Origin of the sequence: Reinekea sp. G2M2-21 (genome assembly GCF_015687175.1) — a bacterium.
Taxonomy (GTDB): Bacteria; Pseudomonadota; Gammaproteobacteria; order Pseudomonadales; family Natronospirillaceae; genus Reinekea.
The window spans coordinates 173,014-230,684 of the sequence record NZ_JADPQG010000006.1 but is presented as its reverse complement, the minus strand read 5'-3'; the positions used below and the strand labels follow the sequence as shown (position 1 = coordinate 230,684).

Genomic DNA, 57,671 nt, shown 5'->3' with positions numbered 1-57,671 from the left:
TCAGAGCAGCAAGTCGTTGATCAAGCGACTATTTTTGACTATTACTTCAGAAAGAAAGATAACTTCCCTGAAAGAACTTTAGAGTTGGTGACAAAACAATTGGCAACTTCATAGGAAAAACGTACTACCTTCCCATAAAAATTATCCACACTCTCGGCCGTTCTTGTGCGTGATATTAGCGGTGAATTGGGTTGCTTTTGGTTACTGGGGTAATCTACATTTGCACCATGTTGATCACATTAATCCCATTCAAGGTACTCTCGTTATTTCTAATGCATTGAGCGAGGAGAAAATTTTAGGGTAAACGAATTGTTGGCCATCTACAGGCATTCAAGAAACTCGCAACGCGATAAAGGCATAAAGATGAAATCTTTTAGACACCCATCACAAACTTTTCACGCCACCCAAAAAATAAATTGAGTTAAACACGCGCAAGGTGTTTTATACGGGTTGGTTATTTAAACAGGTAGGAGGTCAAAAAGCAGGAAAATCAGCGTGCAAAACTAAGCGCTACCCCCGAGTGTTGGCGCACTCAAGGGCAGCTAACCAAAATCGATAATAGGTCTATCAATAATGGCTAAACGTAATGATAAGCTAGAGCACCGCTCGGCTAAAGAAAAATTTCCCCCACTAACAAAACTAAGCGCTCAACGCAGCGGCCTTCAACACCCTGTTGAAGCAGCAAACCCCGTGCTCGCCAACCGGCAGCAAAGCCCACAAACAGAAACCGACCCCGCGTATACCCACGCGCTCCATTGGTGGCGTTTTCGCATTGCCCTGGCGTTGTACACCGGAGCTTTTCCGAATTCGATGCGGCTACAGCCCTGTTCCGTCCGTTATGTGAGTTACCCCGAGCTATTAAAGCAATACCAAGCGCGCCCGCTTTACCGGCGCCGGTAATGTGTAGCACTCACACGTTATTCACGCATTAAACACGGAACACATTGCGTTAGCCGCCTTTCCTTGCCTGTGCCTTACAGGCGAGGTTTCTGGTTTTCAGGTGTCGCTAACAGCAAGGTTATTTCACACCTAAACCAACGCGGTAACTCACGCGGTAACCGGCCCGGTTACAGCATGCGGTTAGTAAACAAGTTTGCGAGGCTCCTTTCTATGTACAAGAAAATTCTAAACCCAGACGATGAATTGCTGTTCACCCACGCGCACCAGCGCGAACTGGAAAAAACCAACCCGGTTATACTCGATGTACCCGGTCGCGCCGAAATGTACATCGCCAATACCATGGTGCACCTGCGGGAAGAAACCATCTACGGGCTTATGCTCGGCACCAACCATGTGTTGCTGGAAACCCGCCCCATTTTGTGTGGCAAGTTCAGCCTAAAAGAACTTACGCACAGCCTGGTCATCAGTCATGTGATTCAAGCCAGCGCTAAGCGGTTAATTCTGGTGCATCACAACCCAACGGGTAAGTTGTCGTTAAGAGACAAGCATCTGCTGGAAGCGGTGCGGCTGAAAGATACGCTGTTGTCGTATTCGTTGTTGCTGGACGACTTTTTCCTGATCAGCAAAACGGGCGGTAACGGCACGCAGGTGAACATCACGTCGTTAGCGCGGTTAGGGTTGGTGTAGGGGGTCGGTGTTTGTCGGCCTGAAGACCGACCTTCAGGGGATGCTGTTTGGGCATGAAGACCGACTTACAGGGGTTGGCTTGGTGATTATCGCTTCTCCGCTTCGCTGCGATGGCTCTTGCCGGGGGACGTGGTTTGATGCTTATCAAGGCAGGTGTTGTTTTTAGCGTAAGAGCGGTGTTTGGCGGGTGTTTGGGTTTGTCTGGGTGGGTATTCGTTGCTAGTCTACAGGCTCTTTTAATCGGCCAATGCCATACGGGCGTTGCGCTCCTGAAAAGGCTTGTAGTAGATGAAAAACATCGGTGCAGTGGTTTTTGTTCTAAGTGCGTTAATGGGGTGTAACCCTGAAGGTCCCGGCGGTAATGGTACGGCGGCAGAAGGGCGGGACTGCTCAGACCCGTTTGATCCCAATGGTTATATTGCTGCTGTGAATACAACCGTCGGCAGTTCGGCAGATGGTTCGAACGCGAATCGGCCGCTCGATATGAGTGTCACGGTCGATGTGTCATTATCCGGTGTATTAACGACCGATATAGAGGCCGCTTCTTTTTTCTACCCAGATGGCACTGAAGTGAGTTCATCGTATCTTAACTTGAACGATTATAATGGTTCGCGTTTGCTGTTCTACAATGCGTTTTTTGAAAGCTATACCAAGGTGAATGGGCTCAGAGTCGCCCCGATGACGGGTTATTGTGCGGAAGTAACACTGAAGGACGGAACGGTTTTTTCGGCGAATTTCTCTTTGGAGCGCTCAGATGGGTCTGAACCAAACGAAGGTGAATTATTCGTACATGCTAACGATTACAACAGCGTAACAGCGGGCGGAGATTACTCTAAGGCGTTGGCGATACCGGTTATTAATTCCGCATCTATGTCCGAAAGTGCGTTGACCTTTACGATGACAATCATGGATTCGCGCGTAACAGAATACGATGTTGTGGTTCGTAGTAACGAAGGGTTTCAAGCCGCGGAGTATCTGACAGACGACGCGGCGTCCATTAAAAATGATGGTGAAAAAACTTACGTGATCGATTACGCAAACTTGGATACTGACTTAACACCAGCCGAACTTGTGGCAGCATCCAATTACTTGTTTGTGCTGGTTTACGATGCTGGAACGGGTAAAAATGGATTCCGTTCGAGCATGGCGGAGCTGTCTGCAAATTCAGCGACTTTTGATTTTTAACAGCAGAACCTCAATGTACTGTTAGAAAGAAAATTCCATTACCGCAGAGTCCATCTGCGGTTTTTTGTCCTTAAACCCTTTCCGAGCACCGGTTCTATCGGCCATGTCAGAGGGCGTTCTTCACCGTTCTGCGCTCTACCTACATTTAAAGTTTGCTGAAAATCAAATCGAGGCTGTTCGCGTACACTAAGCCAATATCCAACCCGGCGGTGTGCGCGACAATCACATCGCCATAAAAGCTGGACGCTAAATGCATCAACGTGGCGGTGTGGTCTTTGGTCGGGTCTATTTCAAATAAGTGTCGCATCAAAATCTCGTTACCGCTGGGTATGGTCTCTTCCAGCAGTTCTGGAGTGTCTGGGTGCAGCAGGTACCGGTCTGCCGGTTCAATGGTGTGGGCGTTTGGGTCTAGCTCGCTGGTCAGCAATGAGGCCACAAAATTTGCCATGAGGCGGGGGTGCTGCTTTATCTGATCGGCCGTATGGCTGAACACCCGGCGTATGGCGGCTTCACCCTGCAGGGGTTGTTTTTTCTGTAGCACCAGAAGGTCGAACGCCCAAATGCCCATCATGTATTTCAGAATGTCTTCTTTCTTGGGGAAGTAGTTGAAAAACGTCATTTCGGTAATGCCGACTTCCTCTGCAATGGCCTTGGCTTTCATGTCTTTGAAAGCCTGCTCATGGCTAAGCCGGTAAACGGTGTCCAGCACGTTTAATCGCGTTTGCGCTTTGTTCAGTGTTCGCTTGCCAAATTCAGGCATGTCGCTGCCCCTAAGAAATATCAGAAGTCCTGCTTATAACGCAAAATATTATAGTCGACTAAAGAAATAGTTGACAGGCTTAATTTCAGAGGTAAACTTTTAGTCGACTAAAAGTTTTGGTCATCACTTTTCAGGCCATTTTGGAGGGCTACCATGATTAATCGATACCGTTATCCACTTCGCTTCTATGTGCTCAGCACACTTATCCCTTGGTCTCTGTGGGGGTTGGCGGGTTACCTCAGCCATTTACCCGGCGCAGAAGCCTACAGCACCTATATTGGGCTCATGGGTTTTATTGGTCTGTGTGGGCCGTTGGTGGTTTCCGCGTTTATGATTGGCAAAGACAAGGCGTTAATCGCGGATGTCGCCGGGCGTTTTTTTAAATTTAAAGCCGGTACCGGCGGTTACGTGGTTGTGTCTTTGGTGATGATGCCCGCCAGCATTCTGTTGGCGATGGGCGTGTCGGTGCTGTTCGGTTACGACATCAACCAGTTTGCCATTCCCGGGCACGCCACCTTTACTTCGGCCGTCTTTCCGGTGTGGTTTCTGTTGATGATGGCGCCCATCATTGAAGAGATTGCGTGGCATACCTACGGCACCGACTGCCTGCGGCAGAAGTTTTCTCTGTTCACAACCTGCATGATATTTGCGTTTTACTGGGGGCTTTGGCATGTGCCGTTGGCGTCGATCAACGGTTACTACCACAGTAATCTGGTGCTGGAAGGCGCGTTGTACAGCCTGAACTTTTTGGTGAGCATTTTCCCACTCGTGTTCTTAATGAATTGGCTGTACTACAAAACCGGCCGCAACATTTTAGTGCCCGTTGCCGTACATTTAACCGCCAATGTGTTTAACGAAGTATTTGCTACCCACCCAGACAGCAAAGTTATTCAAACCGGCTTGTTGTTGGTGTTGTGTGGTGTTGTTCTTTACCGTGAACGCGAGATGTTTTTTGGCAAGTTAGAAGCAGCCGATGCGGGCGAAAGCTTGAAGCCTGCCAGAGCAGGTGCATAAGCCCATGATGCGTCGCGTTTTAACATTATTGGTTTCCGGCTGCTGCTGTTTGGCAGCCGCCGAAGGGCAGCGCCAGTCAGAACAGAACGCCACTCAGGTGCTGCCGCTGGCGCAATATGAAAGCCTGAACCTTGCCTCGCAGGTTGTTCAATCCATCAGTGCGGGAATTGCAGTACAAAACGACAACCTGCTTATGGTGGCCATGCTGAACGGCAGTACGTTTGACGAGCCGTTGAGTAACACCAGCGCAGCAAATCTTTATACGTTAGATACGTTGGTGGATGCGCACGTTGGGCGCCACCAGGTTATCGCCAGTATTCAGAGTGAGGCAGATCAGCCATTCTCATTCCATTGGCAAGATGTGCAACTCGGGCTTGTCTATGGTTACGAAATTGTTGCGCAACCGAATGTATCGGTCGTGGCCGGTGGCGGTTTGGCATATGGGGATTTTGGGCTAGAAACCTCCGCGGGTGAAAACTGGCCGTTGCTTCCCATACCGTTGTTGCGGGTGAATTACCGCTCCAATTTTGCCGATGCGAAATTTGAATTTTTAACCACGCCAAACCTCACGGTTACGTTGGCTCCTAACAACCCGTTGCGGCTCACCGGCGATGTTCGGTTCGATCAACTGAGAAATGCAAGAGACATCATTTTTGAAGCCGCGCTGCATTATCGGTTTTTTACACCCGATCACGCCTACGGCGATTTCGCCGGTGTGGCCGTTGGTCTGAAGAACGATCACTTCAGCAGTTATAGTTTGATGGACGAGGTTGCCCCCGCCGAGTTGCAATACATGGCCGCGTTTGTGACGTTGGATGCGACGCTGGTTAAGGTCACCACCGGGTATGCGTTTGCAAATCGAATGTATCAGGAAGATCAGGACGAGCAGGCATTTGGCGATGGTTTTTATGTGAGCGTACAAGGGATGTTTGCGTTTTGATGCGTGATTGAGTATTGGTTTTTTGCTTGGCTAACGCGCGGGAGTACGCATAGTATGTAAATCAATGTTTGATCGGGCGTGAGCCCAGCCATTCATCTCGGGCGGTGGTTTCAAATGGCGCCTCGAATGCCGTTTGGTCGGATAAGTGATCGACCGGTGATGCGTTCGAAAAACGTCGCATGGGTCAAACTTTTTTACCGGGTTAACACCGTTGTAAGGCACAAATTGCTTCCTTGGTCTATGTTTCTCTTGTAGATGGTCCAGAGCGGAGTAGCGACGATGGGTTTCTCTGGTCGTAAATTGACACGCTTAAGGTTTTGGCTCAAGAGCCTGTGCCTTTGTCTTTTTATACAGGTTGCGTATGCGGAAGATTCGGTCAAAATCTTGGCTTATACCGATTATCCGCCTTATCTGTACACCGAAAACGGTAAAATCACCGGTCTATACCGGGACATAGTTACGGATATTTTTGATGCGATAGGTCAGCCTTATTCGATAGAAACATTGCCGTTTAAGCGCGCACTGGTGCAAACGGAAGTTGGCGATGGTCTGGTTATTGGTATTTTAAAGACGGATGAGCGCGAAGAGGTTCTTGATTTTTCCGATCCGTTTTATCAAGAACGAATCGTTGTGCTTTCAAGCAACAACCTCAACAAGAAGCTTACCACCGTACAACAGCTTAAAGGGATGCGAATAGGCACACTTTGGGGCTGGAGTTATGGTGCCGAATTTGATCGATTACGCACGAGTGATCTCTTTTCCGCAAGAGATGGTGAGTTAGCCAGTAATTTCTACATGCTTGCAAAAGGTCGTTTGGATGCCGTCATTCATACGGACCTGTCAGCTGGGTACATGCTCAATGAACTTAGTTTAGAGCAGAAGATTTTTGTTGTGTCAGAGCCCTTGGTCTTGGGTAATATCTACATTGCCACAAAAAAGGGGACTCACACAGAACTGCTTAAACGTTTTAATGCTCAATTGAAGGCTGTCGAACAGCAACAAAAAATTAAGCAGCTGATAGAAATGTATACTCAATAGCTCAGCGGTATTATCGGTTGCGCAAGGAGCTTTACGATTATCTTCTGGACTCAACTAAACCGCAAAAAAGAGGGGAGCATATGCCCCTCTTTTTTTATGTTTCGGTGGGTTTCTTATTGCGACATGAGCAGCCCGCCAACTCCAGAAATCAACATCCGTCCACTGCTGTTGATCTCACAGCGGTAAATCGCGGCCATCGGCGGTGCTGAATCTTGTTGCCAGGTGGTGCCATCGCTACTGCTGAACGCTTCTCCATTTAGGGTTATGCCCATGTAACCATCGTCCGTTGCGCACACGGTGTTCATCTGAGAACCGCCACCGGAAGTGACGCTGGTTAAGGTCCAATTCACAGCGTCGTCGCTGGTCAGCACGTAACCTGAAGGCGCGCCGATTATAAAGTTGCCGTTTCGATAAGCCAGGCCGCGCAGGTTTAAACTGGTTGGGCTTGTTTGTTGAGTCCAGTTGGTGGCATCGGTGCTGGTTAAGATGGTGCCGCTGTTGCCAGTAGCCACATACGTGCCCGCAGCATAAATCAGCCGACTGAGATTGGCAGAGACTGGAAGCGTTTGCTGTGTCCATGGGCTGCCATTGGTACTGGTCAGCAACGTGCCATTGGCACCGATGGCGACGAACTGTGTGCCGTCCCAAATCACACTGCTCAGGTTTTCTGATACGCCGCTGCTGCGTTCAACCCAACTGACGCCGTCACTGCTGGTGATGACACAGCCTTCGCTCCCAACAGCCACGAACAAGTTGGTGCCGTTATAGGCGATGTCTGCCCAGTTGGAGCCGGTGGTCCAGCTGCTGCAGGTCCGGGTAGACCAGTTCCAGTTATTTCCGTCAGGGCTCATGCCGAGGGTGGCGTTACTGCCTGACGCCGCCCAACCATTGGCTCCGACTTCGGTTAGTCCATAGAGGTTGGCCCCTTCGTGGTTTTCAAGCGCAGACCAGCTGGTGCCATTGGTGGAGGTTAACATCACGCCTTTGTCGCCATACAACAAAGTTTGTGTGCCGTCGTTGAACAATCCTTTTATGAATCGGCTCAGGTCCGTTGTGGATTCCGTCCAGCTAGTACCATCCGGGCTTGTGTAAAGTTTGCCAGAGTCGTTGACTGAGGTATCTACACCCAGGGCAATAAACTGGTTATTGGGGCTATCCCAAACGACGTTGGTGAAGTAGAAGTAGGTTGGGGCTCCTTCGGGGATGGCCAGTGTCTCTGCCCAGGTGCTCAGGTCACTGCTGGTGAAAACGCCGAAGGGACCCACCGCGACATAGGCAGAACCAGAAAAAGCAATGTCTATTAATTGACTGGTCGAGAAGAACGCCCAGTTGGTTAGGTCGCTGGATGTCACAACAACCCCTAATTCAGCCAAAACGAACTGGCTGCCGTCCCAAATGACACTGGTGAAGTAGGCTGTGCTGACATTAGCACCATTCATCGATGTGATGGGAGTCCATGTGTCACCCTCATCATCACTGCGCGCGGCCAACTTGTAACCGACCGTCAGTAACTCGCTACCATTCCAGGCTATCGAGCGCGGGCTGCCAGCGAGCACGCCGTGACTGGCTTGCCAGTCAACACCGTCGCTGCTGCTGAGAACAATGGCTTTTGCATTGCTGCTCGCATTGTCAGTTCCAATGGCAACAAAACGGGTGCCCGTCCACACCACGTCAGTCAGTTCATAGCCGCCAATACCAGCATGTTGTAATGACCAGTTCTGACCGTCAGTACTGCGAGAGATCAAACCATTTGCCCCAACGTGAACGTAAATGCCATTGGTGGTGTCCAGTGCCATGCCGTTGATCGCTGAAACGCCATAGCCAGAGGAAATGGGCATCCACTTAGGTTGCGCGGCCACTATAAATTGTTCGGAGAAGCTACCCGTCACATCGACATTCACCGGCATTATGCGCATGTAGTAGCGCTCGCCATCTTGAATGCTCAGGTTGCCGTTGGCTGCGGACAGTGTGACGCTGGTTTCGGTTGATTCGACATAGGCATCACTGGTGCCCACAGTGCTGTTTTTGCTGTAGTAAACCCGGTACAGCGTGGCATCCGTCACCGCGGGCCAACTCAGAGTCAACGGATTGTCGTTTTCAGCAGTATGAGTGATTGCGGATCTCACCAACGCAGGAGCACCGGGCGCGCTTCTCGGCGTTGCAGAAGCCGCTATGGTGGGCGAGCTTTCCAGCGTGTCGAAAGAGGCGGTTACTTGATAACTGTACGAAATATCGTTGGTCAATCCCGTGTGGGCGTAGGACGTCAAACTGACGGCTTGCAACAGGGTCCAATCACTTGTTGTCGTTCCATTGTCATGCCAGTAAATGTTGTATCCGTCGGCATTGGTGACGGTATCCCAGTTTAGGTTGACCTTTGTATCAGAGGCGCTGGCCGAGAGGTTTTCGGGCATGGTTGGCAGCGTGGTGGCATCGACCTCAGCAGTATATGAGCCTTCCAGATCGCCGATTTTAGCGGCAACTTTGTAGCAATAAGTGACGGTTGTGGATAGCCCCGTGTGATTTAGGTTTGTACTGGTGGTGGTTGGCAGTGCCGTCCATTCACTTGTGGTAGCACCATTGTCGTGCCAATAAACCTGATAGCCGTCGACATTAGCAACAGCGTCCCAGCTCAGGCTAACCTGAGTGTCTGTTGCGGTGGCCTGCAGATTTTGCGGTGCCGCAGGTGGCGTAAGGGTGTTATCTGTGCCGTCGGCATTGCCGTTGCCGCCTCCGCCACTACAGGCTGTTATCAGTAATACCAAAGGGAAAATAAGCCAAAGCCGGAGCCAGTTTTTCATAAATGTATCTCGCAAGGTTATCAGGTGTAGTCGCTACGGATTCTGCGTGAAGGGTCACGTGTTAGCGTTCTAAAACACGATTTAGAACGTACTGAAAAGCTAAGTGATTGAATTTTAATACGAAAATATGATGAGAATGAGGTGTAGACGCCCGCAAAGGTGATGCTTTAAACGAGGCGATGCACTCCGGTTATTTCTTTTAAGACTGACTATATATCGTTTGGTAATAGTGAGGTTTTAAATTGTCGCCGTTTCCTCTGCCGTGTATATTTACGGTTTACCGAATCGCTCCCAGGTTATGCCTGCTTCTCAGTCTTACGAAAAGTCGAATGAATTTTTTCAGTAACTTCAGCCTTCAGATTATTGTTTATGTGGTCGCAGCCGCGCAGCTTACCGTTGCCGGTTCGGTGTTTGCGTTTTTGAAAGGCGAAAAAGCCCCTGTGTACTCGCGGTCGCTGGCGACATTGTTTTTTCTGATTGCCATCGTCTTATTCGACATGGCGCTCGAAAAGACGATGGTATATCTGCATTACCCACAATTCGGCAACATTGGCAAAATGTTCGCAACCGCGCTCCCGGGGTTGGTGTACCTATATGCCCGTCGGAGTTATATGGAACAGTTTCGTTTGCATTGGTATGACGCGTTTCATTGCCTGCCGGTGTTATTGAAGGGCGGTGCTGCGTTGTTTTTCTATCACTTGCAGCCGCGTGATGTGCAAATTGCCTATTGGGAAGGTGGCTGGCAAACCCACCCTATCAACTGGCCTTGGTTGTCGACTCTGGTCATCCTCATTTATGTGGTGCAGATCATTCTGCTGATGCGGCTGGTTCATCGACATCACAAATCACTCCAACAAGTGCGTTCCAACACACTGGAAAGCAGCTACCGGCTACTGAAAGTATTTGCCGGTGCTTATTGTATTCAGCTCTTGCTCAACATTTCACGTGCCTATCTGGTGCATATTCAGGCATTTGAAGCCATGCAAGTAGTGACGACGGTGATGGGTTTGTGGATTTATGTGGTTGTGACGCTGCTGATTATTGATTTGATTCTGGGGTCTGACCGGCGCAATACGCTCAGCGATGAAGAAGCTGAGATATCAGGCTTTGCACCAGCGCAGCAAAATGAGCACAGGCTACCAGAGCAAGATAACGAACATTGGACGCAGCTGAGTGACCAGCTCGACCAATTTATGCGTGAACATCAGCCATATCTTGATCCAAACCTCACATTGGTTCAGGTTGCACGTAAGCTCGGAGTGCCGGGACGGGAATTGTCCAGCTTTATTAACAATCGGTTAGGGTGCAATTTTTCGGATTACATTGCCAACTGGCGGATCGGCAAAGCCAAGGACCTGCTACAGGACGCTAATTGCGGTATGTCGATCACTGACGTCCTTTACGCCAGCGGGTTTAATTCTAAATCGGTTTTCAACACCCATTTCAAAAAGCAAACCGGCATGACTCCGAGCCAGTGGCGACAACTGTCATTAATGCAAGCGGCGTCTTAACCGCTGAGCGCCCTCAATGCGCATCGCCTTTTAACATTGCTCGAAGCGACTTTTCAATTTCCCCGCCGCAATACAGGCTGCCCATGTCGTGTTGCTGTCGGGTTTCAAATGCCGCTATTGCCGTTTGTTCGGCTATGCGGTCGCTCAGTCTTGCCATTTCCGGGGCATGTTGTGTTAGGTCTGCACGCAGTTGCGGCAGGCGCGTGGTCATGGTACCCCAAAGGCCGTAAACGACGATGTCGGCTTGTGTGAGGCGGTCACCGAAGAAAAACGGCGCGCCAGGCTGGCCGTACTTTAGGTACGTTTGCTCGAATATCTGCATCCACAACGGCAGGCGCTGGCTGCGGAAGTCATGCCAGTCATCTTGACGCCACATGGTCATACCGTGGTGGCGGGTAATTTCCAGTAGGATGTCACTGGCGTCCAACATCATTTTCAAACACAGCTTCCGTTGGTAGTCATTGTCTGGCAACAGGCTGTGCCTTTCGGCGAGGTGTTGCATGATCATCGGCAGTTGGCTGTAGGCAAGGCCGTTACTGGCGTCGATGAAGTAGGGCGGTGCCATGGCGGGCAATTCTTTGGCCTGTGGTGGCTGGTTTTTCCAGGTGATGACGTCCTGGAAGTTGGTATCGGTATAGGCCACACCGGCGAGTTCAAGCGTTAGGCGGATAAAATTGCCGCGAAATGGTAGTGGCCAGTAGATCAGTTGGTCCGTCATTGGGAGGAGCTCCTGCTGTGTCGGTCCGGTTACGATAACAGGATGCCGTCAGGACATCAGTCTATTTCCGGGCGAGAGGTGCCCTTAAAATCCTGTACGTTAAACTGGTGTTTTTTTAAGAGCTTATAAAAATCTGTTCGATTCCGGCCGCTGATTTCCGCTGCTTTCGATACCACGCCGTCGGTCATCTTCAATACCCGGTTAAGGTAGTGCCGCTCAAACTCGTCTTTGGCTTCGGTTAAGCTCGGCCAATGGCTGGTTGTTTGCAGCATAGCCTGGTTCACCAGAGCCAAGCTGATGACGGGTGTTTGGGTTAACGCGACGCATTGTTCCACCACGTTGACCAACTGTCGTATGTTGCCCTGCCATTGCGCTTGAGTCATGGCCAGTAACGCGTCGTCGGCAAAACGTGTGGCGTTAATGCCGTGTTTTTCCGCGCTTTGTTGTAACAGGTGTCGGGCCAGAATTGGAATATCTTCCGGCCGCTCACTCAAACTGGGTAATCTCAGGTTGACCACACACAGCCGGTAGTAGAGGTCTTCGCGAAAGGTTTCTTCTTTCATGGCCTCGGGCAGGTCACGGTGGGTCGCAGACACTACTCGCACGTCTACTGGAATGGTTTCCACGCCGCCGACCGGGCGAATGGCTTTTTCCTGCAGCACGCGCAGTAGCTTCACCTGCAGTGGCAAAGGCATGTCGCCTATCTCGTCCAGGAACAGGGTGCCACCTTCGGCAGCGCGAAACAAACCCGGGTGCTCACGGACGGCGCCAGAAAAAGCGCCTTTTTTATGGCCGAACAATTCACTTTCCAGTAAATGTTCAGGCAACGCACCACAGTTAATGGCGATGAAGGGTTTGTCAGCCCGTCGGCTGGCCTTGTGAATGGCTTTGGCCAATAACTCCTTGCCGGTGCCGCTGGCGCCGGTGATCAGGATGCTCACGTCTCGCGGTGCCACTAAACCGGTTTGTTCGATAAGGCGTTGCATTACCGTGCTGCGAAAAATTATGTCTCGGTGCCAGGCGTGCGTTGGGTGTGATGAGGTTTGGGCGATAGCGTTGTTTAAGACCGTGCGGAGTTTTTGGTGGTCAATGGGTTTGGTAATGAACCCAAGCGCCCCTTTTTCGGTGGCGTCTACCGCTTCGGTAATGGAGCCGTGTGCAGACATCAAAATAACGGGCAACGTGGGCAGGTTGTTCGCGATGTAGTCAAGTAAATACAAGCCATCCTGGCCAGGCATGCGTAAGTCGCTGAGTACGGCCGAAAACACCTGGCTGCTCAACTGCTGCAAGGCGGCTTCGACACTGGTTGCGGCGTGTATGTCGTAGCCTTCACTGGTTAATCGTATTGAAAGCAACCGAAGTAAACTGGTGTCGTCGTCGACCAGCAACACCTTTGGGCATTGGCCCGCCATTGGATTGGCCGGCTGTGAGGTGGTCGTCGGGTTAGCGGTCATTGTCATGGCTCAGTGACTCTTCGGCATTCAGTTGCTGTTCAATGTTGGTAATGGCGTCGATTTTCTGCTGCGCTTGGTCCAGTGCCTGTTTGGTTACATTCAGTTCGGTCAACAAGGCGTTCAATGTGGCCAAGGATGCATCCGCGCGCGTATCTTGCGTCATTAAGGTTTGGTTATAGGCCACCACCAAGGTTAAAAAACTTTGAAGCGCGGGGTCGTATTGGTTAATGGCTTGCTCTAAAAGACGGTTGTGTTCAATGCGCACTGGCAGAGGTTCATCTGGGTGGGTGAGCAGTAACAAACGTTTCAGCGTGTCGGTGTTTGAATGTTGCAACTGGCCCAGTTGCTGTTGTCGTTGTGTCTCGTCAAGTTGCAGGCTGTGTATCAGGTAATGCTGCCAGGCTGGTAACAGACATTTGTCAGCTTTAAGGGTGGGTTGTGCATTGGCGCAGCGATCCTTCACCGTTTTAGCAGTTGAGGTTTCGGTGCGGTCGGCCGGCGTCGGCTCGGCTGTGCGGGCAGTGTTGTGGGTGCCGGGGAGGTTAGCGCAAGCTGAGAACCCGACGCTGACCAATACTAAAACAAAAATATTTTTCACTGCGTTTCCTGATAAATAGGTAGGGTCACGCGCGCCATAAAGTCAAAGTTGTCATCGTTGCCCAGCTCAACATGCCCGCCGAGTAAACGTGCGCAGTCATTGACGATGGACAGTCCCAAGCCGTTGCCACGTAATGAGTCATGGCGGGGCACATCGGCCCGGTAAAATGGCTCCAGTAAATGCGCCAGATGCGCGGTCGCAATGCGTGGGCCGGTGTTGGCGACGCTTAAAATCAACGTTGAACCCTGTTGGTAAAAGTGGATGCGAATTCTACCTGCCTGTTCACCATAAGCCTGAGCATTGCTCAGCAAATTTTCAACGATGCGTGTAAATAATGTGTTATCCGTTTGTATCTCATTCAGGGCGCAATCCACCGTGAGTTGCTGTTGGCGCTTGCGCAACAACAGTTCATGGTCGCCTGCTATCTGCGCCAATAACGCACTCGGGTTTACGTCGGTGATATTGGGTTTTTGCTGCTGTAAAAATCGGTTGTAGTCCAGCAATTGTTCGGTGAGATCCTGTAAGCGAAGGGTGCTTTCTTCGAGCAGGGTAATAACTTCGCGCTGTTGTGGTGTGAGCGGGCCAGTCAATTCATCGTTCAGGATCGAGCAGCTTTCCAGAATACTGGACAACGGGGTTTTAAATTCGTGTGATGCATGCCGCAAAATGGATTGTCGGGTTGCTTCCAGTTGCTGCAGTCGCGCATCCAGCCAAACCAACTTAGCAAAAATATGGCGAAACTCCTTCGGACCAGAGAAACTGTCGGTTTTTTCCGTCTCGCGTTTATGCCCGGTACCGATGGCGTTTATTTTTTCGTCGAGTTGTTTTACCGGCGCAGCCAAACGTCTGCTCAAGATGACCACCAGGCAAAATGTCACGAATGCAATGACCAATAACCAGGTGTTTGCTCGGGTTTGCTGCCGCGACACGTAGGTTTGTTGTTCTTGTGTGGCGTCATCCAAGAACAACCAGAGCGTTTGCATCATGTTTGTCTGGCGTTTTTTTAATGTTTGAAATTCGGTGTTCAGTACATCTTGTTGGCGAGTGGTAAAGGTACGCGACAAGGTGGCGATGTCTTGCGTCTGTTGCGTACAGAATTCCGCAAGTTGGGTGTTGTTTAGCGTACATAGGTCGTCCAGCAGGGATTCGTACTTGTCGATATTGGTACGGGCCAAATCAATGAGCGGGTCGCTGTTCAGAATCAGATACTGGCGGATGCCCCGCTCGATATCTATCAGGAGGTTGTCCGTTTCTACCGCTAGCCGGACGGTGTTAATGGAATTGTTGGTAAAGGCAATAGACGAGGTACTGACCTGACGCTGAATCGCATTGCTTTGCCACAGCAGCAGCGACAGTGGGATCAACGATACGAAAAAGCCAAGCAGAATAAGATGCCGAAGGGACGGCAATTGCATGCGTAGAGTCATAAGTTCTTGAGAAGATGGTGAGCTTTGTGTTGCGTTGTCGGGCAGCGTGATGCTCAACCTTGGTCAGGTATACGCCAGTCATTTGCGCTGGAGTATACCTGCTTTTTTTTCTTATTCAGCGTGCACAGTTAACATGCTCAGCTCTTCGGTGGATAAAACACCGTCGTTGTCAGCGTCTTTCGCCGCGAACTCAACTTCTGACAGTTGACCGTCTGCGTCCAGATCCAATGCTGTAAATGATGCGATAAGGTCTGCGTAAGGTGTGGCTTCTTCCAGGCTGATGACGCCGTCGAGGTTGGCGTCGATGGTATCGAACTTCAGATCCGCTGCTGACATGTCTGCCGCAAATGCTGTGGTGTAAACGGCGCCAATCGCTGTTATCAAGATATATTTATTCATAATGGTTCTCTCGTTTGGTTAAAAATGGGTTTGGCTCGTCAGGGAGCTCAGGGGGATATAGTCAAATGCTGTGCCAGTTTTTTAAAAGGCTTGTGTGGTAAGGGCTGCAGGCGCGTTTTTCGATATCAAGGCCCGTCAAATGGGTCGATTTGTCGCAAATGAGCGACACTTATACGGGGCTGAGAAATTTTTCTAATAAAAACAATAAGTTAGGGTGTCGTCATTTGCAGACAGGCATAGCAGACCGCGCAGTGCCCGCACTAAAAGGCCAAGTGAAGCGCCTGGCATGTGCTCTGTTTAGCCTTTGGGCGAATTTCAACTAACCTGAAACAGAGCGGGCGCGAAAAAGGCCAGATATTAATCATTAAAACGCTTTCCTCGCCGATACAGAACGGCAAGTCACCTATTTTTAACGGTTTAAGGGGCGAAGTAATGTCGTTACGAAGTAAGCTCTTGGTGTCTATTGTGATGGTGGCGATTGCCACGCTGTTTTTTGCGGTACTCACGGTAGGCCTGCGCACCAATGGGGAGGTGCGCAATCTGGTGTCGGGGTCGGTCGAGAACCGGTTGGTTGCCTTGCGCGAAGTACAGAAAGAGCGTGTTGAAAGCTATTTTGCGAACACCTTTAAGGTGGTGACCTATACCGCGGAAAACCCCGCCACAGTCACCGCGATGGAAAATTTCACTTCGGGTTTTTCACTGACGCCCAAAATTGATGAAAGTTTTACCCAAGACCTGACCGCGTTTTACACCGGAGCCTTCACCGATTTCTACCGCAGTAACGACAATGCCTTTACGGCCGATCAGGCCGCGGGTTATGCAGCGCAACTGGACGATGCCGCCGTGTTTCACCAAGCTCGCTATATTGCGCGTAACGAAAACGCCATCGGCGGAAAAAGTGAGCTGATGTTCGCGGCGAAAGAAGGCAAATTCACAGCGCGCTACGAGGTGTATCATTCTGAATTTCATCCCATTTTAAAGCAGGTTCGCGACCAGTTTGAGTTTGTCGATGTGTATTTGATCGACGAGCAGGGGCGCGTGGTGTATTCCGTTGAAAAGAATATCGATTACGCCACGTCGTTGGTCGACGGTCCGTTTGCCGACTCCGCCCTGGGGGAGATCTGGCAACTGTCTAGGGCGCTGGCCATGGGTGAAACCCAACTGTCAGATTACGCAAGCTACGCTCCGGCATTTGCGCAACCGGTCGCCTTTATTGCGACGCCGATCGTCGCGTTGGAAAAACGGTTGGGTACGTTGGTGGTGCAACTGAGCAATGCGCGCTTAACGCAGGTTATGACCAACAGTCAGCAATGGTCGCAGCTGGGGTTAGGCGTAACTGGCGAAGCCTATTTGGTGGGGGCGGACAACACCCTGCGTTCGCAATCCCGTTTTTGGTTGGAAAATGCCTCTGGCTTGCTCGACACGTTGACATCTGTTGGGCAACAGCCGCAATTGCAGGCGATGAGTGAACGCGGAAACAGCGTGGGTCTGCTGCAGATTGATACCCCACACGTGAATAACTCTCGGGAGGGGGCGACCACCGTCAGTACGGAGGTGAACTACACCGGCGACTCGGTATTAAGTGCGGTGGGTCCGGTCACCATTAAAGACAACCACTGGGCCATTGTGGTGGAAATGTCACAAAGCGAAGTGTTCGCCGAAGTTGACCGGATTCTGCGCGGCGCACTGATGTATGCGTTGATCGTATTGGTGATTGCCATCGTCTTGTCGTACGGTTTGGGCATCGTGGTATCGCGTATGATTCTGAACCCAATAAAAACGCTGATGCTGTCATTCAAGAATATTGCCGAAGGCGACGGTGACTTAAGCGTGCACTTGGACAGCGCATCGCGTAACGATGAAATCGGTGAGTTGTCTGTGTCGTTTAACAGTTTCGTGAACAACATTCACGACGTTGTCGAAAAAGTAGTGGCGTCAGCTTTGGCGTTAAAAGCAGTCTCTGAACGGTTGGCTGGGTTTGCCCAGAGCAGCAGCGACACTGTACATCACCAACAGCAACTGACCACCAATATTGTGCAGGTGATGTCGCAGTTTGCACAATCGAATGCGGATATTGTGGAACATAGTACCGGTGCGCAGAACGGTATGACACGCGTTTCGGAAGCAACCGCAAATGGCCGGGAAACCACCTTACGCTGCGAACAGGAAATGGTGAGTTTGGGTGAACAGTCTGAGCAATCGGTGGGGTCCATTCAATCGCTGTCGAATGAAATCGAAAGTATTTCTCAGATTTTGTCGACGATTGATGGCATTGCCGAGCAAACCAGCCTGTTGGCATTAAACGCAGCGATTGAAGCAGCCCGCGCCGGGGAGCAGGGCAGAGGGTTTGCCGTGGTCGCCGATGAAGTGCGCAGCTTATCTGCCCGCACGCAACAAGCGACGATCGACATACAACAGAAAATTGAAGGTTTGCAGAAGGCCGCCGAGTCGGCTGTGCACCAGGTACAGAAGTCCAACGAGAACGCCACCGTGAGCATTGGCTTGGTTAAGGACACCGCCGGTGAACTGGAAAATATCCGTTCCGTCGTGACTGACATTAAATCCCTCAGCGATGCCATCGACTCGCTGGCCGGACAACAAAAAGAAGCCGTGCAAGGTATTGAAACCAGCGTCAGCACCATTCAAGACCTGGGTGAAACATCTCTGGGTAATACCGAAGACGTAACGCGCACAACAGGGGAATTGCTCAGCATCGCGGATGAGCTGGCGGCCTTAGTCAGCCGGTTTAAAACCTGATGCAATAAAGGGCGAAGGGGGTTCACTGGGTATTGTGCGCAGGGTTACGTTTCACTACAGGTGATGGAATCGGTTTTAGTGCTGAATTTTAATATGGGTTTGGGTTCGTTTGCGGTAGGCGACATGGTTTCATTAGACGATAGTTTTCGTTAAAGGTTACACAGGTCCGACGATTCGGGCCTGGTTCATGACAAAAGTGTCGCTCGAAGGGTCTTTCTTTCCAAGGGGAGATCCCCTTGCACCCCCCTTTGTCGCCAGCTTTGGTTTTCCTGCTCTGCCAGACACTTTCTTCGAACGGTCGCTTGAGCGTGCGTCCCTGCACGCGCGGCGCTTACAAGGGCATCCATGCCCTTGAACCCGTTGCGATGTGTCTGTCATGTCAGCCAAAGCAGATGCGACGATACAGTTATTTACACCAGTCCTTGGTACATAGAATTTAGAGGTTGGTTGTATCTATCGAGAAAGTAGCTCTTGCCGCGGTTTTCTCCGCCTTTCAAACGACCACGCGAAGCAATTTGCGTCTCACAGGTTGTTCAAGCAGGGATGCGTGAACAAGTGAGCCGGCCAGGGAAGGCCGTCGCGAACGACCTGTCGAAGACGAAATTGAGAAGTGTGATCAGTCGTTTGTGGCGGCGGCTAGGATTGTTTAGTACCATGCCTGAATCGTCGGGCTGGTGCGACCCTGAACAAAAAAAATATTAATATGCTAGCGTCGATCATGATATTCGGTCACGGTATTCAAAATGTATACGCAAGAAGCGCGACTTAACAACAGCGTGACGCACGTCGCTGTGAATTCGCTATCAGAAAAAACCGAAATGCTATTCATTGCTATCGCTATGTATTTGCGCAATATTGTGCACGATAAAAAAACGATATTTAAGGCAGCTCTGATTAATTCAAATCACCTCAGTCCTATCAGATCGAAGGATGGGCGAGGCGTGTGTTGCAGGGAATGGCGAGTCCTTTTCAAAACACACAACAAAGCTCAGCCATGGATCTGGAGGACCCGGAGGGCGGGGCTGAAATGACAAATTTCGTTGTTAAGTTCTTTGCCAAGATAATGAATATTGCCTGCAGAACTTGCCTCGAATTTTGCGCATTTCTTCACCCGCTGAGGTAGATAGCAATTATTCAGAGGTGCCTTAACGCAATGTGTGAGCTTGAGCTGTCGCGTTGAGTCGTTAAAAAGTGCAAGGGTTTTGAAGATACAATGAGCATCCTACGTCAACTATTCAAGTGGCAAAAAGGCCGACAGAAAACAGGCTATGAGAAAATGTTGTTGGTGGGGGCAATATGGCCTATTAAATTTGATGTGTATTTGCTGAAATTTCCCGAAGGGTGTGAGGTGCCACCGCATACCGATAAGGTCGACAGCGGTAGACACTATCGGCTCAATGTTATTTTGAAAAAAGCGAAATCAGGTGGTGAGTTTATTTGTTCGTCGCCTATTTATAGTAATCGCCGAATTAAGTTTTTCAGACCAGATGTGTGTGAACATTCTGTCACCAAAGTGATCTCCGGTAATCGGTACCTGCTGAGTATCGGTTGGGTCCGAGGCGCGTAACGGGTTTCCAAATCTCTCTGCTCTAAGTCTGGCTTGTCAAAGCGATTGGGTATTCGGTGTCTGTCCAATCTTCTTGCATTGGTGTTTTGGTTTGAATCCAATCGTTCACTTTTTATAGATGTACGTCGCAATTACAGCAACAGCGTTTGCGTGTCATGCCCTTCCTCAGTAAAGATGCTCAGGCTTAAGAATGTAATCGCTTACATTTTGCTGTCGGTTATGTGCCGGTGGTTGATAAAGAATGTTCGCGAAAAGAATGGTCTGCTGCAGACAGGATGTACTGGCAAGCCAAATGGCCAGGGTTCGCACGGATAAAAACAATAAAAATGAGGAGTCCCAGTTTATGAAGTTAAATCGAAATTCCGTTGTCACCCGGGTGCGGCAGTCGCTCGGGTTAGGTTTGGTGATGGCATCCCTGTTCGGTGCGCAGACATCGCTGGCGGACACAAAAGTCGTGGGGTATATCCCAGCGTATAAAAACGTGGTTGCCATCACCGATGCGACGGATCTCTCCAAACTCACGCACATCAATTTGAGTTTTCTGAACCCGAATGCCGCGGGTGTTTTTGCGAACGGTTCGACACCCACCTGTATGAGTGGCTTGTCCGCCGCGGACATCGGTTACGTGGTTCAGAAAGCGCATAACGCCGGCGTTAAGGTGCTTGCGTCTTTGGGCGGTGGTGTTATTCCTGCGTGTTCCGGGGATTGGCAAAATCTGTTGGCAAATTCCCGAGCGTTGGTGGTCAGCCGTTTGGCGGATTTTGTCGCCCAGCATAATCTGGACGGTATCGATGTCGATATAGAAGGCGCGTTGTTAACCAGTATCGACAACAACGGCCATTATACCCCGTTTATCCAGGCGCTGCGTAATGCCTTACCCGCCAATAAGTTGGTGACGGCGGCCACGGCAACGTACGTCGGCGGAATGGTACCGACTTCGTCGTTGCCTTATTTCGATTTTGTCACGCTGATGAGTTACGACGCCATTGGCCCAAGTTGGGGAACGCCCGGCGTAGAGCATTCTACCTATCAACAAGCGGTGTCCCATATTCAAACCTGGCAAAGCCGTGGTCTCAGTAAAGACAAGCTGGTCTTGGGCGTGCCATTTTACGGTTACGGTTTTGGCAGCTACGCCAGTGACTATAGCTTTGCCGACATCGTGAATCAGTTTGGTGCCGGTGCTGCACAAGGTGATGTTATCGGAACCGCCTGCGCTGGTTGCAGCTATATCACGTATAACGGCATTCCCACCATAAAAAGCAAAACCGAATTGGCGCTGGCGCAGGGCAGTGGTGTGATGATCTGGGAAATGTCACACGACGCCCAGGGCAGCAACAGTTTATTGTCGGCCATTCACGATGTGATCGGAGGTTCGCCGACGGACCCTACCGATCCGGTTCAGTGCCCGGCTTGGGTGGCGGGGCAGTATTACGTGGCTGGTGATCTGGTCAGTTTTGAAGGCGGTTATTACGTCGCCGAATACGACAATCCCGGGTATACGCCGACCATCAGCACCTATTTCTGGGAACCCGTACCGGCGTCCCGTTGTGAAAGTTCAACGCCGGGAACCGACCCCGTGGTTATTCAGGCCGAAACGTACAGCAACATGAGTGGTGTGCAGTTGGAAAATACCACTGATACCGGTGGCGGCCAGAACGTCGGTTGGATCGACGCAGGCGATTGGATGGCCTATGCCAATATAAACTTTCCGGTAACTGGCGACTACAAGGTCGAATACCGGGTCGCCAGCATCAATGGTTCGCAGTTGTCACTGGATTTAAACGCCGGTGCCATTCAATTAGGGCAGCGCAGCGTTCCCGCCACAGGTGGCTGGCAGCAATGGACGACCGTTGCGCATACCGTGCACGTAAACGCCGGTACTTACAGCTTGGGTGTGTTTGCCCAGCAGGGCGGTTGGAACCTGAATTGGATTCGAATAACACGTTTGTAACTGCCTCTGAGTCATTCATGGTCAGGAGTTTTGCCCGGTAATCACCGGGCTTTTTTGTGGGCAGGAATTCTTGCGCTATGCCCATTCGTACATTACGGTGAATTCAGTCTCGTATGCATATGAGTGGTTGCGTTGTTGCGGCGGATTGGAAATGAAGCAGTAACCCACTGAAGGAGCACCACATGGCATACGTATTGGGTAAGAAATCTCTTCAGGAATTGCGCGGCGTGGATGATTCGCTCGTCGCGGTCGTCAAACGAGCGATTGAACTCACCTCGGTCGACTTCTCCGTGCACGATGGCTTGCGGACACTCGAAGAACAGAAAGAGCTGGTCAAGAAAGGCGCCAGTACCACGTTGAATTCAAAGCATATAGACGGGTTAGCGGTTGACCTGGTACCGTATATCAACGGTAAGCTGCGTTGGGAATGGGTGCCGATCTATCAGATTGCCGAAGCGGTGCGGTTTGCCGCACAAGAGCTCGATGTGTCGCTGCGCTGGGGGGGCAGCTGGGATATTCCGTTCACCGCATCGACCGACGCCCCTGAAGACTTGGTGGCCGATTACGTCGCCAAACGAAAACGTCTGGGCAAACGCGCGTTTATAGACGGACCGCACTATGAGCTACTGAACGTTTAAGCGGAATGTTTTTGAACTCGGCGGAAAAAAATTCCCGCCGTTCGCGCACCTTTTGTTCTTCTTTTGTTCAGAATAGTTGTTCAGAACGGCACGCTTCATTCCATGTCATTCATAAACCGCTGCAATAATCGGTTGATGCGTTGATTTTCCGCTTCCAGCGCGTCTTTCTGTTTCAGCAGGTCAATCACCATTGCCACGGCGAGCCAGTCCAATTCCAGATCCATCTGCAGCCGCGTTGCTTTTTTAATCCAGTACACGCTGCCCGACTCAAATAACCATTCCTGCGTGACGTTACCCTGTGGTTTGACGATACCGTATTCCACAATCGCGGTGACCGCGTCGCGGCGAATACCTTCGATCCGGCAAAGGTCGGTCAAGGTGATGCTGTTGACATGTTCAGTCATGACGACACCTCCCATTCCCGGCGTGGATTGAAGCTTTCACTGGCCGCCAGTGCCCGCCAATGTTCCGCACTCTGGGCATTGGGTTTGGCAGGCATCACGACTTTGGCGATGGCGATCAGGTCACCGGTCACCGTGGACGATGTTAAGCCTTTGCCTTTCATGCGGAATTTTTTACCGGTTTGGGTGCCGGCCGGAATGGTCAGGTTCACTTTGCCATTCAGCGTTGGCACGGTGACCTTGGTCCCCAGGGCTGCTTCCCATGGCGCCAGCGGCACGGTAATTAAAATGTTGTGACCACTGACGTCAAACAGAGGATGCGGTACCAACCGGATATGCAGGTAAAGGTCGCCCGGGGCACCGTTGTTCATGCCCGGTGCTCCCTGACCGGCGAGGCGAATACGCTGCCCTTCGCTGACACCTTGCGGGATTTTCACGTTCAGGTGTTTTTTCAGCGGTTTTACCTGACCGTTTTCACGCACCTGCAGCGTGTATTCCACTGTTTTCTGAAACGCGCTTAACGTTTCTTCCAAAAAAACAGGCAGCTCAATTTCAACATCCTGACCTCGCCGTTCATTCGACGCCTGACGAAATTCAGCCTGTGAGAAGCCTCCTTGATTGCCAAAAATAGAATTGAAAAAATCCGAAAAGTCGGCTGATGAGCCTTCCTGTGAAAACTGAAAATCGCGTGCACCCTGCCAGCCAGGCGGTGGCCTGAAATCTCCCGATGTGCGGCTGCCGTATTGGCGCAGTTCGTCAAACTCGGCGCGGCGCTGCTCGTTTTTCAGCACCTGATACGCTTCGGCGATGTCCCTGAATTTTGCTTCGGCGGCCTTATCCGGGTTCATGTCCGGGTGATATTTTTGCGCCAGTTTTCGGTAAGCCGTTTTAATGGTCTTCGCGTCGGCATCGGGTTTAACGCCTAAAATTTTGTAATAGTCTTTAAATTCCATAATCTCTCCAAAAGCGGTTCGGTGAGCGAAATTTAAGGGTGTGATTACCTGAATAATTTAATTGGGGTGGAGCACGCACTCGGCAAGGTAAACGAGTTAGATCGTTTTGCTTTTTCCGGTTTTTCTGTAGTTCAGCTTTGGAATAAAGAACCGTTTGGCCTTCTTCACGAATGGAACATGCGAACCAAGTAGGGCTCACGGCACATTCGCTTGTTGCAAACGGGGCTGTCGCTTGCGTCAGCCCACCTTAATAGATAAAGGGTTAACGATCCGTCAAAGCCAGTTTGGCGGCTAACGAGGCGAAACAGCCGGCGAAGACTTGTTGCATACGTTGGCTGACCATCGGTGACTGAATCACATACGTGCGGAATGTGTTGGCGAGCAAGCCGTACAGTACAAACACGACAAATGTCATCAGCATAAACACCATGCCAAGGTTAAGCATTTGCTGGGTGGCTAAAGCGGTGTCGTTCGTCAGGAACTGGGGCAGAAAGGCCAAAAAGAAGAGTGTCAGCTTGGGGTTGAGTATGTTTATCAGAAAGCCTTTGAACGCGACACTGAACAGCCCTTGTTGCTCGGCCTGCGCAGAGACAGACAACGCGCCGCTGTGTTTCCAGGTTTGCCACGCCAGATACAGCAAATACACAACGCCTGCGTATTTTAATAACTGGAACGCCAGTGCACTGGTGTGGAAAAGTACAGCCAGACCAAAGACGCTGGCTAACAGCGAAGGGACGATACCCAGCGTACAACCCAATGCAGCGGCAAGGCTGGCGCGTGCGCTGATAAACAAACCTGTAGACAGCGTGTATAAAACACCAGTGCCGGGTATGAGAACCACTACCAACGACGTCAATAAAAATTCGGTACTAAACATGTTTTGTGTTCCTTTTTATGGCTTAACGCATGAAGGTTTCGCCGCGAAACTGTTGAATGTCTTTGGTCATGGCAAGTGCATAGTCGTGCATGTTAGTGGGTAAATCGTCCAATGCAAACCAGCCGACGTTCATGATTTCCGCGGGGTCGATCACGATTGTGTCATTGGCGGCGGCACTGTGATCGGCGCGGACTAAAAAAGTAAGTGATTGCAGTTCATCGCCATTGGCGTAGCGCCGAACCCAATTGGGTCCGGAATACACAGATACCAATTGGGTTGCCTTAATATTTATACCCAGTTCTTCCTTAACTTCTCGTTCGCCGGTATCGAAAACAGTCTCGCCTAATTCCTGCAGACCACCGGGTAAAAACCAATGGCTATTGTCCTGACTCTGAACCAGAAGCAGTTTATTGTTTTCGACAATGGCGACATCGACACCGGGAATAATTACCCGGGCAGCACCGACCTTTTGTCGAATGAATTTCCAATATTCCATATTGCCATCTCCTTTTTAATTGGGACTATCGAAACGCGCTTGTCGGCGCAAGTGAATATCGGTAGAAGCATGGTATGCCATTGACGGCTGTGAAACGAGCTTCAATACTCATTGGGTTAGGCTGAAAATGCAATCGATGGCTTGCTGACGTGAGAAACCCAATATGATCGATCAATGCCTGGTGTGGGACGCGCACACCTGTTTACCTTTACTGGATGATACCAATGTGGCGGCGTTGCTGCTGCATCAACAGGCCGGTGTGGATTTTGTCAGCGTGAATGTGGGTATGGATTTTAATCCGGTGGCGGATATTTTGCGGTTTATCGCGCATTTCCGGCATCAGATTGAACAGCACCCTTTGTTGTGTTTTGCGGAAACGGTTGACGATATTCCGCGTGCGGCAGAACAGGGCAAGCTGGCCGTTGCGTTCGACCTGGAGGGGGCGATCATGCTGCAGAACCGCCCCGAGATGGTGATGCAGTTTCAACGCTTGGGCGTGCGGCAAATGCACCTAGCTTACAACCGTAATAACAGCATTGCCGGTGGCTGCCACGATTCGCCGCAGGGTTTAACGGCGTTGGGGTGCGAAGTGGTATTGGCGCTTGAAGACGCCGGTATCATGCTCGACGGCTCTCACATGAGTGAACCAAGCACCCTGGACATGATGCGCATTGCCAGCACGCCGGTGTGTTTCAGCCACACCAATATCAAAGCCCTACATGACCACGGCCGCTGTGTTTCCGATGCACAGATTGATGCGTGCGCAGCCACCGGTGGTGTAATCGGCTTATCGGGCATCAATCGGTTTTATGGGGTGCCGGAGGTGACGGCTGCATTGTTGGCCGACCAGATTGATTATCTGCGTGACCGGGTCGGCGTTGCGCATATCGGTATCGGTTTGGACTACATGTATCCGGCAGAACGGCCGGAAGGGCCTGAAGGGTTGGATCGCACTTATTGGTGGCCGAAAACCGCCGGTTATTTTACCGGATTGGGTGATATTGAGGCCTGTGCGCCAACCCAATTGACGTCGTTAATGACGGAATTAAAGCAGCGTGCGTATTCGCAAGAAGATTGTGCCGCCATCTTAGGCGGGAACTTTTTCCGGGTGGCGCAACAATGCTGGCGTTAGCAGCAAGCGCGCAGGAATCCACTCAAAATGGCGGTATCCATCGGCGTTAATTCGAATTCCGGGTGCCATTGTACACCCAGGCAAAAGCGGTAACCGGGGTGTTCTATGCCTTCAATCACGCCGTCTGGCGCGGTGGCATTTATAACCAAATCGCTGGTATTCGAAAGTTCGCTCACCGCCTGATGATGGGAGCTGTTCACAGTGCCTTGCGTTTCGCCGGTCAATGTCGCCAATAAGGAGTTTGGCACGATGTTTACAAGGTGGGCCGCTTGCTGGCCGACGGGATTGGCGACGGAGCCCATTGGTGCATGCTCCAAAGCGTTGGCGACTGCGTCCGGTATGTGCTGATGCAAGCGGGCGCCCAAATGGGCCGCCATCAATTGTTCGCCACCGCAAATGCCCAGCACTGGTTTGTCTTGCGCCAGAAAGGCAGACAACAATTCGGTTTCGGCCTGAGTCCGGGCGGGTTTCAGTTGTACGCTGGCGTGCACCGGTTCATTGGTGAACAGCGCCGGGTTGATGTCGAAGCCACCGCCGGTTATGACCAAGCCATCACAGAGCTCGGCAAAACGGCTCGCACGCTCAGGTTGGTAGGGTAGCGCAATCACGTCGGCACCCAAGCGTTGAAGTACGGCACAGTAGTTTTCGCGCAGCGCATACCAGGGCGTAGTTGCGTATCCGCCAGCCGGTTCGTGGTCGAGGGTAATGCCGATTAAAGGTCTTAGCCGAGTCATGGGGTTGGTTACCGGCGGTCTTGAATCAGTTTGCGGCGTATGACTATTTTCTGCGGCTGATAGTGGTTTTCCACCGCTTGCTGCACCAGCATCCAGGCCGACTCAGCGATCTGTTCATACTGCTGCGGCAGTGACTTCACCGGAAGCGGCAGGAAATCGAGCAGGCGGCTGTTACCGAATGTCGCCAATTGAATAGGGGCCGGTTGCTGGGAGAACACCTCGCGGTAATCCCGCTGTAATGTTTCAATCACCCCTTCGAGTAAACTGTACGACGTGCAGACGATAGCGGGTGGCAAACCCTGATGCGCTGAAATGGCCTGTTGAAACGCTGCCGCGCCACTGGCCGCGTCGAAGTGGTCGCCGTAGTAACATTCCGAATTGACCGAGGGGAGCTCCGTTAACGCGTCGTGGAACCCCGCTTCACGCAGTTGACTGATTTCCAGATCGCGCATGGCGCCAATCAGGCAAACGCGCGGCAGACCAGCCAGTGCCAGCGATTGTGTCAGAATGCGCGCGCCCTGACGATCATCACTAATGACATTGGAAAAGCCCTCTGGCATGGCGCGGTCGAGCGCGATGATCGGTGTCCCGGCGGCCAGAAATTCCCGGTAGGGGCGGAAGTCGTCCAGGCACGATGACACCAGCAGGGCATCAACGCCGCGCGCCAGTAACATTTGTGCTGCTTGCAACTCGCTCTTCGGTTTGTCATCCGACGAGGCAATGATCAGTTGATAGCCATTTGCCCGCGCCAGTTTTTCCAGCCGCGAGGCAATGCGCAGGTAACTGCGGTTTTCAAAGTCTGGCACGATAAACCCGACCGATTGGCTCTTACCCCGTCTTAACGCAGCGGCGGAATGGTTAGGTTGGTAATTGTGCTGTTCAACAACGGCCATGACCTTGGCCTGGGTGGCTTTACTGATCCGGTATTTGTCCGCTTTGCCGTTCAAGACACTGCTTACAGTTGTTTTAGACACACCCGCCAGCTTTGCGATGTCGTCCAGATTCAGAGGGGTTGCCATGGTTTTTCTATCTCAGTGTCAGCGTGTTTCGGGCATTTAATAGTACTGAATCCATTCAGCAAGACAATCGATCATTTTTTTAAACTACGCTGATTTTATTGGAAATCAGTAAGTTAGTGTGCGCTGGATCAATGCAGATAACAAACGCAACGCTTTGTTACAAATTAGCGTTTGAGTTTTTTGCTAAATGGATTCAGTATGCTTGCTAAATCGATACAGCAACATTACAAAAACAGGCAGGTGCCCATGTTGGAACTCAAACCCACCGATGTCAGGCTCGACGCCACCGCGCTCGACAAGACCGCCGCTATTTCACAGATCATTGCCGATATGGTGGCCGATGGCATGGTAGCGCCCGGCTACGAAGCTGGTATGCAAGTCCGCGAAACCCAAACCTCCACGTATCTCGGCAATGGTATTGCGATTCCTCACGGAACCCCCGAAACCAAAGATCAGGTGCTCAAGACCGGCGTTAAAGTGCTGCGTTTTGCCAACGGTATTGACTGGGGTGATGGGCAGATCGTTTACACAGCAATTGGTATCGCGGCTAAATCCGATGAGCATCTGGCCATTCTGCGTCAGCTGACACACGTTATTACCAACGATGATCTTTCCGCCCGTCTGCATGCAACGCCCGACGTTGCCGAAGTGCTGAGTATTTTAAAAGGCGAGCAGTTCACACCGTCCCTTGAGATGAACGAAAGTCTGGTGCGAACCGGTTTGGACATTCAGCTGGTGTCCGAAGCGGTGTCGTTGGCGGCCGGTATTCTGTATGCCGGTGACTATTGTTCCGCTGCGCAACGAAACGAATTACTCGATGCCGAACCGTTGGATTTCGGAGAGGGCATTTGGATCAACACCATTCAAACCCAAAACCCGAAAACAGCCTTGGCCATTGTGACCAGTGCTAAAACCCTGGCGGAAGGTGAATCCGGGTTCGATATTTTACTGTCGTTAACCACCAGTGGCGAAACACATAAGCCGCTGTATGACCGGCTGTTACAACTCCGCCGCGACGGCAAGTTAGCGGCACTGAAAACCGAAAAAACCGCAAGTGGTTTGCTGCGCTTGCTGAAAATGGATGCGCTGGAAGGCGAGTCCATTGAATTGCGGTTGCCCATTGAACAGGGCTTGCATGCTCGCCCGGCCTCGCATTTGGCCAAATTAATTAAAAGCATGTCGGCCGAGGTTTGGGTTGAGAATCTTGATGGCAACGGTGGCGCCGTTTTGGGCACCAGCGTCGCACGTTTGATCGGTCTCGGATTTTCTCACGGGCACTTGATGCGTTTCACCGTCGCGGCGTGTGACGACCCACAACAGGTACTGCGCCAGCTGAGTACAGCTGTGTCGGAAGGCCTGGGCGATCCGGTTGTTCCTGTCACAAATCTCCATGTTGAGATGGACGTTGCGCCCATGGAGCCCAAACAACAGCAAGCCCGAGTGAATGATAAAATCACCGGCTTGTGTGGGGCGCCCGGCATGGCACTAGGTACAGTTAAAACGCAGCGCCGTGTCGCCTTTGATGTGGTCGAAAACAGTGACAACCGCGCAGCCGATGCGCAGCGTTTCAAAGATGCATTGGTGGTCCTGAACAATCAGATTAACAGCACATTGCAGAATGAAACCAACGAATCGAAAGTGCAGATTTTATCGATGCACGCCGAGCTATTGGACGATCCGGAATTTGTCGACGCCACCTTGGACATGATCGCTACCGGTAAATCGGCAGAGTGGTCCTGGACCTTCGCGGTTGAGCGAATTGCGTCTTCTCTGGAGCAGCATTCGGATGAATTGCTGGCGGAGCGCGCAAGTGACTATCGTGATCTCGGCTATCAACTAATGCTGATCCTCACCGGTCAACAGGAACAGGCGTCGGAATCCAGCCCGCATATTCTGATCGCCGATGAAATTAATCCGTCCGATGTTGTGAAGTTTGATCCTGCAATTGTACAGGCGATTGTCACAGCGAAGGGCGGAGTTACCTCGCACGCTGCCATTCTGGCACGGGCCGCTGGCATTCCGTTGCTGGTCGGTTGTGGGGACATTGTGTTGACCATCGCCGACGGAACCCCGCTGGTGGTGGATTGCGATAATCGATATCTGCAGTTGGTGGGCAGCGAACGTGAACTCGACGATTTACGCGAAGAGCAAGCCAAACGACGTGCTGCCTACGAAAAAGCATATGCAGAACGCGCATTGCCTGCCGTGACGACCGATGGTGTCAGCATTGAAGTGGTCGCGAACATATCTTCGTCGAAACAGGTTGCCGCGAGTCTGGAACTCGGCTCCGAAGGGGTGGGGCTTTTCCGTTCAGAATTTCTGTTTATGGCCCACACGCAAGAGCCCACTCATGCGCAACAGCTAGCGGAATACAAAGCCGCACTGAATGCCATGGAAACAGACAGTCAACCGCTGATCGTACGTACGCTCGATGTAGGGGGTGATAAACCGCTGCCCTACTTGGCCATGCCGCACGAAGAAAACCCGTTCCTGGGTGTGCGCGGTGCCCGTCTGTCATTGCTGTACCCGGACATGCTGAAACGTCAGTTGCGGGCGTTATTTGAAGCGGCTGACCATGGCTTGCTGCGGGTAATGTTCCCAATGATTTCTGACATTGCAGAATGGCGCGCCATTAAAGCGATTTATAACGACGTCGCGCAAGAATACCCTGGCATCACGCTCGAACTGGGCATGATGATTGAAGTACCCAGCGCGGCGTTAATGGCCGATGTTTTTGCCAAAGAACTCGACTTCTTCTCGGTCGGTACCAACGACCTCACGCAATACACCATGGCGGTGGATCGTGGTCATCCTGTGTTGTCGAAACAGGCCGACTCTCTGCACCCCGCCATTTTACGGTTGATAAAAACGACCGTCGATGCGGCACAACGCAACAACATTTGGGTTGGCGTGTGCGGTGAATTGGCGGCGGACCCTCTGGCGGCGGTGATTCTGCTGGGCATGGGCGTGAAAGAATTGAGTATGTCGCAGACGGCCATACCGGTCATCAAAGCCAAGATCCGCAGCGTCAGCAGCAGCGACGCCACATTGCTAGCGCAGAACGCCCTGGCCGCTGAAAGCAGCGACGCTATCCGGGCATTGGACGGTGTAGGAGTCGTCGCATGAAACATAACGCTATTTTAACCGTGACCCTGAACCCCGCGCTGGATTTAACCGTGGATACCGATGAAATCCATCTAGGTGAAGTGAATATTGCCAACGCGGGAACGTTGCACGCCGCGGGTAAGGGCATCAACGTGGCGCGCGTACTCAGTGATCTGAATATGCACGTCACCGCCACCGGTATTTTGGGCGCGGGCAATGAGCAACCCTTTGTGGATCTGTGTCGTGACCAACACATCCGTAACGAGTTTTGCCGTGAACAGGGGCATACCCGAATCAACGTTAAGCTAACCGAAGGCTCACATCGAACCACGGATATTAACCTACCGGGCTTGGAGGTCAGCTCAACCGCGTTGGCGCGCTTCCGGCAAACCCTGTTTGGTTTGGCTGAACAATTCCGCGTCATTGTGCTGGCAGGAAGTCTACCCCGTGGTGTTTCGCCGTCGTTGTATACCGACCTGATCCGGGAAGTAAAAGCCTTTGGTTGTTTAACGATTTTGGATACCAGCGGAGAAGCGTTTGCCGAAGCCGTGAAAGCAGGGCCGACCGTAGTGAAACCAAACCGCGAAGAATTGGCTCAATGGTTGGGGCGACCGATTCTCGATATGAACGATGAAATGATGGCGGCCATTCAATTGCGCGCATTGGGTGTGCAAGAGGTGGTGGTGTCGGACGGTAAGAATGGTTTCCGTTGGTACGGCGCTAATGACATATACAGCGTAATGCCACCGACCGTGACCATGGTCAGTACGGTTGGTGCCGGTGACAGTCTGGTCGCCGGATTGGCTTATGGGCTCGCAAAAAATAAGAGCACTTCATTAACATTAACCTGTGCGGCGGCGATTTCTGCGCACGCGGTTGAACAGATTGGCGTGGGTATACGCAGCACGGAGCGATTAATGGAGTTGCAAAGCGCTGTTGGTATCGAACGCATGGCATTGGAATCACTGGCGTAAGCCTGGCGATAAAAATTGCGAAGGGAAGCTGAACAGGGTTGTTCATAGCAGTGAAATTGAAAACCGGATGTGACGCCAATATCGAGGCAGCATTCACCCCAAATACGAACCAACAATAACAAAAGACAATGAGGTAACTCAGATGAACGCGTTAAAGATCGTCGCAGTAACCGCGTGCCCAACCGGGGTCGCGCACACCTTTATGGCCGCGGAAGCATTGAAAACGGCTGCGCAAGCGAAAGGGCATCAAATTAAAGTGGAAACCCGGGGGTCCATTGGTGCCGAAAACAAATTGACCGAAGCTGACGTGGACCAGGCTGATCTGGTCATTCTGGCGGTCGACATCGAAGTGGATGCCGCTCAGTTTGCCGGAAAGCGGATCTACCGTACCAGCACGGGTAATGCGTTAAAAAAGTCGGACGACGTCATCGCTCAGGCGATTGAAAGCGCCAAGGTTGAAGGCGCCAAAACAGACGACGCGGTGCAATCGTTCAAGAAAGAAAAAACGGGCGCCTACAAGCATTTGATGACCGGTGTGTCATTTATGTTACCGGTGGTCGTTGCCGGCGGCTTGATCATTGCGTTGTCATTTATCTTCGGGATTGAAGCATTCAAAACCGAAGGTACTTTGGCCGCTGCGTTAATGCAGATTGGTGGTGGTTCTGCCTTTGCACTGATGATTCCAGTACTGGCCGGTTACATCGCATTTTCCATTGCCGACCGTCCTGGACTGGCGCCCGGCTTAGTCGGCGGTATGTTGGCCAGTTCTATTGGTGCGGGTTTTCTGGGCGGTATCGCAGCGGGTTTCCTTGCCGGTTACAGCGCTAAATTCCTGGCTGAAAAAGTTTCCTTACCGAAGACCATGGAAGCCCTGAAGCCGATCCTGATTATTCCATTGGTGGCGACCTTGGTGACGGGCTTAGTGATGATTTATATTGTCGGTGGTCCGGTTGCGGCGATCATGAATGCGCTGACCGATTGGTTGACCGGTATGGGATCAGCGAACGCCGTCGGTCTTGGCTTATTGCTGGGTGCGATGATGTGTTTTGACTTAGGTGGTCCTGTGAACAAAGCAGCTTACACCTTTGGTGTGGGTTTATTGGCCACGCAAACCTACGCACCGATGGCTGCCGTCATGGCGGCGGGTATGACCCCGGCGATAGGTATGGGTATTGCGACGTTCCTCGGTAAAAAATACTTTACCGACGCTGAGCACGAAGCAGGACGCGCGTCGTTTATCCTTGGTTTGTGTTTTATCTCGGAAGGCGCTATTCCCTTCGCGGCGAAAGATCCATTGCGTGTTATCCCTGTGGCGATGTTGGGTGGCGCGGTCACCGGTGCACTGTCTATGTTGGTGAACGCTGAGTTACTGGCACCGCACGGTGGGATATTCGTTCTGTTTATTCCAAATGCGATCACGCACGTTGCTCTGTATGTGGCTGCTATTGCTGCCGGTTCTTTGATCACCGGTGTGGGCTACTTCCTGTTGAAAGCCCGCTACGAAAGCCGTCAACTGAAGGTCAGTTGAGCCAACAGCGGACTATCGCTAAGCAATATAACTCTTGAGTGAGCGTGGCAACACGCTCACTTTTTTTTGCGTTGTGGTTTTTTGTTTCGTGGCCCGAACCGAACGGCGCCATAGATGTCAGGTCGGTGGAATAGTCCATATATTTGAGGCAATTGTGTTATCGCTCGCTTGGCTTTCTCGCGTTTAATAGAACATCAGCCCCTGATTTTTCATCCCTCTTTCTGGAGCCTTACCGATGAACAGAGAAAGCCCTTTTGGCGTCACACGCGATGGTTTGCCCGTCACCCGTTACGAACTCGCGACACGCGCAAATATTCGCATAGCGCTGCTGGACTTTGGTGCGGTTATTCACGAGTGGATGGTTCCGGGTGCCTCTGGTCACATAGCCGATATCGTATTGGGGTATGATGAAGTGAGCGGTTATGAAAACTCGACCACTTATTTTGGTGCGGTTATCGGACGCTTTGGCAATCGCCTTGCGCAAGGTCGGTTTGAGTTGAATGGTCAGACTTACCAATTGGCCACCAATAATGGTAAGAATCACTTGCATGGTGGCGAGGTTGGTTTTGATAAACGACTGTGGCAAGCGCAGTGGCACAGCGAGAGTTGCATCGAATTCAGTCTCGACAGTGCCGATGGTGATCAGGGTTATCCGGGGCGGCTGCAGGTCACGGTGCGTTATGAGTTGTCCGACGAGGGTGAGTTGACCATAACCTATGGTGCGACATCCGATGCCGATACCATCGTCAACCTTACCCAGCACAGCTATTTCAATTTGTCCGGTCAACTGTCGCAGCCCATGACCGACCACCTGGTTCAGATAGACGCGGATTACATTTCGGAAGTGGATGCCGGTTTAATACCCACAGGCCAACTGATGAGCGTCACTGGTACACCTTTTGACTTGCGCGAGCCTGTTTTAATCAAAGATTGTATTCATAAGCCACATACCCAACTGACTTACGGCGGCGGCTTCGACCATAACTATGTACTGAATCATGCAAATCAAGGGCTTCGCCGGGTTGGGGAAGTATTCCATCCGGCCAGTGGCCGCAAACTGATTGTTGCGACTGATCAACCCGGTATGCAGTTTTACAGCGGGAATTTCCTCGACGGCACTGAGCGCGGGAAAGGGGGGCTGGCCTATCCGAAACGCAGTGGCTTGTGTCTGGAAACACAGGGCTTTCCCGATGCACCGAATCATCCGGACTTCCCGTCCGTAGTGTTACGTGCGGGGGAGCGATATCAAACACAGACTCGGTTTTCGTTTGTCGCTCAGATGCGACGGAGCGATTATTAAGCCTCCAGCTAAATTAAATTTTGTGATTGATTCTTTGTGGTCGGAAAGGATGTGAGTGGGGTTATTGAGTCATTTGTCAGGATATCAAGTATTGTCTTCAGAACCTTTCCCGTATTTGTGAGCTCCCGTTACCTCTCGGGGGAAGGGCATTTATTCAGAGTTGGCTTAACCATTCGCAGTGGAGCACAGTGCCGGAATTTAACCGGCGTAAACAGGAGTTGCAGTCCTGCGCATATACATTCTGCCAACTGTGCAATGTTTGGTGCGTAAAGTGGCTGCCCTCCGAGGATTCGAACCTCAGCTACCTGAGTCAAAGTCAGGTGTCCTGCCACTAGACCAGAGGGCAATGGATGCTATTTTTTCGTGTTTTTGTCTTATTCTTTTTCGTCTATTCCTTTTGTTTTGGTGCGTTTGCTCACCGATGTCGACAAGAATAAATATTTTTTGGTTGAACACAAATTATGCCCGTCGCTCGAATATTGAATGGTTCGCTTTTCACAGGGTGTGCAGGTGCCGCCCGTTCTAATGTCAGGATTTTTGATCGCAGCATCCCTATTTCGAAAAACGATTTGTTTTTCAAAAGAAAGCGCTATAGATAACGTTTTTTTTATGTCTAATTAATCTGGATACACATCTAATTTTTTCCTGATTTCATTTAATTTTCGCCATGCACAACGAAAAAACCCGAAAGACTTTGAGCCTTTCGGGTTTCATAAAATGGTTTTAGAAAAATCTGAAAGGCTCTGCGCCCTTCAATTCAGATGAGCGCGGTTACAAGTGGGCGCAGATCTGTTGACAACCAAACACGACAAAAACCGATGCGTTTGTCACGCTCGGGTGATTAGGTGAATGTCGGTCAGTTCGGTATAACATGGATTTATGGTCTTACAAGTCGTGACAACCGGATTATACACAGGTCTTTGATATTTCCCAGTCAGGCACCGTGAAATTCACGGCACCTCTGATGAATCCATATCACCTCCGCCCTATCAGGTCGCAAAATGAGCGGGGCCTGTGCTTTATTGAATGGCGTGTCCAATTTCAATACACAAAACAATGTTCAGTCATCGATCTGAAGGACCCGCTGAGGCTAGATGGCAATTATTCAGAGTTGCCTTAGCTCAGCTAGCCGCGGTTTCCGATCTTCCTTGTCGGTTTTTCTTACCCTCGGCCTTTGCCGAGGGTCTTTGCCGATTTGGGATACATGGCTGAATAGGTCGGTGTTCCAAAAACCTGAGAACCCATATTGTTGATTTTAATCAATGTTTGGTGATTGAAAATTAATAGAGTAATTACTCTAGTTGTTGAATGGCAAAGGGCTGAGTTACTGACGGTTCCTGCGGTCATTCAGTTTTGGAGGTAAGCATGAACATTCCTGTCTGGCAGTACGTGGTAACCATGTCCGGTTACATATTTATCCTCTTGGCGTTGATCGAAGTGATGCGTCGTTTCCCGAAATTCTCAGCGGTGTTTTGGCTGTTATCATTGCTGACGGTCCCCTTGTGGTCCGAGCATTTATTCGGGTGGTTTCGCTGGGCAAAGACCGTCAGCGTGTTGTTACCGACGGCCATTGTTGTAGGTGGCGCGCGCTTGGCGTGGATGTATAAAGACAATCCACATCGTCTGCTGGCGTTTTTTCGCGGTGACTGGGTACTGAAGTTTCTGTACGCGATTCTGTTTTTGAACATTGCAGAGGCGACACTGAAAGACTTTGCAACGGCAAACTACTTCAATGCTCTTTGTGGTGTCATACTCTGCGCGACTATTCCTTTTCCGCGCTATAAAAACGGCGAGCGGGTTTATTGGGTTATCGGTAAAGACGCACCCCACGATCTGCTGTTTTACTCTACGGCAGCCTGGAACTTTCTGTACACCACGTGGAATCTCGCCTTTGTGTACGGAGAAAGTCCTGCGTTTTTCGCCGCTTCTGCCTGTATCTTAATTGCAGCGGAGTTGTACCCGATCTTAAAAGGACGGCCAGAATTGTATTTAATCGCCCGGGTGTACACGCTGGCGTTCCATATTCTGATCCGCGCTTGCAGTGAAATTTTCTTGCCATTGATGGATTCCAGTCGTTGGGCGAATGAGCAATTTCTATGGACATGGGGTTTGGTCAACCTGGCTCTGCACGTGCCTTTCGCTATCTGGTTTTTCTACCGAAAACACCAAAGTAAGACATCCGAGCCTCCATTTGGCAACCGGCCGCCACCATTAAAAACAGAATACGCCTGACCCCATCGAATTCTGTCTCCGGTCGCTGCTTTGCGGCGACCGAATCTGATACACTGAACGACTTTCTAAACAGCCATTGACCCAGCCGATGAAAACCAAAGACAAGATTGTACACACCAGTCTGACGTTGTTTAACAAATACGGTGAACGGGCCGTTACCACCAATCACATCGCTGAGCACTTGGGCATCAGTCCCGGCAATCTCTATTACCATTTCCGCAATAAAGAAGACATTATCCGCTCAATTTTTGCTTTGTATATCGACTTTATCGGTCACTCGATTGATCCACCGGGAGAGTCGGAGGACGCAGAAACGTTTTTGCAGGTGTATTGTAAGCAGGTGTTCGAAAGCATCTGGCGATTCCGATTCTTTCACGCCAGCATGCCGGGCATTTTGTATCGTGACGACACCTTGCATCAGCAGTATCTGAATGCACATGAGTTACTCGGGTTGCGGGCAGCCGCTGCATTGAAGCGTTTGCAACAGGAAGAATTGATCATCATAGACGATGGCGATATCGATGAACTGGTTGAGTTAATGCGCTTGGTCACTGGTTTTTGGGTGAGTTACAACATGGCAAACTCGATGAAAGGGCAGATTACCCGCAAGCAGGTCGATTGCGGCGTACTTCGTTTGATTCGTCTTATTTCACCCTATGGCACGCCAAGTGGCCTGCGTATTTTCAACAAATTACGTCAGCAATACCTAGGGCAGCTCTGAGTCATTCACCTCTGAGTCATACAAATCATCTCCGTCCTATCAGATCGAAGGATGAGCGAGACATGTATAGCAGGGAGTGGCGATTCCTTTTCAAAAAACACACAACACACAGCAATGCTCAGTCTTCACCTGTGATCTCTGGGTGGCCCTTTTGCAAACGACTTTCTTAACAACCTGAGCCCCATGTTTTGTCCTACCCTCGGGCGAGAGACAGTCGGTTACTGATTCAGTACACTGCAACACCCTGAATGTTAATGAGCGGTACAGTATGTCGGCGCCAAAACCCTTCGCTTATCTTCTGTTGTTGTTTCAGGGCGCTATCTGGGGGTCGTCCTTTTTGGCAATTAAACTGGCGTTGGAAGATTTTGGCCCGATGACAGTGGCAGCCGGTCGTATCGGCTTGGCGGCAGTAATGATGCTGGTTTACGCGACATTGCGTGGCAACGCGTTCCCACGCGAGGTTAAAACCCTGATGTTGCTTGCCGTGGTGGGTTTGTTCAACTGCGCTATTCCATTCTTCCTGATTCCCTGGGGTGAGCAGTCTCTGGAGTCTGGTCAGGCTGCCATCTTAATGGCCATCGGGCCGCTCATTGCCTTGTTCATTGCACACTTTACCACGACCGATGAACGATTGAACCGTTACAAAGCCTTTGGTTTCAGTCTCGGCTTTGTCGGCGTCTGTTTTGTTATTGGTATTCAACCTTTGGTGAACGGGTTGGGTGAATTGGTGCCGCAATTGGCGATTTTGTTGGCGGCGACTTCTTACGCCATTTCCGGTGCCGTGGCCAAGCGCGTCCATGGCGTGCCCAGTGCGATGGTTACTGCCTGTGTGTTGAGCTTTGCCAGCCTGGTGACGGTTCCGTTGAGTTTCCTTCTTGAAGCACCAATGGCAGCCCTAACGCACAGTGAGCTGCAGCGTTCTTTTATCGCGTTGATTTACCTCGGGCTTGTTCCAACAGGCCTGGCTTTTCTAATCCGTTTTTATCTGATCAAGAACGTTGGTTTCACGTTTGTTTCACAGGTGGGTTACCTGGTACCGGTGTTCGGTGTGTTGTTTGGTGTCTGGTGGCTCGATGAGCGGATAACGCTGTCGATGGTGATTGGTCTGGTCTGTATTTTGACGGGGCTGGCCATCAGCCGGAAAACCCGTCAAAAAAGTGGATTCCGGCCGGAAAATGGCGGCTAAAACGGTGACAGATCGGGGTTAGAACGAAAAGCTCGGTTCATTTACTGTTCAGCCGTGTGCGATAAGGTACCATGACGCAGCTGCAGGGCTGAGCCAAGGTGCCGGAATCGCGCTCTGGCGATACTGATGTACTGAAACAAAAAACAGATAAAAGCAGGGTTAAAACATGGTTAATCGTTTCGCTATTCTCGCTCTTTCGTGGATTCTGGTCGGGTGTAACGTCACCTCGAATGACTCCGGAAACGACAACAGTGGCTCAGAGCCGTTGGTGGTTTCACTGACGCCAGCCATCGATGCTGTTGATCAACCGCTGGATTCAACGGTACAGGTCCAATTCAATGTGGCTATGGATACATCTACCATCACCACCAACAGCTTTACTATTACCCCAGAAGTGACCGGAGCGCTGAGTTTCAGTTCCGACAAGAAAACCGTGATTTTCACGCCGGAAGCTCCGTTGACCGCGGGCGTTACCTACACGGTGCAGTTAAGCGCAGCCATTAAAGATGCCGACGGTAATACGTTGACCGCAAAATCTTTCAGTTTCACCACAGACAGCTGGCAGGGTGTGATTCAAGCAGGGGTCACCGGTGTAGAAACCCGCGCGACGACTACAGCGGTGGATGCCGACGGCAATATTTGGGTTGCCGGAAACACAGCGGGTAACCTGGCCGGTGAAACCAATTCCGGCAATATCGATATCTTCGTGGCCAAGTACTCACCACTAGGCAGTTTACTGACCACCAAGTTGATTGGAGGTACGGGTGACAGTTTCGTTGAGGACATGCAGTTCGATTCCGCCGGCAGCCTATATTTGCTGGGTAGTACCAGCGGTGATATCAACGGCGAAACCGTCACAGGTAGTACAGACAGTCTGTTAATGAAGTACAACAGCTCACTGGAGCTCCAATGGACGAACTTATTGGGCGTGAGTGGTGCGTCTACTGTGGGTGTACGCTTAACCTTAAGTGCAGGTGGTATTCCATACATTTTGGGCACTACGACCGGTAGCCTTGGTGCGGTGTTGGCCGGTACTCAGGACCTGTTCTACGCAAAAGTGGTTATTGATGGCTTTAATGATGTGGTGCTCAAGAAGCAGACCGGCGCTGCAAGTGGCACTTTGTATGCGGGTGGCATTGTCGTTGACGGTAGTAATATTTTTATCACCGGCAGTACCAATGTCAGTTTGGACAGCCAAACCCAATTGGGTGACCGAGATGGTTTTATCACCAAACTGGACGGTGACTTGAACAAGGTTTCTAACTCGACAGTGCAATTTGGCGCAACTGGATTAAGTGTCGATCCCTATCAACTATTGTCTGATCGCGACGGACATTTGGTCTCTGTCGGTTTAATCGGCGGTGCAGGTACGTTTGAGTCTCAAACGGTGAATTTGCATGAAAGTACCTTCCTGACTCAATACGATACTGCTTTGAGTTTCCGAGGAGCTGCTGTATACAGCGAGTTAAACGAATACAGTGGTTCGGTGGACGCTGCCATTGATACGAACGGTAATTTCTACGTCACGGGCTATACCAATTCGGCTTTGGATGACAATACATCCAGTGGCATGAAAGATGCGTTTGCAATTAAGTTTTCTCCGCTGTTCCAGAAGCAATGGGTCAGTCAGGTGGGTCAATCGACGGGTCATACCGATGGTTTGGCGATCAGTGTGGACGCCAGTGGCCACAGCTATGTAGTGGGTGATACCAGTGCAGTGTTGTCCGGTTCTGCCGCAACCGGCACAAAAGATTATTTCGTGGCGAAGTTTAATGCGCTGGGTGTGTTGCAGTAAGTTTTGCGCTGTTTGAAATAGTAAGTGAACAAAAAGCTCTCAACTGAGGGCTTTTTTTTATGGCGTAACGATTATTCGATGTCCATTTTCTGATATTCCGCCGGTGTCATTCCGGTCCATCGGCGGAACGCGCGGATAAACGCACTTTCATCATTGAACCCTAATTGATGCGCAATGTCGGCTTTGCTCGTGGTTTGCTGCAGCAGGACTTTGGCCATGGCCAGGCGCGCGTCGTCGGCAATGAGTTTGAAGGTTGTGTTTTCCCGCGCGAGCATGCGGTTCAGGTGACGACCACTCATGCCCAGACTTTCGGCAATCTTTTCTTTGCCCCAGTGGGGGTAATCCTGAATGAGTCGAACCACTTGCTCGCGTAAACTTTGCGCGTCCGGTTGCAGAGTCTGCAGTTCTTCGTCGGCGAGGCGACGCATGTGTGAATACAGTTCACTGTTCGCTTGTTGCAGGGGTAATGCCAGCTGTTCAAGATTAAACACCACCGCATCCGCCAACTGTTCAAAACGGGCTGAGCAACCCAGCTTGCGCTCGTAGTCGTCTGGCGATTTTTGGGCACGGTGTGCGAAGGTAACATAAGCCGGGCGGAAGTTGTCTCCGGTCAGGTAGCGGGTCAGTTGCACCAGTGTGGCGATGACGGCCTCAACCCGTTCAATCCGGCAAACTTCGTGGTAAGGCGCGTAAATCAACGAGCAACTGGTGTTGTTCCGGGTGCTTAAAAACTCCCCGCCTTCACCCACGATCGGGTGGTACGTGAGCAGCACATCGAGAGCATCTTCTAATGTGTCGCAGCTGAGCAACAGAAAACCAACAATATCCAGATTGCCCGGTTGCACGTAGTTACCTAAGGTTAATCCCAGTCCCGGTTGTGGGTTTGCCTCCACCAAGGCCTGCCAGAGCGCATCCTGTAACGCCAGTGGAACGCGTTTGTGCGGTTGGATTTCCGTTAAAACCTTGATCACTGCCGTCGATTTAACCAGTTCTGCCGCATCCAGCGCCCGCACGATGGCCTTGGTGAATTGCTGGGTGACGGTAGGATGTCCTGAATTGACCATAGATGTGTCTCGAATTATCAGCGTGGTGGTGCGCGGTTTGGATTATATTGGGTTTCATAACAAAAGACAGACGCCAATACCCGTATAAAAAGTCAGACCACTGACAACCGGCGAGCTGAAACGACTGGAGAGAGCAATGCTTCCTTACGCTATTATCGGCGCAGGGCCGATGGGCCTGTGCACGGCACGTCGACTGAGCCAATACCACATTCCATGGGTCGGGTTTGAAATTCACACCGATGTTGGCGGGCTTTGGGATATCGATAACCCAACCAGCACCATGTACGACTCCGCGCATCTGATTTCCTCAAAACATCAGACCGAATTTCATGAATACCCGATGGCGGACTCCGTACCGACCTACCCGAGTCATCGTCACCTGCGTGATTACTTTCGCGGTTACGCTAAGCACTTTAACTTGTACAGCGGGTTTCGCTTTGCTACCAGGGTTCTGGATGTCCGGCGAACGGAGGACCATTGGACCATCACGGTTGAGCAGGGCGGCGAGTCCGTTGAGCATGCAGTTGCTGGTGTGTTGCTGGCAAACGGTACCTTGCACCATCCGAACCGAACCTCGTTTCAGGGCGAGTTCGCAGGGGAGCATCTGCACGCTTCCTCTTATCGCAGTCCGTCGATTTTTAAAGACAAGCGCGTGTTGATCGTTGGTTGTGGCAACAGCGGTTGTGACATTGCGGTGGACGCGGTGCATCAGGCCCGTCAGGTGGATATGTCGGTGCGTCGTGGTTATTACTTCCTGCCGAAATTTATTATGGGCAAGCCGACCGATACCTTCGGCGGCAAAGTCAAATTGCCAAAACGGTTGAAGCAGTTTATGGATGGTCTGCTGATCCGTGCGCTGATCGGTAAACCAAGCGATTACGGTTTGCCAAATCCCGATTACCGGCTGTACGAAAGCCACCCGGTGATTAACTCTATTTTTCTGCATCACATTGGTCATGGTGACATTCAGCCAAGACCGGACATAGACCGAATTGCCGGACATACGGTGCATTATGCCGATGGCACGCAAGCCGATTACGACCTGATTCTCGAAGCTACCGGATACAAACTGCACTACCCGTTTGTGCGGCCGGAACATCTGAACTGGCAGGGCATGGCACCGGCGCTGTACCTGAATGTGTTTAACCCGCAGCACAATAACCTGTTCGTGATGGGCATGGTGGAAGCGGCGGGTCTTGGCTGGCAGGGCCGCGATGATCAAGCGCATCTGGTGGCGTTGTTTATCCGGCAGTCGCTGGATAAAAAGGCTTCAGCCGATGCGTTTAAGACCGAGATCGAAGCTCAGTTTGCTCAGCGCGCGACGGGCGGCATGCAGTATCTGGAACTGGAACGGATGGCGTATTACGTGGATAAACAGGTGTACCTGGATGCCGTGCACAAAGGCATCCGGCATCTGTCACGGGATCTGGAAAGTACCTCAGGCTCGTTCGTCAGCGGGGTGAGTGCCTGATGTTATCCGACGTCCAGATTGCCTTTAACCCGGAAAGCCTGATTCTGCTGAATCTGATCTTAGCGTTAATGATGTTTGGCGTGTCTTTAACCCTGCGTGTCGATGATTTCCGCCAGATCCTACGTTCACCGGTCGCACCCGCCATTGGTCTGGTGGCGCAGTTCGTGGTATTGCCAGCCATGACGGCGCTGGTGACCTGGTTTTTTCATATCGATCCGGAATTAGCTCTGGGTATGATTCTGGTCGCCTCGTGCCCCGGTGGTACGTTCAGCAACATCATGACCTACATTGGTCGCGGCAATGTTGCGGTGTCGGTGTCGATGACAGCGGTGTCCAGTTTGGCGGCCATTGTAATGACCCCGTTTAATTTTGTGTTCTATGGTCAGTTGAATCCGGTTACGAGGGATTTGATTCAGCAGATCGCCATCGACCCGCTGAGTATTTTCTGGTTAACCACCTTGGTGCTGGCCATTCCGCTTATCCTCGGCATGATGGTGGGTAGCCGGTTCCCGGGTTTTGCGAAAAAAGCGGAAGCGCCTTTCCGCGCCATTTCTCTGTTTGTGTTTCTCGGTTTCGTGGCCATTGCGTTTTCCAGTAACACGCAGGTGTTTTTGCAGCACATGGCCAGTTTTGCGGTGCTGGTGATCGGGCACAATGCCATGGCACTGAGCATCGGCGCCATCAGTGGCTATCTTGCTCGGTTAAATACCGGTGATCGGCGCGCCGTGACGCTTGAAGTCGGCATACAAAATTCTGGGTTAGCCCTGTCCATTTTGTTTACGTTTTTTCCGCACCATGGCGGCATGTTAATTATCGCCGCGTTCTGGGGAGTTTGGCATCTGGTCAGTGGGTTGTCGCTGGCCATGTTCTGGAACTGGCGTCACCTGAAACAGGAGGTGAGTTATGTCAGCCGTTAAACGAATTCTCATTACCGGTGCGGCCGGGTACATCGGTCATCAGGTTGGCAACGCGTTAGCGGAACAGCATAGGGTTTTCGGTTGTGATATTCGTGAAAACCCAAATGCCCGTTTTGACATTAAGATTTTGGATATCTGTGACGCAGGATTGGCGGACTGGATGCGCCGTCAGAAAATCACGCACGTGATTCACCTGGCCAGTGTGTTGGACGCCAGTGATGATCGTGAGCGTGATTACCGGATTGATGTCAGCGGCACAAAAAATGTGGTTGAAGCCGCACTGGCGGCTGGTGTTGAACACCTGACCGTGACCAGCAGCGGCGCAGCCTATGGTTACCATCCGGACAACGCACCATGGCTGTGCGAGCAAGACCCTATTCGTGGTAATTATGAATTCGCGTATTCCTGGCATAAGCGACTGGTGGAAGAAATGCTTGCCGACTACCGACGCGAAAAGCCCCAGTTGCAACAACTGATCTTGCGGCCGGGAACGGTTTTGGGCCGTGATACCCGTAACCTGATCACCAATCTGTTTCTGAAAAAACGCATTCTGACCATACGTGGTGCCGATTCGCCCTTTGTGTTTATCTGGGATCAGGATGTCGTCAATATCATTCGCGACGGTGTGGTGCACAGTAAAACAGGGATTTATAACCTGGCTGGCGACGGCGCACTCACGTTACGCGACATCGCCCAACGGTTGCGCAAGCCGGTGATCTCGTTACCGGTCGGGCTGGTTACTGCCGCGTTGTGGTTGGGAAAACGTTTAAGCGTGACTCGTTATGGACCGGAGCAAGTGAAATTTCTGCGCTATCGTCCGGTATTGGCCAACAACGCGTTAAAGGAACAGTTTGGCTACACGCCGGAAAAAACATCGGACGAAGTTTTTCAGTTATTCGCTCAACACCTCGGCGAAGATAACGCACGAGGCGCGCAATCATGACCAACACCGAAAAACCGGTGGCGCTGATCACCGGTGCCGCCGCTGGTTTGGGCTGGGGTCTGGCGGAATATTTTTTTTGTCAGGGTTACCAACTTTTTTTGATAGACCGGGATGCGCAGGCATTAAACGACAAGGTTGCTTTGCTGGCCGGTTCAGCCTCTTCTGATGCGCAAAAGGTGGTTGCCCATTGTGTTGATTTAATTGCGCCCAAGGCAGAACCGATTGAGCAGTTAGTGGTGGACTTTCACGCACACTTCAGCGAGTTGGCCGTACTGGTGAATAACGCTGGCATAACGCATCGCTCTCTCGCGCAGAACACCGACATTGCGGTCACACGTCGCGTGCTGGCGCTGGATTTTCTGGTGCCAGTCGAACTGACGCAAGCGCTGTTGCCAGCGTTGCTTCGCTATGGCGACGCACATCGGTCGGCGACCATTCTGAATATTGGCAGCATGGCGGGTTGGATGCCGGTGGTGGCTCGTTCCGGGTATTGCGCCGCAAAGTCGGCGTTGCATCAGTATTTTGAAACCTTGCGCGCTGAGTTGGCGCAACAGCCTGTGCACATTTTAATGGTGTACCCCAGTTTCCTGGCAACGGACATTGAAAAAAATGCACTCAGTGGCAATGGTCAACCCGCGCAACACGCTCGCAGCACAATAGGTGACGTTCACTCCGTCGACTGGATGGTGTTCAGAATTGGCAAAGCGTTGCGTCGCCGTCGCGCGCGATTGTTTCCGAACCGGAGTATCGCGCTGGCCAGTATTTTTTATCGCTTATGGCCAACCTTGTTTCTGACGTTAATGCGAAAAAAATTCGCTCAGGAATGGCAGGTTGGCGAACCGAACAAACCTTCGGTGCAGGCCGGAGGCACGCAGTGAGTTGGTGGATACTCGGTGCTGCTGTTTTTGCCGCATGGACGATTGATGCCGCCATTGGCTTTGGTAGCCTGGTCATCGCGTTGGCGATAGGCGCTCTGGTATTACCGTTGGATGTCATCATGCCGGTGCTGGTGCCGCTGAATATTATTCTCAGTGGCTACCTTACCGTGCGCTACCGTGCGCAGATCCAGTGGCCATTGTTATTGAAACAACTGTTGCCGCTAATGCTGTTGGGTGCGCTCGTTGGCTTGCTGACACGCGATTTTTTCAACGCGCAAACGTTACGCCTCCTTTTCGGTTCCGTCGTTGTCTGGTTTGCGTCGCGCAGTCTTTGGTTTGCGTTCAATCGTACGGCGCGGGCGCACGCACACCGCGGGTGGGTTACTTCACTGCTGACCTTTTTTGCGGGAATTACTCACGGTTTGTTTGCGTCCGGTGGGCCACTGTTGGTGTATGCCCTAACCGGTGTCCAGTTGAGTAAGCAACATTTCAGGGCGACCCTGTCGCTGGTCTGGTTTGCACTGAACAGCGGTCTCACACTGTGGTATGGGCTGAACGGTTCCGCCTTTATGCACGTCAACAAAACGCTGCTTTTTATTCCGGTGGTGGTTGGCGCCATCGTGTTCGGTGAGTGGTTACATCACCGTATCAGTGAAGATGTGTTTCGCAAAGTGGTGCTTATATTGTTGCTGGTGGCTGGCGTTCTGTTACTGGTTAAATAAACCTTTGCCTGTTTATGTGACGCAGGCCAAGTCGAGCAGGGTAGAGATGAATGTTACTTACTGAGTTTTATTTGGAATGTGAAGTTTAATTTCGAGAGTACCTGCGACTTGGTTTAACTGGATGTTCCTTTTTGTGAAGAACCAATTCGGACCGGCGCCGATGGTTAGGCTCATAGCGCAATGATCTCTTGAAGTTTTATTCCCAGGGGCGATCCGAATGGTACTTACTTAAGGCAACTCTGATTAATTCGAATCACCTCAGTCCTATCAGATCGAAGGATGAGCGAGGCGTGTGTTGCAGGGAATGGCGAGTCCTTTTCAAAACACACAACAAAGCTCAGTCATCGATCTGAAGGACCCGGAGGGCGTGGCTGAAATGGCAAATTTCGTTGTTAAGTCCTTTGCCAAGATAATGAATATTGCCTGCAGAACTTGCCTCGAATTTTGCGCATTTCTTCACCCGCTGAGGTAGATAGCAATTATTCAGAGGTGCCTGAAGCTTGTTCAATGGCATTTGCATCAATGTGTGACTTGGTTTCGCTGGTTTTTTTACTTCAAGTATTAAATCTGTTTCGAAGACTATGCTTCCGTGTTAACCAAAAGATTTCTTGGTGGATTTTTCTTTCCAAGGGGAGATCCCCTTGATCCGGCCTTTACCGGAGGTGAAGTCGTTAAAATCGATTCGAAGCCCATTGGGGCTTCGCTTTTTAATCGATATTACCCCCCCCCCTTTGTCGCCCGCTTTGGTGTACTGCCATGCCAGACACTTTCTTCGAACGGTCGCTTGAGCGTGCGTCCCTGCACGCGCGGCGCTTCCAAGGGCATCCATGCCCTTGAATCCGTTGCGATGTGTCCGTCATGTCAGCTAAAGCAGATGCGACGAAACAGTTATTTTCGCCAGTCCTTGGTACATAGAATTTAAAGGTTGGTTCTATCTATCGAGAAAGTAACTCTTGCTGCGGTTTTCTCCGCCTTTTAAACGACAACGCGAAGCAATATATGTCCCACGGGTTGATCAAGCATAGATGTTTGAACACGTGAGCCGGAAATGGCGGCTGGAGTTTTTAAGGACCGAGACGAAATCATCAAACCGGTTTGTTCATTGACTGAGAAAGACGTGTGACAACGCAGAAACAAAAAAAGCCCTGGCTGGCAGGGCAAATGCTACAGAAGCAGGTGGTTGGATCAGTCGGTGATAAGTTTTTCGCCGGTGGTGTTGGCTTTCTGCATTTTTGAACGGATCCGGCGACCAAAAATCATGGGCAAAATCAGTCCGGCTGCTGCGAGGCTCCAGATGGAAATGGCCAATGGACTTTGCCAGAAGATCATCCAGTTACCGTCTGATATCACCATGGCGTGGGACAGATTCTTTTCCATTTCCGGACCGAGCAGCATCCCCAGAATAATGGGCACCAAGGGGATGTCGAGTTTGCGCAACAAATAACCGGCTATGCCAAACACCACCATGAACTTCAGATCAAACGCACTGTGGCTGATCGAGTAGATGCCGACAAACGCGACCATAGTGACGATGGGCAACAGATAATGGGTCGGAACCGACAGCAGTTTTACGAAAATGCCAATCATCGGAATATTCAAAATCAACAGCAGGAAGTTACCAATGAGCAGCGCTGCGATCACGCCCCAAACCACGTCCGCGTGCTGAGTAAACATGAGCGGACCGGGGGTAATGTTCAGGGAAATCAGCATGGCCAATAATACGGCCGTGGTGCCGCTGCCCGGTACTCCGAGTGTGAGCATGGGGACCAGTGCGCCAGAGGAGGCGCCATTATTACCGGCTTCCGGGGCTGCGACGCCACGGGCATCACCGTGTCCGAACTGGCTGTCATCGCTGACCGCCTTTTTCTCCAGCGTGTAACTGATAAAGCTGCCCAGGGATGCCCCGGCGCCGGGCAACACACCGGCAATAAAGCCCAAGGTGCCGCCGCGCAAGGTGGTTGGAATCAGCGCCACCAGTTGTTTGAACGTTAAATTGAGCTTGCCGACCACAATGCTTTTCTGAGGCCCTTTAACGCGGTGCTCAATGAACAGCAGCAGTTCCGAAATCGCAAACAACCCGACAATCGCCAGAATAAAGTCGATGCCTTCAAACAGTTTTAACTGATTAAAGGTGTATCGCTGGGTGCCGGTGGCGATGTCCATGCCGACGGTCGAAATCATCAAACCAATCAGCGCGGCAATGATGGTCTTGGTGGTGTTTTTCCCGGTGATCCCCCCCAGCGTTGCAAACGCCAGAATGAACAGCGCAAAGTATTCCGCCGGACCAAATGTCAGCGCAAAACGCGCCAGAATCGGTGCCAGAAAAATCAAACCGATGGTGCCTAAGAGTCCGCCCATAAACGATGCAAAGGCAGATATCGCCAGTGCTTCGGCGGCTTTACCTTGTTGAGCCATCGGATAGCCATCCAGACAGGTCATCATGGCCGGCTCGTCGCCGGGAATGTTCAGCAGTATCGAGGAAATCCGACCACCGTACATGGCACCGGCGTAGACCGATGTCAGCAGGATCAGGGCCGTTTCTACCGGCAGCGCCAAAGAGAACGCCAGCGGGATTAATATCGCCACGCCATTGGCCGGGCCTAACCCCGGCAGCGCGCCGATTAACGTCCCGACGAAAGCACCAATCAGTGCGTACATCAGGTTCGTCGGCGTTAAAGCGACGGCGAAGCCATCCATTAAAAAGCCAAGTGTTTCCATTAGCTTATCTCCAGTAAACCGAGTGGCAGCGGCAGGTCGAGCAGGTTATTGAACAACAGGAAAACGCCCACGCCACACCCCAGGGCTATGGCGGCAGCCGGTTTCGGGCTGGCACCCATACGCCAGGCCAGGAAAGCAACGGCAAAAAACGTACTGATGATGAACCCAAGTGGCTCCATCAACATGGCATAGGCGAACAGCGCAATGACGGCATAGCCAATTTCCAGCAGCGTTGTTCCGGTGGGCCATTCGTTGTTGGGCTCTGGTTTTAACATCAGCGCCAGACTGGCGATGGCCATGGCAATGGCCAGAATAACCGGAAAGGTATCTGGTCCTACCGCTTCGTGACTGCCAAAAGGCTCAGGCCACTGTCGAGCGCCCCAGCCATAGGCCAGGGCAAGCACGAACAGGAACAGGCCGAGCAGCCGATCCCCATTTAATTTCATTTCAGCAATCCGATTTCGCGTGACAATTGTTCGATATCCGCCACTTGTTTGGTGACGAAGGCTTCAAATTCGTTCGCTTTGGGATGGAATGGAATCAGGCCATTTTGGGTCATGACCGCTTTCCACTCATCTGAGGCATACAGGGTTTCAATCGCATCAACCCAATACTTCTGGGCGGCTTGGTCGGCATCTTTTGGCATATAAAACCCACGCCAGTTAGGTCCCAGGGCATCGATACCTTGCTCACGAGCGGTTGGAATGCCGCTGAATTTTCCAGGCAGACGCTCTTCTGCCAACACGGCGACAATGCGCAGATCACCCGACTCCCAGAACCCGGCCGCTTCCGAGATGTCACCGGTAAAGGCATCGACATGACCACCGACAACCTGAGTGATGGCTTCACCGCCGTTGTTGTAGGATAGGTACGGAATCTTGGGTAGGTTTGCGACACCGGCAGCCTTGGCGGCGATCAGTACTTTCAGGTGATCCCAGCCGCCGTTGGCCGAACCGCCGGAAAATTTCACGGAGCGTGGGTCTTTTTCGAGCGCGGCCATAATGTCTTTCAGATTTTGATATTCGGAGTTCTTGCCAACGGCGATCACGCCGTAGTCCGCGCCCAAGGCACCAACCCATTTCACCATGCCTGCGTTCATGCCGGCGAACTGTTGTTGCGCCAACCGTGTCGTTGTGGCGGTGGACGCAGCGACCAGCAGCTGGTCATCGTCCGCTCGTTTGCTGACGACATGAGCAAACGCCACACCGCCGCCCGCACCGGCCATGTTGGTGGTTTGTACCGCACCCGGTACCAGGTTCAGTTGCTCCAGCACGTTACCGACGCTGCGGCAGGTGAAGTCCCAACCGCCGCCAGGGTTGGCCGGTGCAATGCAGTCTACTTTACCGGATGGGTCCCAGGCTGACGCCAGTGTTGCTGACAGACCAATCATGGCGGTCATGGCGACTTTCAGTGTTCGTGATTTGTTCATAGTTTTGCCTCTTGTTTTTATTGTGTTTATGGCCTGTAAACAGGCTCTTGTGCCGGCAAAACAATACGACAGGCTTAAAAAACGACCTAGTTTGTGCACTTAGAGGCTTTTAAAAACTCTCTGCGCATTTTGTTCATAAAGTTCACGGGGCAAGTTGGCCAGGCTTTGTTAAACTCAACTCTCAATCGTATGGTTTCAGGCATATCCGACCGTCGGTGAAACGTGTGTTGTCACACTGCCAAACTCTTTCACTCGACATTATTCAGTGTCATCAACGTTTAAGGGTGTCGGCAATGCGTCCGTGGTGCGGCTGGTATGAACAAAAACAATAAAATGAAGAAGCGATGAAGCAAACCCGTTATTTAGGATCTCACCGATTCAAACTCAGTACCCGGTTAATGTTGGCTATGAGTGGATTGGCGTTGTTGCAGGCCATGCTGATCGGCGGCTTTGCCTGGGTAAATCTCTCTGTTTCACTGGATCGGGAAATTGGTCAGCGGGCCCTGAATGTCGCCAAAACCATTGCCTCCATTCCGTCGATTATCAACGGTGTGGAACAGCGCGATGTTGTTCGCCTGAATGAACTGGCCCGCCGTTTGGCCACCACCAATGACGCGTTGTTTATAGTCATTGGCGATAAAAACGGCATTCGATTAGCGCACCCAAACCCGGCTCGTATTGGGCATTCCATGGCGGATGACGACGGCGATAACGGTGCGATCGCCCTGTTGCAGGGCGAAGGCTACGTCGACAAGGCCGAAGGCAGCCTGGGTTTTTCCATGCGCGGAAAAGCCCCCATTTATGATGTTTCCGGTGAAAACATCATTGGCATTGTTTCGGTCGGGTATTCACTGGCTCAGGTCGAAGCCACCATTGCCCGCTATTCAACCTGGTTGACACTGGTGCTCATTACCGCCGTGGCCGGCAGTTTGACGGTGGCGGTGATTATTGCGCGGCGGTTAAAACGGGAAATATTCGGTTTGGAACCGCAAGAAATTGCGCATCGTTTCCAGGAACAGGAGGCGACGCTGCAATCGGTGCGGGAAGGCATTATCGCCATCAACCGCGCCGGTATTATCACCACCTTTAATCGACGAGCAGCGCAGACTCTCGGGCTGGATCCGGACGCGCGGTTCATCGGTCAACACATTGAGCAGGTATTGCCTGAGTCACGACTGTTGGACCTGATGGAACAGGGTGAGCCGCAGTTTGATCACGAAGTTTGGTTGCGGGATAAACAGATGGTGGTTAATCGTTTGCCGGTGACCTTTGGCGGCAATGTTATCGGTGCGGTGTCGAGTTTTCGGCCGCGTAACGAAGTGGATGCCATCAGTCAGCAGTTAACCAAAATAGAGCAGTACGCCGATACTCTGCGCAGCCAGGCGCACGAATATTCCAACAAACTGCACACCATTGCCGGGCTCATTCAGCTGGATGCCAAACAGGAAGCGCTGACCTTGATTGGTCACGAAACCCAGGATCACCAAGCATTGTTGGAATTGTTGCTGAAAGCAACGCCCAACCCTGTGATCGCCGGTTGTTTGCTGGGCAAGTTCAATCGGGCCAAGGAGATGGGGTTGTCACTGCACATCGATTCTGAAAGCGAATTAAGTGACGTACCAAAAAGCATCACCCAAGATCAGCTCGCGTCGGTATTGGGCAACCTGATTGATAATGCTCTGGAAGCGACCTTTGCCAAAACCGGTCCGGGTGGCGAAGTCTCGGTCAGCCTTACCGACATTGGTATTGATGTGATCATTGAAGTGCAGGACCAGGGGCCAGGCATCACGGAAGATCTTCAGCAGAAAATATTTGATAAAGGATTCAGCAGTAAAGATGGTCATGCGCACGGTATCGGCTTGTATTTAATTCACAATATCGTGACTCAGTGTGCTGGACACATCGATATCGAAAACATAGAACCACACGGTTCCCGTTTTATTCTGTACTTACCCAAATCGTTAAAGGTGGCATCCGGATGACTGTATTAAAAGTGGCCATCGTTGAAGATGATCCCAAAAACGCTGAAATCCAGCGTCGCTTTCTCGAACGCATCGAGGGTGTTGAATTGGTTGGAATAGCACATGGACTGGAAGATGCTAAGAATATCGTGGATGTGTTTCAACCACAGCTGGTATTGCTGGATGTTTATTTGCCGGACGGCAATGGTCTCGACTTGCTGCGGCAGTGGCGGGCAGCGAATGCCCAGCTGGATGTCATCCTCATCACAGCCGCCAAAGAAGTGGATACCCTGCGCAGTGCGTTGCACACCGGCGTGTTTGAATACATTTTAAAACCTCTCGTGTTTGAGCGGCTGGAAGAGGCGGTCAAGCGCTATCAGGTTCATCAGGCGCGTTTGAACAGTTTACACCAGCTGCAGCAAGAACAGGTGGACTCGCTGATACCCAGTGCCGAGCGTCGCCCTTCTACGGCAACGCGACTGCCGAAGGGTATTGATCCTCTGACCCTCGACAAAGTGCGCGATATTCTCAAGCAACCGGCAGACTTCAATGCCGAAGATGTGGGTGCCAGCATTGGCGCATCGCGAACGACGGCTCGCCGTTACCTGGAATATTTGGTGAGCATGGGTGAAATTATTGCTGAAGTCAGTTATGGGCAGGTGGGTCGCCCTGAGCGCCGCTATCGACGGCCCCACTGATTGGTTCAAATGCTGTTAGAAGGCTGTCGTCGAAAAAGTTTAGGCTACACTGCTAATTATGTTTGAGCGAGGTAGCCATGACCTTTACCGATTATCTGCGAATTCTGGAAAAAAATGATGGTTCCGATCTGTACTTAAGTACCGGAGCGCCACCCTGTGCCAAATTCCATGGCGTATTGAAACCACTGGACAAATCACCGATGGCGCCCGGGTCCATTGCGGATATTGCGCACGAGATTATGGATGATGAGCAGCGGGAAGAATTTAACCACGAACTGGAAATGAATTTGGCCATTTCGATTCCGAATGTAGGCCGTTTCCGCGTTAACATCTTCAAACAGCGCAACGAAGTATCTATTGTCGCGCGCAACATTAAAACCGACATTCCCAAGTTCGAAGATTTAAAACTCCCGGAAGTTCTGAAAGATGTGATCATGGCCAAGCGCGGCTTGGTGCTTTTTGTGGGCGGTACCGGTTCCGGTAAGTCGACATCGTTGGCGGCCTTGATTGACCATCGGAATTCCCATTCCGGTGGGCACATTATTACCATTGAGGATCCAGTAGAGTACGTACATAAACATAAGAAATGCATCGTGAATCAGCGCGAGGTGGGGGTCGATACCCGTTCTTGGCATGCAGCGCTGAAAAATACACTGCGTCAGGCTCCTGATGTGATTTTAATCGGTGAAATCCGCGACCGGGAAACCATGGAGCATGCCATGGCGTTTGCCGAAACCGGCCATCTGGCCATTTCAACGTTACACGCTAACAATGCCAACCAAGCCATCGACCGGATCATTAACTTCTTCCCGGAAGAACGGCGTCCGCAATTGCTGATGGACTTGTCGACTAACCTAAAGGCGTTTGTCTCGCAACGCCTGGTGCCCACGAAAGATGGCAAACGTTGCGCAGCCGTTGAAATATTATTGGGCACCAAGACCATCAGTGAAATTATTCTACGTGGCGATTTTCACGACATCAAAGAAGTGATGCAAAAATCTGAAAATCTCGGCATGCGTACGTTCGATGGTGCCTTGTTCAGTTTGTATCAGGAAGGTCGTATTACCTTGGAAGAAGCACTTAAAAACGCCGACTCTCCGAACAACCTCCGTTTGCGGATTAAACTGTCCGGTGGCGATGTATCCGGGGCACCCGCACCGCAAGAAAGCCATTCGGCATCAGAGACCGGGCAACCACGACCGGCACCCGCATCATCGTTTGGTTCTTCATTGACCCTGAGTATTGAGCCGCAGGAAGATGACAGTGACAACGACCCACAACTGTAAATTGAATCAACGTTACGAGACCAAGCAACACCGGATCGGAAGGCAGCGTAGGGAAACGAAACCAATATGCGTGATATGAATAATGTAAGTCTGTTATTGCTGCTCTGTCTGACTGGAGCGTGGGGTTTGATCATCGGCTTCGGACAAAACCTGATATCGGGAAATGGGGATACCATGTTCAACGCAGCTGGTGTAGCACCTCTGGCATGGGTACATTGGTTGTTTAACCGAAAGAAGCCGAAGGTTGTAGCCAATAACTCATTGGTGGACAGTAGCTACAAAGACAGTTTCGACGAGGTCGCGTTGGGCTTGGCTCACGTCGATTTGCAGGGTACCTTCATTCGCGTTAATAAATCCCTGTGTCAGTTTCTCGGATACCATGAAGATGAATTGTTGAAATTACGGTTTCAGGAACTCACCTTGCCGGAAGAGCTGGAAGAAAGTCTGGTGTTTATCCGTGGTGCCTTGGCTGGGGAAATACGGCACAGTTTTCAGAAAGTGAAACGCTACAAGCATAGAAATGGACATTGGGTTTGGGCAAAACTGACGACGACTCTGTTACGTGACAGTAACGATAAACCAACCTATTTTCTGTCCTCCATACAGGATATTTCGGAGCTGAAGCACGCTGAAAATCTGGTGAAAAAATCGGAACAAAAGCTCAAAATCATTGTGGAGTCTATATCTGGTGAAATAGCCGTTTGGTTATCCCGAGAGAAACTCGGTAAAACACTTTACGTTAACCGCGGCTTTGATGAAATTTGGGGTCTTGAGGCGCAGGCACTGTATCGCAGCCCTGATGAGTACCTGTCGCAGGTACACGAAGAAGACGTTGGAACGTTGCGGGAGATGCTCAGTAATCCCGCCGTGCATAATTTTGAGCTGGATTACCGCCTTGTCGATAAAACAGGACGCACACGCCATGTTCATCATGTTGGGCGCAGTATTAAAGAAGATAATGAAATCGTCTACTTTGTGTCTTCCGTCATTGATCGAACCAAACTGATCCAGCGTCAATTGCTGTTAGACGATTCGCTGTATCGTCTCAAAGAAGCCTATCGAGAATTGCAGGAGTTCTCGCGTCGAGATGGATTGACCGGTGCTCTCAACGCCACCGCGTTCCGGGAACATCTATCGGATGCTTTTATGCGTTATCGACGTTACACCACACCCTCAACGCTAGTCTTTATTGATATCGATCGGTTCAAACAGGTGAATGATAGTATGGGACATTTGGTGGGCGACAAAGCGTTGATTGCGTTGGTGAGCATTCTCAATGAGAAAATCCGTCAGACCGATGCAGTGGGTCGTTACGGAGGAGACGAGTTTATGGTGTTGCTGACGGACAGTGACGCTATGCAGTCAGCGGAATTCTGTCGACGGATCGGAACTCAGTACCCAGTTGAGCTGGACAGTGGCGAACAAGTCGATATTGGTATTTCCATCGGGATTCGCACGATAACGGATGACGTCACCGACGTTGATCATTGGATGGCCCAAGCCGATACCGACATGTATGGCCAGAAAGGTTGATATCTTCACGTTAAATGTTTAATGCGTTAATAACTTTGATAAAAAAGATGACATAACGTTAGCTCAAAAGTTTGTACTTCTTAACTGGTGCAAGACGTTATTGAATTTCCACACCTGATACATACCCCTAAATTATTTTCTTTTGCGCAAAAAAAAGCACCGGCATGGCCGGTGCAATTATCACTCATGGTTGAGCAGGTTTAATTATTTCGCAACCTTGTACAGGTCACGTGCAAACCAGTTTTGCTCAACGTTGTTTACAGGCCAGCCCTTCACAGAAGAATCCAGCATGAACACACCTGAGTAGTGATAGATTGGAATCACAGGCATGTCGTTCGCCAGGATCTGCTCGATCGCTGTGTAGTTCGCGCTTGGATCTGCCATCGTCTTAGCTTCTTCCATCAGACGATCCACTTCTGGGTTAGAGTACTTGCCGTCGTTGTAGCCAGATGTTGTACGCAACAGGTCAAGGAACGTAGACGCTTCGTTGTAGTCACCACACCATGCGCCACGGGCCAATTCAAAGTTCTGCTCGCCACGTTCGGTCAGGAAGGTTTTCCATTCCATGTTGTTCAGAGTCGCTTCAACCCCCAGTTTGGATTTCCACATCTGAGACATAACGGTCGCGATGGACTTGTGACCTTCAGACGTGTTGTACAACAAGTCAAACTTCAGAGGGTTCGATTTGCTGTAACCCGCTTCGGCCAACAACTCTTTTGCTTTCGCATCACGTTGGGCTTGTGTCATTTCACCAAATTCTACTTTTGGTACGGTGAAGCCAGCGGTTGCACCTGGAGTGAAGGTGTAGGCTTCTGGCTGTCCGCCTTGGAGAATCTGCTCAACGATGACTTTGCGGTCCAGTGAGTAAGCCAAGGCTTTACGGACACGTGCGTCTTTAAATGCTTCTGGACCAGATTCGCTCAGGTTGAATGTGTAGTAGTAGTTACACAGACGTGGGAACGAAATAGCTTCTTCAGGGAATTCTTTTTGCAGCGCATTGAACTGACCTGTTGGAACAGGACCCTTGTCCAGTTCGCCCGCTTTCCAGCGGATCAAGCCTTGGTTTTCGTCAGGGATGACGATCGCGACAACTTTTTCCAGAATGGTGTCTTTGTCATTCCAGTACATTTTGTTGCGAGTCAGTACAGTACGTTCGTTGACAACGTGTTCAGACAAGACGTAGGCACCGTTAGAAACCATGTTGCCAGGCTTCGTCCATTCAGCGCCGTGCTTTTCAATCGTCGCTTTATGTGTTG

49 protein-coding genes and 2 tRNA genes (2 of these 51 only partly in view) are annotated in these 57,671 nt (G+C 51.2%); 30 read left to right on the top strand and 21 right to left on the bottom strand.

What is annotated here, in order from left to right; translation table 11 throughout:
- From IYN85_RS20015 to IYN85_RS20000, 4 genes are all read left to right on the top strand, one after another.
- Window positions 1-114 carry the 3' portion of a hypothetical protein gene (locus IYN85_RS20015; protein ID WP_196160720.1) on the top strand. It extends 1,425 nt beyond the left edge of the window, so 114 of the gene's 1,539 nt are visible here — the last part of the coding sequence; the start codon falls outside the window, past its left edge; it ends in the stop codon at window positions 112-114.
- Window positions 115-573: 459 nt separating this feature from the next.
- Entirely contained in the window at window positions 574-900 is a 327-nt protein-coding gene (locus IYN85_RS20010; protein ID WP_196160719.1) for a hypothetical protein, read from the top strand.
- A gap of 210 nt (window positions 901-1,110) precedes the next feature.
- The gene (locus tag IYN85_RS20005) at window positions 1,111-1,587 is read left to right on the top strand and encodes a JAB domain-containing protein (RefSeq protein ID WP_196160718.1); all 477 of its coding nucleotides are present in this window, start codon (window positions 1,111-1,113) and stop codon (window positions 1,585-1,587) included.
- A 288-nt stretch (window positions 1,588-1,875) separates the two neighbouring features.
- The gene (locus IYN85_RS20000; protein ID WP_196160717.1) at window positions 1,876-2,772 is read left to right on the top strand and encodes a hypothetical protein; all 897 of its coding nucleotides are present in this window, start codon (window positions 1,876-1,878) and stop codon (window positions 2,770-2,772) included.
- A gap of 145 nt (window positions 2,773-2,917) precedes the next feature.
- Here the strand turns inward: IYN85_RS20000 and IYN85_RS19995 are convergent, their stop codons facing one another.
- Window positions 2,918-3,532 (bottom strand): TetR/AcrR family transcriptional regulator, encoded by a 615-nt coding sequence (locus IYN85_RS19995; RefSeq protein ID WP_196160716.1) that lies wholly within the window; start codon window positions 3,530-3,532, stop codon window positions 2,918-2,920.
- A 153-nt stretch (window positions 3,533-3,685) separates the two neighbouring features.
- Between IYN85_RS19995 and IYN85_RS19990 the strand changes: the two genes are divergently transcribed.
- The 3 genes from IYN85_RS19990 to IYN85_RS19980 all read left to right on the top strand — a co-directional run bounded on the left by IYN85_RS19990 (window position 3,686) and on the right by IYN85_RS19980 (window position 6,524).
- Complete coding sequence (locus IYN85_RS19990) at window positions 3,686-4,546, top strand: CPBP family intramembrane glutamic endopeptidase (protein WP_196160715.1); 861 nt, start codon at window positions 3,686-3,688, stop codon at window positions 4,544-4,546.
- A 4-nt stretch (window positions 4,547-4,550) separates the two neighbouring features.
- Window positions 4,551-5,486, top strand: a complete 936-nt coding sequence (locus IYN85_RS19985; RefSeq protein ID WP_196160714.1) for a hypothetical protein — start codon at window positions 4,551-4,553, stop codon at window positions 5,484-5,486.
- Window positions 5,487-5,870: 384 nt separating this feature from the next.
- Window positions 5,871-6,524 (top strand): ABC transporter substrate-binding protein, encoded by a 654-nt coding sequence (locus IYN85_RS19980; protein ID WP_196160713.1) that lies wholly within the window; start codon window positions 5,871-5,873, stop codon window positions 6,522-6,524.
- Window positions 6,525-6,637: 113 nt separating this feature from the next.
- Here the strand turns inward: IYN85_RS19980 and IYN85_RS19975 are convergent, their stop codons facing one another.
- A complete protein-coding gene (locus tag IYN85_RS19975) occupies window positions 6,638-9,322 on the bottom strand; it encodes a fibronectin type III domain-containing protein (RefSeq protein ID WP_196160712.1) in 2,685 nt (894 codons plus the stop codon).
- A 329-nt stretch (window positions 9,323-9,651) separates the two neighbouring features.
- Here IYN85_RS19975 and IYN85_RS19970 point away from each other — a divergent pair, with 329 nt between their 5' ends.
- Entirely contained in the window at window positions 9,652-10,833 is a 1,182-nt protein-coding gene (locus IYN85_RS19970; protein WP_196160711.1) for an AraC family transcriptional regulator, read from the top strand.
- A gap of 13 nt (window positions 10,834-10,846) precedes the next feature.
- Here IYN85_RS19970 and IYN85_RS19965 read toward each other — a convergent pair whose 3' ends face one another.
- From IYN85_RS19965 to IYN85_RS19945, 5 genes are all read right to left on the bottom strand, one after another.
- Window positions 10,847-11,551 (bottom strand): glutathione S-transferase family protein, encoded by a 705-nt coding sequence (locus IYN85_RS19965; RefSeq protein ID WP_196160710.1) that lies wholly within the window; start codon window positions 11,549-11,551, stop codon window positions 10,847-10,849.
- A 56-nt stretch (window positions 11,552-11,607) separates the two neighbouring features.
- Window positions 11,608-13,011, bottom strand: coding sequence for a sigma 54-interacting transcriptional regulator (locus IYN85_RS19960; protein WP_370592233.1), 1,404 nt, complete (start codon window positions 13,009-13,011; stop codon window positions 11,608-11,610).
- Window positions 12,995-13,603 carry a hypothetical protein gene (locus IYN85_RS19955; RefSeq protein WP_196160709.1) on the bottom strand — a complete coding sequence of 203 codons (609 nt, stop codon included), beginning with the start codon at window positions 13,601-13,603 and terminating at the stop codon, window positions 12,995-12,997. Before IYN85_RS19955 ends, IYN85_RS19960 begins: the two co-directional genes overlap by 17 nt.
- Window positions 13,600-15,018 (bottom strand): sensor histidine kinase KdpD, encoded by a 1,419-nt coding sequence (locus tag IYN85_RS19950; protein ID WP_196160708.1) that lies wholly within the window; start codon window positions 15,016-15,018, stop codon window positions 13,600-13,602. Before IYN85_RS19950 ends, IYN85_RS19955 begins: the two co-directional genes overlap by 4 nt.
- Before the next feature lie 123 nt (window positions 15,019-15,141).
- Window positions 15,142-15,429, bottom strand: a complete 288-nt coding sequence (locus IYN85_RS19945; protein WP_196160707.1) for an EF-hand domain-containing protein — start codon at window positions 15,427-15,429, stop codon at window positions 15,142-15,144.
- A gap of 432 nt (window positions 15,430-15,861) precedes the next feature.
- On the opposite strand from IYN85_RS19945, the gene IYN85_RS19940 reads away from it, so the two are divergent.
- The 4 genes from IYN85_RS19940 (at window position 15,862) to IYN85_RS19925 (ending at window position 22,342) form a co-directional block, all read left to right on the top strand.
- Window positions 15,862-18,186 carry a methyl-accepting chemotaxis protein gene (locus IYN85_RS19940; protein WP_196160706.1) on the top strand — a complete coding sequence of 775 codons (2,325 nt, stop codon included), beginning with the start codon at window positions 15,862-15,864 and terminating at the stop codon, window positions 18,184-18,186.
- Between the two features lie 1,213 nt (window positions 18,187-19,399).
- The gene (locus IYN85_RS19935; protein WP_196160705.1) at window positions 19,400-19,753 is read left to right on the top strand and encodes a 2OG-Fe(II) oxygenase; all 354 of its coding nucleotides are present in this window, start codon (window positions 19,400-19,402) and stop codon (window positions 19,751-19,753) included.
- A 343-nt stretch (window positions 19,754-20,096) separates the two neighbouring features.
- Entirely contained in the window at window positions 20,097-21,704 is a 1,608-nt protein-coding gene (locus tag IYN85_RS19930) for a carbohydrate-binding protein (protein WP_196160704.1), read from the top strand.
- 182 nt (window positions 21,705-21,886) lie between these two features.
- Window positions 21,887-22,342, top strand: a complete 456-nt coding sequence (locus IYN85_RS19925; protein WP_196160703.1) for a M15 family metallopeptidase — start codon at window positions 21,887-21,889, stop codon at window positions 22,340-22,342.
- 95 nt (window positions 22,343-22,437) lie between these two features.
- Here the strand turns inward: IYN85_RS19925 and IYN85_RS19920 are convergent, their stop codons facing one another.
- The 4 genes from IYN85_RS19920 to IYN85_RS19905 form a co-directional block, all read right to left on the bottom strand.
- Window positions 22,438-22,746 carry a chaperone modulator CbpM gene (locus tag IYN85_RS19920; protein WP_196160702.1) on the bottom strand — a complete coding sequence of 103 codons (309 nt, stop codon included), beginning with the start codon at window positions 22,744-22,746 and terminating at the stop codon, window positions 22,438-22,440.
- Entirely contained in the window at window positions 22,743-23,696 is a 954-nt protein-coding gene (locus IYN85_RS19915) for a DnaJ C-terminal domain-containing protein (protein WP_196160701.1), read from the bottom strand. Before IYN85_RS19915 ends, IYN85_RS19920 begins: the two co-directional genes overlap by 4 nt.
- Window positions 23,697-23,958: 262 nt before the next feature.
- Window positions 23,959-24,573, bottom strand: a complete 615-nt coding sequence (locus IYN85_RS19910) for a LysE family translocator (RefSeq protein WP_196160700.1) — start codon at window positions 24,571-24,573, stop codon at window positions 23,959-23,961.
- A 22-nt stretch (window positions 24,574-24,595) separates the two neighbouring features.
- A complete protein-coding gene (locus IYN85_RS19905) occupies window positions 24,596-25,069 on the bottom strand; it encodes an NUDIX domain-containing protein (protein WP_196160699.1) in 474 nt (157 codons plus the stop codon).
- A 163-nt stretch (window positions 25,070-25,232) separates the two neighbouring features.
- Here IYN85_RS19905 and IYN85_RS19900 point away from each other — a divergent pair, with 163 nt between their 5' ends.
- Window positions 25,233-26,201 (top strand): dipeptidase, encoded by a 969-nt coding sequence (locus IYN85_RS19900; RefSeq protein ID WP_196160698.1) that lies wholly within the window; start codon window positions 25,233-25,235, stop codon window positions 26,199-26,201.
- Here the strand turns inward: IYN85_RS19900 and IYN85_RS19895 are convergent.
- Together IYN85_RS19895 and cra are read right to left on the bottom strand one after the other, a co-directional pair.
- Window positions 26,198-26,935: a gamma-glutamyl-gamma-aminobutyrate hydrolase family protein gene (locus tag IYN85_RS19895; RefSeq protein WP_196160697.1), complete on the bottom strand. Its 738-nt coding sequence runs from the start codon at window positions 26,933-26,935 to the stop codon at window positions 26,198-26,200. The two genes, IYN85_RS19900 and IYN85_RS19895, sit on opposite strands and share 4 nt — an antisense overlap.
- 8 nt (window positions 26,936-26,943) lie before the next feature.
- Window positions 26,944-27,954 carry a catabolite repressor/activator gene (gene cra, locus IYN85_RS19890; RefSeq protein WP_230390878.1) on the bottom strand — a complete coding sequence of 337 codons (1,011 nt, stop codon included), beginning with the start codon at window positions 27,952-27,954 and terminating at the stop codon, window positions 26,944-26,946.
- A 198-nt stretch (window positions 27,955-28,152) separates the two neighbouring features.
- Between cra and ptsP the strand changes: the two genes are divergently transcribed.
- The 4 genes from ptsP (at window position 28,153) to IYN85_RS19870 (ending at window position 34,861) form a co-directional block, all read left to right on the top strand.
- Window positions 28,153-31,080, top strand: coding sequence for a phosphoenolpyruvate--protein phosphotransferase (gene ptsP, locus IYN85_RS19885; protein WP_196160696.1), 2,928 nt, complete (start codon window positions 28,153-28,155; stop codon window positions 31,078-31,080).
- Window positions 31,077-32,033, top strand: a complete 957-nt coding sequence (pfkB, locus tag IYN85_RS19880; RefSeq protein ID WP_196160695.1) for a 1-phosphofructokinase — start codon at window positions 31,077-31,079, stop codon at window positions 32,031-32,033. The genes ptsP and pfkB overlap by 4 nt, the downstream gene beginning before the upstream one ends.
- 142 nt (window positions 32,034-32,175) lie before the next feature.
- The gene (locus tag IYN85_RS19875; RefSeq protein ID WP_230390877.1) at window positions 32,176-33,561 is read left to right on the top strand and encodes a fructose-specific PTS transporter subunit EIIC; all 1,386 of its coding nucleotides are present in this window, start codon (window positions 32,176-32,178) and stop codon (window positions 33,559-33,561) included.
- A 235-nt stretch (window positions 33,562-33,796) separates the two neighbouring features.
- A complete protein-coding gene (locus tag IYN85_RS19870) occupies window positions 33,797-34,861 on the top strand; it encodes an aldose epimerase family protein (protein WP_196160694.1) in 1,065 nt (354 codons plus the stop codon).
- Between the two features lie 179 nt (window positions 34,862-35,040).
- Here IYN85_RS19870 and IYN85_RS19865 read toward each other — a convergent pair.
- A tRNA-Cys gene (locus IYN85_RS19865) sits at window positions 35,041-35,115 on the bottom strand.
- Between the two features lie 18 nt (window positions 35,116-35,133).
- Window positions 35,134-35,207 (bottom strand) — tRNA-Gln (locus tag IYN85_RS19860).
- A 1,019-nt stretch (window positions 35,208-36,226) separates the two neighbouring features.
- Here IYN85_RS19860 and IYN85_RS19855 point away from each other — a divergent pair.
- The 4 genes from IYN85_RS19855 to IYN85_RS19840 all read left to right on the top strand — a co-directional run bounded on the left by IYN85_RS19855 (window position 36,227) and on the right by IYN85_RS19840 (window position 40,795).
- The gene (locus IYN85_RS19855) at window positions 36,227-37,093 is read left to right on the top strand and encodes a hypothetical protein (RefSeq protein ID WP_196160693.1); all 867 of its coding nucleotides are present in this window, start codon (window positions 36,227-36,229) and stop codon (window positions 37,091-37,093) included.
- 88 nt (window positions 37,094-37,181) lie between these two features.
- Entirely contained in the window at window positions 37,182-37,814 is a 633-nt protein-coding gene (locus IYN85_RS19850) for a TetR/AcrR family transcriptional regulator (protein ID WP_196160692.1), read from the top strand.
- A gap of 268 nt (window positions 37,815-38,082) precedes the next feature.
- Window positions 38,083-39,000 (top strand): DMT family transporter, encoded by a 918-nt coding sequence (locus IYN85_RS19845; RefSeq protein WP_196160691.1) that lies wholly within the window; start codon window positions 38,083-38,085, stop codon window positions 38,998-39,000.
- Window positions 39,001-39,166: 166 nt separating this feature from the next.
- A complete protein-coding gene (locus IYN85_RS19840) occupies window positions 39,167-40,795 on the top strand; it encodes an Ig-like domain-containing protein (protein WP_196160690.1) in 1,629 nt (542 codons plus the stop codon).
- A 71-nt stretch (window positions 40,796-40,866) separates the two neighbouring features.
- Here IYN85_RS19840 and IYN85_RS19835 read toward each other — a convergent pair whose 3' ends face one another.
- The gene (locus IYN85_RS19835) at window positions 40,867-41,859 is read right to left on the bottom strand and encodes an AraC family transcriptional regulator (RefSeq protein WP_196160689.1); all 993 of its coding nucleotides are present in this window, start codon (window positions 41,857-41,859) and stop codon (window positions 40,867-40,869) included.
- 136 nt (window positions 41,860-41,995) lie between these two features.
- Here IYN85_RS19835 and IYN85_RS19830 point away from each other — a divergent pair, with 136 nt between their 5' ends.
- The 5 genes from IYN85_RS19830 to IYN85_RS19810 are packed head-to-tail and all read left to right on the top strand — an operon-like array spanning window position 41,996 to window position 46,790.
- Window positions 41,996-43,330 carry an NAD(P)/FAD-dependent oxidoreductase gene (locus IYN85_RS19830; protein WP_196160688.1) on the top strand — a complete coding sequence of 445 codons (1,335 nt, stop codon included), beginning with the start codon at window positions 41,996-41,998 and terminating at the stop codon, window positions 43,328-43,330.
- Window positions 43,330-44,247, top strand: coding sequence for a bile acid:sodium symporter family protein (locus tag IYN85_RS19825; protein WP_196160687.1), 918 nt, complete (start codon window positions 43,330-43,332; stop codon window positions 44,245-44,247). Before IYN85_RS19830 ends, IYN85_RS19825 begins: the two co-directional genes overlap by 1 nt.
- Window positions 44,234-45,190 (top strand): SDR family oxidoreductase, encoded by a 957-nt coding sequence (locus IYN85_RS19820; RefSeq protein ID WP_196160686.1) that lies wholly within the window; start codon window positions 44,234-44,236, stop codon window positions 45,188-45,190. The genes IYN85_RS19825 and IYN85_RS19820 overlap by 14 nt, the downstream gene beginning before the upstream one ends.
- Window positions 45,187-46,068, top strand: a complete 882-nt coding sequence (locus tag IYN85_RS19815) for an SDR family oxidoreductase (protein ID WP_196160685.1) — start codon at window positions 45,187-45,189, stop codon at window positions 46,066-46,068. Before IYN85_RS19820 ends, IYN85_RS19815 begins: the two co-directional genes overlap by 4 nt.
- A complete protein-coding gene (locus tag IYN85_RS19810) occupies window positions 46,065-46,790 on the top strand; it encodes a sulfite exporter TauE/SafE family protein (RefSeq protein ID WP_196160684.1) in 726 nt (241 codons plus the stop codon). The genes IYN85_RS19815 and IYN85_RS19810 overlap by 4 nt, the downstream gene beginning before the upstream one ends.
- A 592-nt stretch (window positions 46,791-47,382) precedes the next feature.
- Here the strand turns inward: IYN85_RS19810 and IYN85_RS19805 are convergent.
- The 4 genes from IYN85_RS19805 to IYN85_RS19790 form a co-directional block, all read right to left on the bottom strand.
- Window positions 47,383-47,619, bottom strand: coding sequence for a hypothetical protein (locus IYN85_RS19805; protein WP_196160683.1), 237 nt, complete (start codon window positions 47,617-47,619; stop codon window positions 47,383-47,385).
- A 356-nt stretch (window positions 47,620-47,975) separates the two neighbouring features.
- A complete protein-coding gene (locus tag IYN85_RS19800) occupies window positions 47,976-49,508 on the bottom strand; it encodes a tripartite tricarboxylate transporter permease (RefSeq protein ID WP_196160682.1) in 1,533 nt (510 codons plus the stop codon).
- Window positions 49,508-49,954 carry a tripartite tricarboxylate transporter TctB family protein gene (locus IYN85_RS19795; RefSeq protein WP_196160681.1) on the bottom strand — a complete coding sequence of 149 codons (447 nt, stop codon included), beginning with the start codon at window positions 49,952-49,954 and terminating at the stop codon, window positions 49,508-49,510. Before IYN85_RS19795 ends, IYN85_RS19800 begins: the two co-directional genes overlap by 1 nt.
- On the bottom strand, window positions 49,951-50,937 hold the full coding sequence (locus tag IYN85_RS19790) for a tripartite tricarboxylate transporter substrate binding protein (protein ID WP_196160680.1): 987 nt from the start codon (window positions 50,935-50,937) through the stop codon (window positions 49,951-49,953). Before IYN85_RS19790 ends, IYN85_RS19795 begins: the two co-directional genes overlap by 4 nt.
- Window positions 50,938-51,281: 344 nt before the next feature.
- Between IYN85_RS19790 and IYN85_RS19785 the strand changes: the two genes are divergently transcribed.
- The 4 genes from IYN85_RS19785 (at window position 51,282) to IYN85_RS19770 (ending at window position 56,415) form a co-directional block, all read left to right on the top strand.
- A complete protein-coding gene (locus IYN85_RS19785; protein WP_196160679.1) occupies window positions 51,282-52,919 on the top strand; it encodes a sensor histidine kinase in 1,638 nt (545 codons plus the stop codon).
- Window positions 52,916-53,596: a response regulator gene (locus IYN85_RS19780; RefSeq protein WP_196160678.1), complete on the top strand. Its 681-nt coding sequence runs from the start codon at window positions 52,916-52,918 to the stop codon at window positions 53,594-53,596. The genes IYN85_RS19785 and IYN85_RS19780 overlap by 4 nt, the downstream gene beginning before the upstream one ends.
- 77 nt (window positions 53,597-53,673) lie before the next feature.
- The gene (locus IYN85_RS19775) at window positions 53,674-54,882 is read left to right on the top strand and encodes a PilT/PilU family type 4a pilus ATPase (protein WP_196160677.1); all 1,209 of its coding nucleotides are present in this window, start codon (window positions 53,674-53,676) and stop codon (window positions 54,880-54,882) included.
- Window positions 54,883-54,957: 75 nt separating this feature from the next.
- On the top strand, window positions 54,958-56,415 hold the full coding sequence (locus IYN85_RS19770; RefSeq protein ID WP_196160676.1) for a diguanylate cyclase: 1,458 nt from the start codon (window positions 54,958-54,960) through the stop codon (window positions 56,413-56,415).
- A gap of 204 nt (window positions 56,416-56,619) precedes the next feature.
- On the opposite strand, the gene IYN85_RS19765 is transcribed toward IYN85_RS19770, so the two are convergent.
- A protein-coding gene (locus IYN85_RS19765; RefSeq protein ID WP_196160675.1) for a peptide ABC transporter substrate-binding protein crosses the window boundary here: on the bottom strand, window positions 56,620-57,671 show its 3' portion. Its footprint extends 571 nt past the window's final position; 1,052 of the gene's 1,623 nt are visible here — the last part of the coding sequence; its start codon lies beyond the right edge, outside the window; its stop codon occupies window positions 56,620-56,622.

Coding starts and splice junctions, on each gene's coding strand:
- IYN85_RS20010 (WP_196160719.1), top strand. CDS start 574: ATGGCTAAACGTAATGATAAGCTAGAGCACCGCTCGGCTAAAGAAAAA.
- IYN85_RS20005 (WP_196160718.1), top strand. CDS start 1,111: ATGTACAAGAAAATTCTAAACCCAGACGATGAATTGCTGTTCACCCAC.
- IYN85_RS20000 (WP_196160717.1), top strand. CDS start 1,876: ATGAAAAACATCGGTGCAGTGGTTTTTGTTCTAAGTGCGTTAATGGGG.
- IYN85_RS19995 (WP_196160716.1), bottom strand. CDS start 3,532: ATGCCTGAATTTGGCAAGCGAACACTGAACAAAGCGCAAACGCGATTA.
- IYN85_RS19990 (WP_196160715.1), top strand. CDS start 3,686: ATGATTAATCGATACCGTTATCCACTTCGCTTCTATGTGCTCAGCACA.
- IYN85_RS19985 (WP_196160714.1), top strand. CDS start 4,551: ATGATGCGTCGCGTTTTAACATTATTGGTTTCCGGCTGCTGCTGTTTG.
- IYN85_RS19975 (WP_196160712.1), bottom strand. CDS start 9,322: ATGAAAAACTGGCTCCGGCTTTGGCTTATTTTCCCTTTGGTATTACTG.
- IYN85_RS19970 (WP_196160711.1), top strand. CDS start 9,652: ATGAATTTTTTCAGTAACTTCAGCCTTCAGATTATTGTTTATGTGGTC.
- IYN85_RS19965 (WP_196160710.1), bottom strand. CDS start 11,551: ATGACGGACCAACTGATCTACTGGCCACTACCATTTCGCGGCAATTTT.
- IYN85_RS19960 (WP_370592233.1), bottom strand. CDS start 13,011: ATGACAATGACCGCTAACCCGACGACCACCTCACAGCCGGCCAATCCA.
- IYN85_RS19950 (WP_196160708.1), bottom strand. CDS start 15,018: ATGCAATTGCCGTCCCTTCGGCATCTTATTCTGCTTGGCTTTTTCGTA.
- IYN85_RS19945 (WP_196160707.1), bottom strand. CDS start 15,429: ATGAATAAATATATCTTGATAACAGCGATTGGCGCCGTTTACACCACA.
- IYN85_RS19940 (WP_196160706.1), top strand. CDS start 15,862: ATGTCGTTACGAAGTAAGCTCTTGGTGTCTATTGTGATGGTGGCGATT.
- IYN85_RS19935 (WP_196160705.1), top strand. CDS start 19,400: ATGAGCATCCTACGTCAACTATTCAAGTGGCAAAAAGGCCGACAGAAA.
- IYN85_RS19930 (WP_196160704.1), top strand. CDS start 20,097: ATGAAGTTAAATCGAAATTCCGTTGTCACCCGGGTGCGGCAGTCGCTC.
- IYN85_RS19925 (WP_196160703.1), top strand. CDS start 21,887: ATGGCATACGTATTGGGTAAGAAATCTCTTCAGGAATTGCGCGGCGTG.
- IYN85_RS19920 (WP_196160702.1), bottom strand. CDS start 22,746: ATGACTGAACATGTCAACAGCATCACCTTGACCGACCTTTGCCGGATC.
- IYN85_RS19915 (WP_196160701.1), bottom strand. CDS start 23,696: ATGGAATTTAAAGACTATTACAAAATTTTAGGCGTTAAACCCGATGCC.
- IYN85_RS19910 (WP_196160700.1), bottom strand. CDS start 24,573: ATGTTTAGTACCGAATTTTTATTGACGTCGTTGGTAGTGGTTCTCATA.
- IYN85_RS19905 (WP_196160699.1), bottom strand. CDS start 25,069: ATGGAATATTGGAAATTCATTCGACAAAAGGTCGGTGCTGCCCGGGTA.
- IYN85_RS19900 (WP_196160698.1), top strand. CDS start 25,233: ATGATCGATCAATGCCTGGTGTGGGACGCGCACACCTGTTTACCTTTA.
- IYN85_RS19895 (WP_196160697.1), bottom strand. CDS start 26,935: ATGACTCGGCTAAGACCTTTAATCGGCATTACCCTCGACCACGAACCG.
- cra (WP_230390878.1), bottom strand. CDS start 27,954: ATGGCAACCCCTCTGAATCTGGACGACATCGCAAAGCTGGCGGGTGTG.
- ptsP (WP_196160696.1), top strand. CDS start 28,153: ATGCTTGCTAAATCGATACAGCAACATTACAAAAACAGGCAGGTGCCC.
- pfkB (WP_196160695.1), top strand. CDS start 31,077: ATGAAACATAACGCTATTTTAACCGTGACCCTGAACCCCGCGCTGGAT.
- IYN85_RS19875 (WP_230390877.1), top strand. CDS start 32,176: ATGAACGCGTTAAAGATCGTCGCAGTAACCGCGTGCCCAACCGGGGTC.
- IYN85_RS19870 (WP_196160694.1), top strand. CDS start 33,797: ATGAACAGAGAAAGCCCTTTTGGCGTCACACGCGATGGTTTGCCCGTC.
- IYN85_RS19855 (WP_196160693.1), top strand. CDS start 36,227: ATGAACATTCCTGTCTGGCAGTACGTGGTAACCATGTCCGGTTACATA.
- IYN85_RS19850 (WP_196160692.1), top strand. CDS start 37,182: ATGAAAACCAAAGACAAGATTGTACACACCAGTCTGACGTTGTTTAAC.
- IYN85_RS19845 (WP_196160691.1), top strand. CDS start 38,083: ATGTCGGCGCCAAAACCCTTCGCTTATCTTCTGTTGTTGTTTCAGGGC.
- IYN85_RS19840 (WP_196160690.1), top strand. CDS start 39,167: ATGGTTAATCGTTTCGCTATTCTCGCTCTTTCGTGGATTCTGGTCGGG.
- IYN85_RS19835 (WP_196160689.1), bottom strand. CDS start 41,859: ATGGTCAATTCAGGACATCCTACCGTCACCCAGCAATTCACCAAGGCC.
- IYN85_RS19830 (WP_196160688.1), top strand. CDS start 41,996: ATGCTTCCTTACGCTATTATCGGCGCAGGGCCGATGGGCCTGTGCACG.
- IYN85_RS19825 (WP_196160687.1), top strand. CDS start 43,330: ATGTTATCCGACGTCCAGATTGCCTTTAACCCGGAAAGCCTGATTCTG.
- IYN85_RS19820 (WP_196160686.1), top strand. CDS start 44,234: ATGTCAGCCGTTAAACGAATTCTCATTACCGGTGCGGCCGGGTACATC.
- IYN85_RS19815 (WP_196160685.1), top strand. CDS start 45,187: ATGACCAACACCGAAAAACCGGTGGCGCTGATCACCGGTGCCGCCGCT.
- IYN85_RS19805 (WP_196160683.1), bottom strand. CDS start 47,619: ATGGATGCCCTTGGAAGCGCCGCGCGTGCAGGGACGCACGCTCAAGCG.
- IYN85_RS19800 (WP_196160682.1), bottom strand. CDS start 49,508: ATGGAAACACTTGGCTTTTTAATGGATGGCTTCGCCGTCGCTTTAACG.
- IYN85_RS19795 (WP_196160681.1), bottom strand. CDS start 49,954: ATGAAATTAAATGGGGATCGGCTGCTCGGCCTGTTCCTGTTCGTGCTT.
- IYN85_RS19790 (WP_196160680.1), bottom strand. CDS start 50,937: ATGAACAAATCACGAACACTGAAAGTCGCCATGACCGCCATGATTGGT.
- IYN85_RS19785 (WP_196160679.1), top strand. CDS start 51,282: ATGAAGCAAACCCGTTATTTAGGATCTCACCGATTCAAACTCAGTACC.
- IYN85_RS19780 (WP_196160678.1), top strand. CDS start 52,916: ATGACTGTATTAAAAGTGGCCATCGTTGAAGATGATCCCAAAAACGCT.
- IYN85_RS19775 (WP_196160677.1), top strand. CDS start 53,674: ATGACCTTTACCGATTATCTGCGAATTCTGGAAAAAAATGATGGTTCC.
- IYN85_RS19770 (WP_196160676.1), top strand. CDS start 54,958: ATGAATAATGTAAGTCTGTTATTGCTGCTCTGTCTGACTGGAGCGTGG.